This is a genomic window from Nocardia sp. CDC153 (genome assembly GCF_035818515.1).
In the GTDB taxonomy this organism is placed as follows: domain Bacteria; phylum Actinomycetota; class Actinomycetes; order Mycobacteriales; family Mycobacteriaceae; genus Nocardia.
The window spans coordinates 859,621-915,779 of sequence record NZ_JAYKYU010000003.1 but is presented as its reverse complement, the minus strand read 5'-3'; the positions used below and the strand labels follow the sequence as shown (position 1 = coordinate 915,779).

The following is a 56,159-nucleotide window of genomic DNA, read 5'->3' as shown; positions in this document are numbered from 1 at the left end:
GTCAGTCCGGCAGGGACCGCAGAATTCCGCGCCCGTAGCGCTGGAACTGCGCGTCGTCGACCATGCCGAGAGAATGCCGCTCGACCAACAATTCCCATTCCGAGTACAGCTTGGCCACGCCCGGATCCGCGGGACCCGCCGCGCCGTCGGCCACCTCGCGTTGGATGGCGAAATTCAAAGCGCCCGTGACCCGATCGGTGTCGGCCCGATCGGTGCCGGTGAAATGCCAGGTCAGATTGCCGTCGCTGACCTCGACCCCGTATTCGCCCGGTGCCGCGGCCGGAGCGTCGGCCTCATCGGTGGTGCGCGCCCACAGCAGGGTCGCGACGGGTAGCTCATGGGCGAAGCGCTTGCCCGAGCCGAGCGAGACGAAGATCAGCCGGGTGGTGGTGACGGCCAGCAGTCCGGTCGCCTTGGGCGCGGGCGGCGCCGCGGTGACCAGCGCGGTCTCGAGCACGTACTCGTCGGCGGTGACATAGCGCTGCAGCGCCGCGACGGCCGGTTTGGCATCGCGCTTGGGAGCCATGCGCCGCACCGCGCGGTCCACGTCGGCGCGGCTGGGCCCGGTGCGGCCCCAGGAGGGCGCGGGCGGGGTCAGATCGGGCGCGGCCACATCCAGCCGCTGGGTGGCCAGCACCTGGTTGTTGATGCGCTCCACGATGACGGTGGCGGCGGGCACGTCGTGTTCGGCGATGAGCACCGGCAGCGGGGTCCGGTCGGCCGGGACTCCGGTCAGGACGGGGGTGGGATAGCGCAGATAGATCTCGATGACGACGGCGTCATCGGCGCGCCGGTTCAAACGCACCTTGAGCAGGTCGCTGACCGGCACGTCGAGCACGCGCTCGCCGTCCGTTCCGGGTCGCAGCACCGTCAAACGCCCGTTGCCATGACGCACAATCGCCGTGGGTGTCCGTAGCTCGACTATGTCCATACCCCCTGCGCTCTGTTGTGTCGTCACTCACGATAGGACGACCATGCCATGATTGTGACCACTCGGTCCGACACCAGGGGGTGATCGATCCGATGTGTTGCCGCAGATGGTCGGGGAACCACCCACGTTCTCCAGCCGTTTACTTGCTGAACTGCACTACCTGCCGAACTGCGCGATGTATCGACTAGACCGTACGCGGTAACGTGGCATGTCCGCATCCGTTCGCCGGAACGGGCGTGCCACGCAAGCATCGCAGGCAAACCGGATACACCCCCCGGAAAGGACTGGCCGCCGGCCGACGCTCTATGAACCGCAAGACTGTGTTCCGCAACCTGGCCATAGTCGCGGGCTTCCTGCTCGTGATCTGGTTGGTCAGCTATTTCAGCAACGACACGCGCGGCTGGCATAGCGTCGATACCTCGGTGGCGCTGTCCCAGCTCCAGGACAAGTCCAATGTCGATTCGGTCCAGATCGACGACAAAGAACAGCAGCTGCGCATCACGCTGAAGAACGGCAACGATGCCACCAAGGGTGAGACCAAGCTCATCGCCAAGTACCCGGGCGGCGGTGAGGTCTCCGCGCAGATCTTCAAGGCCGCCGAGGATTCCGGCGCCAAGGTCAACACCACCGTCAAGCAGGATTCCTGGCTGAGCCAGATCCTGCTGTTCATGCTGCCCATGGTGATCCTGCTGGGCCTGTTCATCTTCGTGATGGCGCGCATGCAGGGCGGCGGCCGCGGCGGCATGATGGGCTTCGGCAAGTCGAAGGCCAAGCTGCTGTCCAAGGACATGCCCAAGACCACCTTCCAGGATGTGGCGGGCGCCGACGAGGCCATCGAAGAGCTCTACGAGATCAAGGACTTCCTGCAGAACCCGGCGCGCTACCAGGCGCTGGGCGCGAAGATCCCGAAGGGCGTGCTGCTCTACGGCCCGCCCGGCACCGGTAAGACGTTGCTGGCCAAGGCCGTTGCCGGGGAGGCGGGCGTCCCGTTCTTCACCATCTCCGGTTCGGACTTCGTCGAGATGTTCGTCGGTGTCGGTGCCTCCCGCGTGCGCGACCTGTTCGATCAGGCCAAGCAGAACAGCCCCTGCATCATCTTCGTGGACGAGATCGACGCGGTCGGCCGCCAGCGCGGCGCGGGCCTCGGCGGCGGCCACGACGAGCGCGAGCAGACCCTGAACCAGTTGCTGGTGGAGATGGACGGCTTCGGTGAGCGCACCGGCGTCATCATCATGGCCGCCACCAACCGCCCCGACATCCTGGATCCGGCGCTGCTGCGCCCGGGCCGCTTCGACCGCCAGATCCCGGTCGGCAACCCGGACCTCAACGGCCGCCGCGCGATCCTGCAGGTGCACTCCAAGGGCAAGCCGATCTCGCCCGACGCCGACCTCGAGGGTCTGGCCAAGCGCACCGTCGGCATGTCCGGCGCGGATCTGGCCAATGTCATCAACGAGGCCGCGCTGCTCACCGCCCGCGAGCACGGCAACGTGATCACCGGTGCGGCCCTGGAGGAGTCGGTCGACCGCGTCATCGGCGGCCCCCGCCGCAAGTCGCGGGTGATCTCCGAGCACGAGAAGAAGATCACCGCCTACCACGAGGCCGGGCACACCCTGGCCGCCTGGGCGATGCCCGATATCGAGCCGGTCTACAAGGTCACCATCCTGGCCCGCGGCCGCACCGGCGGCCACGCCATGACCGTGCCCGAGGACGACAAGGGTCTGATGACCCGCTCGGAGATGATCGCCCGCCTGGTCATGGCCATGGGCGGGCGTGCGGCCGAGGAGCTGGTGTTCCACGAGCCGACCACGGGTGCGTCCTCCGATATCGACCAGGCCACCAAGATCGCGCGCGCCATGGTCACCGAGTACGGCATGAGCGCCCGCCTGGGCGCGGTCCGCTACGGCCAGGAGCAGGGCGACCCGTTCCTGGGCCGGTCCATGGGCATGGCCTCGGACTACTCGCACGAGGTGGCCCGCGAGATCGACGAGGAGGTGCGCAACCTCATCGAGGCCGCGCACACCGAGGCGTGGGCGGTGCTCAACGAGTACCGCGACGAGCTGGATTCGCTCGCCACCGCGCTGCTCGAGCGTGAGACCCTGCACCGCAAGGATCTCGAGGAGGTGCTCACCACCGTCGAAAAGCGCCCGCGCATCACGGCTTTCAACGATTTCGGCGATCGCACCCCGTCGGACCGCCCGCCGGTGAAGACGCCGCGCGAGCTGGCCGCCGAGCGCGGTGAGCCGTGGCCGGAAGAGGATTCGCGGCCGTCGCGTCCGGTTGCCCAGCCCGCCAACGGATATCCGGAACCGGCCTACGGCAGCGCCCCGCAGTACGGCGGCTACCCGGCCCCCGCGCCGCAGGGCTACCCGCTGCCGCAGGGCGCGGCCTACCCGCGCCACGGTGGCGCCCCGACCCACGGTTCGCGCCCGGACTACGGCGCTCCGGCCGGTTGGTCCGCGCCGGGCTGGCCGCCGGAGGAGGAGACGCAGGCCCCGCAGCCGCGCGGCGCGTACGGCGGCTGGGCCCCCGCGGGCAATCAGCGCTACCAGCCGGGCGGCGGCCAGTACCAGCCGGGATACGGCCAGCAGCCGGACTACCCGGGTGGTCAGCAGCCCGCCGGGAATGACGAGGACGAGAAGAACGGTTGGGACGGACCGAACGGTCGTCGCTGATCGCGGTCCCGATACGCTCAATGGGTTCGCGGCCCGGCTCGGGCCGGGCTCGGCAGCCGGGTGCACACCCGCCGCCGAGCCCGCCCCGAGTGGTCGGCGACCGCGTCCAGGCCGCGTCTGCACGTGCGGCAAGTCAACACAGGAGGTGTCGATTGTCGGCCACCAACAACCACGTCCTCGATCAACACGAGGTGAGCGCGCTCGATGAGCACGACGCGACCAGCGTGACCGGGCCGATCGCGCTCGACACCGGTCGGCCCTTCGATCAGGAACGCGCCGAAAAGGCCGTGCGTGAGCTGCTCATCGCGGTCGGTGAGAATCCGGACCGGCCCGGCCTGGCCGACACCCCCGCGCGGGTGGCGCGGGCCTACCGCGAGATGTTCGCGGGCCTGTTCACCGATCCGTCCGAGGTGCTCAACACCACCTTCGACGAGGGCCACCAGGAACTGGTGCTGGTTCGCGACATCCCGATGTACTCGACCTGTGAACACCACCTGGTCGCCTTCCACGGGGTGGCGCACGTCGGCTACATCCCCGGCCCGAGCGGCCGGGTGACCGGACTGTCCAAGCTGGCCCGCGTGGTCGACCTGTACGCCAAGCGCCCGCAGGTGCAGGAGCGGCTGACCAGTCAGATCGCCGACGCGGTCATGGCCAAGCTGGAGCCGCGCGGCGCGATCGTGGTGATCGAGGCCGAGCACCTGTGCATGGCCATGCGCGGCATCCGCAAGCCCGGGGCCTCCACCACCACCTCGGCGGTGCGCGGCCTGCTGCAGTCCAACGCGTCGTCGCGCGCGGAGGCCCTCGACCTGATTCTGCGGAAGTGAGCGCACCCGCCATGGCCGAGAGCGGTACGCGGGGGGCCGGATTGGTCGTCCCCCGTGGGGGCCGCTCGTGCGTGGTGATGGGCGTGGTGAACGTCACCAGCGATTCGTTCTCCGACGGTGGCCGCTATCTCGATCCGGGTCTGGCGGTCGCGCACGGGCTCGAGCTCTACGAGATGGGCGCGGACATCATCGATGTCGGCGGTGAGTCGACCCGCCCCGGTGCGGTGCGCATCGACCCGGAAACCGAAGCGGCGCGGGTGGTTCCGGTGATCCGGCGGCTGGCCGCGGCCGGGGTGCCGACCAGTGTGGACACCATGCGCGCCAGCGTGGCCGAGGCGGCCATCGAGGCGGGTGTGGCCATGGTGAACGACGTCTCCGGCGGCCGCGCCGACGCGGACATGGTGAAAGTCGTCGCGGCGACCAAGATTCCGTGGATTCTCATGCACTGGCGGGCCGACGCGGACTACCGGCACACCGGCCCGGCCGAGCAGTACGACGATGTGGTGAGCAAGGTCTGGGAGGAGCTGAACGCGCAGGTCGAGTTCGCCCTCGCCGGTGGCGTCGACTTCGGGCAGCTGGTGCTGGATCCGGGCCTGGGCTTCGCCAAGAACGCCGATCACAACTGGGAGTTGTTGGGCGGCATGTTCTATCGCATGACCGAGCTGATGGACGCGGGGCTGCCGGTGCTGATCGGGGCCTCCCGCAAGCGTTTTCTGGGCGCGCTGCTCGAGGACGAACGGGGTCCGCGCCCGCCGGACGGCCGCGAGGTGGCCACGGCCACGATTTCCGCCCTGGCCGCCGAGCACGGGGCGTGGGGTGTGCGCGTGCACGATGTGCGGTCCTCGTTGGACGCCATCGCGGTGGTCGACGCGGCCACGAACGCGGCGCGGCGACTGCGGAATCGGTACCGGCGTGCGGCGGGGGAGTCGCTGTGAGCATTGCGGGGGAGTCGCTGTGAGCATTGATCGGCTCGGATTGTCCGGGGACCGAATCGAACTGCGCGGTCTGCGTGTGTTCGGCCACCACGGCGTCTTCGACTTCGAGAAGCGCGACGGCCAGGAGTTCGTCGTGGACGTGACGCTGTGGACCGAATTCACCGCCGCCGCCAAATCCGACGACATCGCCGACACCGTCCACTACGGTGAGCTCGCCGAGCAGGTGGTCGCCATCGTGTCCGGTGAACCGCGGGACCTGATCGAGACCGTGGTCTCCCAGATCGCCGACGACATCATGGCCGACCCCCGCATTCAGGCCGTGGAAGTGGTGCTGCACAAGCCGTTCGCGCCGATTCCGCATACCTTCGAAGACGTCCGAGTAGTCACGTCCCGCCGTCGCGAACCGGAGGAGTAGAGCGGTGACCCGCGTAGTCCTGTCCATCGGATCCAATCTGGGCGACCGCCTGGCGCACCTGCGCAGCGTGGTGGCGGCGCTGGGCCCGCGCGTGGTGGCGGTGTCGTCGGTGTACTCGACGCCGCCCTGGGGCGGGGTGCCGCAGCAGGACTATCTGAATGCCGTTCTGGTGGCCGAGGATCCGGCCCTGGAGCCGTCGGACTGGCTACGGCTGGGCCAGGAGCTGGAACAGGCCGCGGGACGGGTACGCGAAGTCCGCTGGGGCGCGCGCACTCTCGACGTGGACGTGGTGTGGGCCGAGCAGCGCCGCCGCGATGTGCGGGTGGTGGTGACCAGTCTCGACCCGGTGCTGACGCTGCCGCATCCGCAGGCCCACAATCGCGCGTTCGTGCTGGTGCCGTGGCTCGAGGTGGAGCCGGAGGCACGGCTGGAGGCGACCGGCGCGTCGCGGTCGGTGCGAGAGTGGCTGTCCGCCTTGGATTCCGCCGAGGTGGCGGGTGTGCGCCGCACCGAACTCAGTTTGGGATGGACGCCCTGATGCCGGAGTTGACGCGGTGAAGCCGACGCGCATTCTCGACCTGTCGGCGAATGTCCTGCTGGCCGCGATCGTGGCCTGGATCGCCACCAATATGGCCTATTCGAGCTTTCCGCCCATCTCGGTGTTCTCGGGCGCCTCGCTGATTCCGGTGGCGGTGCTGGAGCTGGTGCTGGCCTTGGTGATTCGCCAGCGCAAGGACAATCACGGTATCGGCCCGGGTTCCGGTCAGCTGCACCCGATCACGGCGGCCCGGGCGGTGGCGCTGGCCAAGGCGTCGGCGCAGGTGGGTTCGCTGGTGGGCGGCATCTGGCTGGGGTTCCTGGTGTGGCTGCTCATGCAGCGCTCGGATCTGCGTGCGGCGGCGTCGGATACGCCGGGCGCGGTGGTGGGGCTGATCGGCGGCGCCGGATTGGTGGCCGCGGCATTGTGGCTGGAGTATTGCTGCCGTGCCCCCATCGACCCTCCCGATGAGGCAGCTACTTCATAGCTAACGCTTTGATACTGATGATCGCCAAGGTGGGGGCCCTGTCCGGAAGATCACGCTACGCTGGCTGGCATGGTTTCACCCTCCCGTAGCAGTGCTTCCCGTCGGCGGCGGGAGGATGCGGGAAAGTTGTTCACCGGCTTTCTGCTTCTCCTCGGACTGGTTGCCAGCGTTTTCCTGATCTTCACCGATAACCTTCATCTGATCCGCGTCGGCCTGGTCGCGGCCCTGTGGGCGGCCGCCGTGGGCGCCCTCGCGGCCACGCGTTACCGCAGGGAAGCGGCCATCGACAAGGCGAAAGTCGGCGACCTGCAGAAGGTCTACCAACTCCAGCTGGAGCGCGAGGTTGCTGCCCGCCGCGAATACGAACTGGGCGTGGAGAACCGGGTCCGCCAAGAGGTGGGCGCGGACGCCACCGAGATGGCCGCGCTGCGCGCCGAACTCACCGTCCTGCGCGAGAGTCTGCAGCGGCTCTTCGATGGCGACCTGCCCTTCGAACGCCCCGCCCTGCGTGCGGATGCCGTTCGGGTGCAGGAACTTCCGAGCCGCGACGCCGCCGAGGCCCCCGAGGCGGCGAACAATAGCTGGCCGGACGCGGATCCGTGGGACCCCTGGTCCTCGCCGGATCAGCGAGAGGACGAGGACCCGCGCGCCCGCATCGCCCCCAAGTTCGATCCGGAGCATCCCGAACCGCCCGCCTTCGCGACCCCCTTCGACGATCCGGTGACCGCCGAGACCTCGATCATCACCGACGCCATGCGCCAGGACTACGAGGCCGAACGCGCCGCCGCCGAATCGAATTCGTCCGCTCCCACCCCGAACCCGGAGCCCGCCAAGGAAACCCGCCCCGCCGAACCCATCGCCGCGACCGCGCACGCTACGCCCATCCCGCGCCTGAACGCCGACCCCGACCCGTCTACCCCGGTGGGCCGGGCCACCGCTCGGCGTCGCCGCCGCGACGACGCCCCGGACCCCGAGGGCACCCAGCGCCTCTCGGTGGCCGAGATCATGGCCAACCTGAAGTCCGAGAACGCGAACTGAACCGCCCCCGGAGTTGCCTATCCCACATGTGGTGGCCCTGGCGAATGGGCGGCGATATCCTCCACGAGTAACGTCCGGTACCCGCAAGGCGGGACTGGAACGACTTTCGAGAGGACAAAGTGACCTCGGACAAGGATGTCTGGAGTGATCCTGCGCCCGCACGCCTGACGGTGGGAATCGTGTCGGCGGGACGCGTCGGATCCGCACTGGGCGCGGCACTCGAGCGGGCCGGTCATGTCGTATTCGGGGTATCCGCGATTTCGGATGCCTCGCTGCGTCGTGCCGCCACGCGGTTGCCCGATTCCCAGATCCTGCCCGCCGAGGATGTGGCCGCCCGCAGCGAACTGCTGATCCTGGCCGTTCCCGACGCCGAATTACCCGGTCTGATCACCGGTTTGGCGGCCGCGAACGCGGTCCGGCCCGGCACCATCGTGGCGCACACCTCCGGCGCGAACGGGGTCGGCATTCTCGCGCCGCTGTCGGAGCGGGGCGCGCTGCCGCTGGCCATTCACCCGGCCATGACGTTCACCGGGCATGACGAGGATATGGCCCGACTGGGCAATGCCTGTTTCGGCATCACCGCCGCCGACGACATCGGCTACGCCATCGCGCAGTCGCTGGTCATCGAGATGGGCGGCGAACCGGTGCGGGTCGCCGAGGAGCACCGGACCCTCTATCACGCGGCGCTCGCGCACGGCAGCAACCATCTGGTGACCTTGATCGTGGACGCCGTCGAGGCGTTGCGGGCCGCCCTCGCGGGCCCGGGCCTGCTGGGTCAGCAGACCATCGACGATCAGCCCAACGGGTTGGCCGAGCGCATGCTCGCGCCACTGGCCTCGGCGGCCCTCGACAATGCCCTGCGCCGTGGCCCGGCCGCGCTCACCGGTCCGGTCGCCCGCGGCGACGTGGCGGCCGTGGCCGCGCATCTCGCGGCCCTCGAAGCCGTGAATCCCCGCCTGGCCGCCGGGTATCGCGCCCAGTCCCTGCGTTCGGCCGAACGCGCCAAGACCAACCCCGCCCTGCTCGACCTGCTGGAAGGACGCTGACCACCCCATGGATCCCAAACTGATCGGCACCTACAAGCGTGGCGAGCTGACCGTGCACCACGATCCGGCCATCATGACCAAGGTCGTCAAGGCCTTGAAGTCGGTGGGCCGCCGGGTCGCGCTGGTGCCGACCATGGGCGCGCTGCACGAGGGCCACCTGGAGCTGGTGCGGCTGGCGAAGCTGACCAACACCACGGTCATCGTGTCGATCTTCGTGAACCCCTTGCAGTTCGGCGCGAACGAGGATCTCGACAAATACCCGCGCACCCTCGACGCCGATGTCGAGCTGCTGCGCGGGGAGGGCGTCGAGCTGGTGTTCGCGCCGAGCGCGAACGACATGTACCCGTTCGGTCCGCGCACCACGGTGCAGGCCGGTCCGTACGGCGACATTCTCGAGGGCGCGACCCGCCCGGGCCATTTCTCCGGCGTGCTCACCGTGGTGTCCAAGCTGTTCAACATCTGCCAGCCGCACGAGGCCTTCTTCGGCGAAAAGGATTACCAGCAGCTGGCTTTGATCCGGCAGATGGTCGTGGACCTGAACATGGACGTGAAGATCGTCCCCGCCGCCACGGTCCGCGAGGCCGACGGTCTGGCCAAGTCCTCGCGCAACCGCTACCTGAGCCCCGAGGAGCGCGAGCTGGCCACGACCCTGTCGGCCGCGCTGCTGGCCGGTCGCCATGCGGCGGGCCGCGGTCCCGAGGCGGTGCTGGCGGCCGCGAGCGAGGTGTTGGCGCTGGCCCCGCAGATCGAGCTCGACTACCTGGCCCTGCGCGGTTCCGATTTCTCCGAGGAGTGGCCCAGCGGTAATGCCCGCCTGCTGGTCGCCGCCCGGGTCGGCACCACCCGCCTGATCGACAATATGCCCGTCTCCATCGGCAAGCCGCTCGATGGTCAGCCCACCGTTCCCGACCAGCCTGCCCAGGCAATTCTCTAGGAGGCGACGACGATGTTGCGCACCATGATGACGTCGAAGATCCACCGGGCCACGGTGACTCACGCCGATCTGCACTATGTCGGCTCGGTGACCGTGGACCAGGATCTGCTGGACGCCGCCGATCTGCTCGAGGGTGAGAAGGTCTCGATCGTGGACATCACCAACGGGGCCCGGCTCGAGACCTATGTGATCGCGGGCGAGCGCGGCTCCGGTGTGATCGGAATCAACGGCGCCGCAGCGCATCTCGTGCACCCGGGTGATCTGGTCATCCTCATCGCCTACGGGATGATGGACGCCGAGGAGCTGAAAGACTATGCGCCGCACGTGGTTTTCGTCGACGAGCGCAACCGCCCCATCGAGCTCGGCACGGACCCGGCGCACGCCCCCGAGGGTTCGGACCTGATCTCGCCGCGCACGCTCACCCTGGCCTGAGCGGCGGGCGGGCATGCTGCTCTGTATCGATGTCCGCAACACCAGCATCGAGCTGGGCCTGTTCTCCGGCAGCGGGGATCACGCGAAGCTGGTGCGGCAGTGGCGGATGCACACCAATCCGCTGCTGACCGCGGACGAATTCGCGCTGCAGGTGCGCGGCCTGATCGGCGCGGACGCCGATCAGGTGATCGGCGTCGCGGCGCTGTCCACGGTGCCGCCGGTCCTGCGCGAACTGCGGGAAATGCTCTCGCGGTATTGGGGTCACGTGCCGCACGTGCTGGTGGAACCCGGTGTGCGCACCGGTATTCCGCTGCTGGTCGACAATCCGAAGGAAGTCGGCGCGGATCGCATCGTGAATTGTCTTGCGGCATATCACCGTTTCCAGTCCCCGGCCATCGTGGTGGATTTCGGCACCGCCATCTGTGTGGACCTGGTGTCGGCCAAGGGGGAATTTCTCGGCGGCAGTATCGCGCCGGGCGTGGAGATTTCCACCGAGGCCCTGATTGCCCGCAGTGCGCTGCGCCGCGCGGAGTTGACCCGGCCGCGGTCGGTGGTGGGCAAGAACAGCATGGAATGTCTGCAGTCGGGCGCCATCTTCGGTTTCGCGGGCCTGGTGGACGGGCTCATCGACCGCATTCGCGATATCGACGCCTTCTCCGGCGACGATGTGGCGGTGGTGGCCACCGGCGCGACCGCGCCGCTCATCGTGCCCGAATCGGAGACCATCGAGCACCACGAGCCGCATCTGACCCTGGACGGGCTGCGCCTGGTCTACGAGCGCAACCAGCAGCGCAAGACCCGGTCCTGAACAGACCGGCCGGAATAAAAGTGATGCAGTCGTCGCCGGGAGGCACTGTTGATTCCCGGCGCACCTCTGTTAGGCTCGCCGACGTGTATTTCCGCGTGAGCACCCAGGAGTGTTGTCGAGGCTGATTCGCCTCGACGGTCGTCGAGGCTTCGTATAGCCCCCGACCACTTTCACATTCCTTGGAGTTTCGCTCATGCGTTCCTCTGTTCTCTCCCTGTCCGCCGGTACCCGCGCCGCCGCCACCCGCACCGAGGCCTCGCGCCTGCTGCCCGAGGTGACCGAGCGGGCCACCGCCTCCGCCCTGCCGACCCGGCTGCGCCCGGCCGACCTGCTGCGTCTGACCGACGAGGGCGCCCAGGACGTGCTGGAGGGCCGCTACGACCACCTGCTGCCCGACGGCGGCCTGTGGCCCACCGAAAACCGTTGGGCCGCACGGCTCGTCGCCGATGACGAGGTGGACATCTGGCTGATCAGCTGGGTCGAGGGCAAGTACACCGAACTGCACGATCACGCCGGTTCGCTGGGGGCGCTGACCGTGCTCTCCGGCGCGCTTTCCGAATACCGCTGGAATGGCCGGGAATTGCGCCGCCGCACCCTCACCGCGGGTGATCAGGCGTCTTTCCCGCTCGGCTGGGTGCACGACGTGGTGCGTGCCCCCGAAGAAGAAGCCGGAATCACCGGCCCGCTGAACCCGACTTTGAGTGTGCACGCCTATTCACCGCCGCTGACGGCCATGTCCTATTACGAGGTCACCGGCCACGGCACCCTGCGGCGCACCCGTTCCGTCCTCACCGACCAGCCCGAAGGCGAACTCGAATGACCCACTTGACGATCGACGGCATGCTCGCCCACGCCCGCCAGCAGCTGCGTCGCCTGCTCCCGATCGAATTGCCGCAGGCCATCGCGCGCGGGGCGATTCTGGTGGATATTCGCCCGCAGGCCCAGCGCCTGCGCGAGGGCACCCTGCCGGGCGCCCTGGTCATCGAACGCAATGTCCTGGAATGGCGTCTGGACCCGACCAGTTCCGCGCGTTTGGCGCTGGCCGAACACCACGACGTGGAATGGATCATCGTCTGCTCCGAGGGTTACACCTCGAGCCTGGCCGCGGCCTCCTTGCAGCAGCTGGGATTGCGCCGCGCCACCGATCTCGACGGTGGATACCAGGCCCTCAAGGCCGCCGGACTGCTCACCGTCGCCGCGAGCGCCCCGCATTTCGAACGCGAGGTCGCCACCCTCGCCTGGGTGTGAAGTAAAGTCCGCGGCAGCCAATCGGGCTCTCGAATGTTGGGTGACGACTGATTTCGTGCCGACCGGGGTAACTCACCGGGTACGTCCAGAATTGGTTTGGCACCCAACCGCCAGCACGCGTGCATGAGTGTCGACGGCACTACAGCCGTGCGCTGAAGGCCCGGGGAGGCGGGGGAGCTAGGCTAGAGACCCGTGAGCACCCCACCCCCCTCTTCTCCCGCAAACACCACTGTTTCCGCTGGACAAAAGCCTGCCGCCGCCGCGGTAGAGCATGACGTCCCCGAGCAGATGCGGATTCGTCAGGAGAAGCGTGAGCGGTTGCTGGGGGAGGGTCGCGAGGCTTATCCCGTGGTGGTGCCGCGCACGCATACCCTCGCCGAAATTCGCGCGGCCTACCCCGATCTCGAGCCCGATACCCAGACCGGCCAGCTGGTCGGGATTGCGGGCCGTGTCATTTTCGCCCGTAATACCGGCAAGCTGTGTTTCGTCCGGCTGCAGGAGGGTGACGGCACCCAGTTGCAGGCCATGATCAGCCTGAACGGGGTCGGCGCGGAATCCCTGGCGGCCTGGAAGGCCGATGTCGATCTCGGCGATTTCGTGTACGTGCACGGCGAGGTGATCGCCTCGCGCACGGGCGAATTGAGCGTCATGGCCGATTCGTGGGAAATGGCGGCGAAGGCGCTGCGCCCACTCCCGGTGGCGCACAAGGAGATGAGCGAGGAGTCGCGCGTCCGCCAGCGCTATGTCGACCTGATCGTGCGCCCGGAGGCGCGCGAGATGGCCCGCACCCGCGTGGCGGCCGTGCGCGCGCTGCGAAACGCCTTGGAGCGCAGGGGATTCCTCGAGGTCGAGACCCCGATGCTGCAGACCATCCACGGCGGCGCGGCGGCCCGGCCTTTCGCCACCCACTCCAACGCCCTGGACATGGAGCTGTTCCTGCGCATCGCGCCGGAGCTGTTCCTGAAGCGCTGCGTGGTGGGCGGCATCGAGAAGGTCTTCGAGATCAACCGCAACTTCCGCAACGAGGGCGCGGACTCCACCCATTCGCCCGAGTTCGCAATGCTGGAAACCTACGAGGCGTACGGCACCTACGACGATTCCGCGACCATGATGCGGGAATTGATCCAGGAAGTCGCGCAGGAGGTCTTCGGCACCCAGGTGGTGACCCTCGCCGACGGCACCGAATACGACCTGTCGGGTGAGTGGGCGACCGTCGAGATGTACCCCTCGCTGTCCGAGCAGATCGGTGTGGAGGTCACGCCGGAAACGACCGTCGAGGAATTGCTGGCACTCGCCGATCGGGTCGGTCTGGAAATTCCCGAGGGCAAGGGCTATGGCCACGGCAAACTGGTCGAGGAACTGTGGGAGCACGTCTACGGCGACAAGCTCTACGCCCCGACTTTCGTGCGCGACTTCCCCGTCGAGACATCGCCGCTGACGCGCCAGCATCGGAGCAAGCCCGGGGTTACCGAGAAGTGGGACCTGTACGTGCGCGGGTTCGAACTCGCCACGGGCTATTCCGAACTCGTGGATCCGGTCATCCAGCGTGAACGTTTCGTGGATCAGGCGCGTTTGGCCGCGGCGGGCGACGACGAGGCCATGCGCCTGGACGAGGACTTCCTCGCCGCGATGGAGCACGGTATGCCCCCCACAACCGGAACGGGTATGGGTATCGATCGTTTGCTGATGGCCCTGACTGGCCATGGAATCCGGGAAACGATACTCTTTCCAATTGTGCGTCCGGCAGCCCGATAGTTCTTCCGGATTGCATTTCCGGGGCCTGTTCTGGGACTATCGGAATTAGCGGTATTCTGGCGTCGGGTAATCGGCCTGACTATACGGGTCGCACGATTTCGAGAGGACGTTCATCTCATGGCAAAGAAGGTCACCGTTAGCTTGATCGACGATGTCGACGGTGAGTCCATCGCGGAGGAGACCATCGAGTTCGCTATCGATGGCGTGTCCTACGAGATCGACTTGTCGACGGAGAACGCGGCCAAGCTCCGGGACGGTCTGGAAACCTGGGTTTCCGCCGCTCGGCGGGTGAGTGGGCGGCGTCGTACCAAGGTGGCCGGTGCTCCGGCCGCGGGCCCGAAGAACCGGGTGTCGATCGATCGCGAACAAAGCGCGGCCATTCGTGAATGGGCGCGCCGGAATGGACACAAGGTGTCCGCTCGTGGTCGTATCTCCGCGGACATCACCGAGGCTTACAACAAGGCCGCTGCTAAGAACTAGTTGTCCGACTAGTCGCCGATTCGACTGCCGTCCGGGTGTTTCGTGCGAACCCGGGCGGCAGTGGTTTATTCATACGGTTTGCGTATAACGCCAAGATCACTCCGCCGGGCTCGAGCCACGATCTTGCTCGTGCCCCGGCGGCCAGGCACCATTGAAACGTGCGGACGATGTCACTGGCTGGAACTAGAGAAGAGGTATCGGCGCAGTGACCGCATTCCACGGTTCCTTCCTGCGAGTCAAGGATCAAGAGGGACGCCAGCACGAGCTGATGCTGTCCCCTGACCAGCCGCGCATCACCATCGGGCGCTCCCCGCAGGCCGATCTCTCGCTGTTCTGGGACGTGGAGGTCTCGCGCCTGCACGCCACCGCCGAATACCTGGGCGCGCACTGGACCATCGTGGACGACGGGCTTTCCCGCAACGGCACTTTCGTCAATGGGGATCGCCTGGTGGGGCGGCACCGGCTGCAGCCCGGTGACGTCATTCGCATGGGCACCTCGCGGGTCACCTTCCACGACTTCTCCGGTGCCGCAGGCGATGTCACGCAGACCTCCACGGGTGGGCTGCCAACCCTGCGCTCCCTCACCGAAACCCAGCGGTCGGTCCTGATCGCCCTGTGCCGCCCGCTGCGCGGCAATGACGGATTCGCCTCGCCCGCCTCGAACCAGCAGATCGCCGCCGAGCTGTTCCTGAGTGTGGATGCCATCAAGACCCATTTGCGCGCGCTCTTCGCCAAGTTCGGCGTGGAGGATCTCCCGCAGAACCAGAAGCGGGTCCGCCTGGCCAACCTGGCCATGCAGTCCGGCGTGATCTCCGAGCGCGATCTCTGACCGTTCGCCGGGAGTTGTCCTGGTACCGCCGGTACCTGTTGGACACCCGCGCATGCGTGCGAGCTTCTGAGCCATGGGTTTCCGTGCCCGCCGGCAGTTGACTGGACGTAGTCGATCGCCCGGGAAACACACGGGTGGCAGATCCAGTCAGGAGAGAACGATGTTCGCATTTCGCACGGCCGCGCTGGTGGCGGCGACGCTGACCACCGGTCTCATCGCCGGTGTCTTCTACGCGTACGCGACCTCGGTGATGACGGCCCTCGGCCAATCCGACGACCGCACCTTCATCGACATCATGCAGAAGATCAACGTGGTCATCATCAATCCGTGGTTCATGCTCGGTTTCATGGGCACGGTCGGCTTCACGGTGCTGGCGGCGGCGCTGCACCTGGGCAAGGACTCCCGCACGACGCTGATCTGGATCGGTGTCGCGCTGCTGCTCAATATCATCGCCTTCGCCGTCACCTCGGGTCTGAACGTGCCGCTCAACAACCAGCTGGCCAATGCCGGTGACGTGGGGCAGATCGGGGATCTGGCCGCGGTGCGCGCGCAGTTCGAAACCTCTTGGGTGCGTTGGAATGTGGTCCGCGCGGTGCTGCACACGCTGGCCTTCCTGGTGCTGACCGGCGGCCTGTTCGCGGCGGGCATGCAGCACGCCCGGGCGGGCGCGGCGGCGCAGGCGGCCCCGGTGGTCCCGGCGGCGTCGGCCTGGCCCTTCCCGGTGCAGCCCGGATTCGGTTCCGCGCAGCGGTAATTCGCGCGAATTTCCGGCGGTGGCCGGGACCCGGTGTGCGGCTTCACAAGCCGCCTGCGGGTCCCGGTCACCACCGTTTTCCTGTACTGGAACGAGTTTCAGTACCTACTCGCCAGTAATCCATCTCCCATGCTTGTTTCCCCACTAGGTTGACGGAACGCGTTCTAATTTGGGAGGGAACATGAGAAGGATGCCCACACGCCGAACGCCGGGATCACTGCTGATCATGGCGGTGCTGGCGGTCCTGGGAATCGTCGCGAGCGGCACCGCCCGCGCGGAATACCCGGTCACTTTCAACTTCTTCGCGGGCATCCCGTACGAGCTCACCAATCCCGGCGGCTCCCTGCCCGGGGCCAATGACTGGGCCTGCAAACCCACCGCCGCGCACCCGGATCCGGTGGTGCTCATCCACGGCACGGCGGGCGGCGCGCAGACCAACTGGGGCGCGTACGCCCCCCTACTCGCCAATGAGGGCTACTGCGTCTTCGCGCTGACCTACGGCAGCCTCGACGTGCCGTGGCCGCTCTCGGCCTTGGGTGGCATGAAGCCGATCCCCGAAAGCGCCGCGCAGGTGGCCGCTTTCGTGGACCGGGTACTCGCCGCGACCGGTGCGGCCAAGGTGGACTTCATCGCCCACTCGCAGGGCAATACCGTCGGTGACTACTACATCAAGCGGCTCGGCGGGCACGGCAAGGTCGACAAGTTCGTCGGTATCGCGCCCCCGTGGCTGGGCATCTTCGGCGATCAGATGAACGTGATGCGCGCGTTCGGCAGCCGACTCGGCGTGGACGCCGACACCGTCGACTCCATCCCGACCATGAGCGCCATCTGCCAGGCCTGCCCGGAGATGCTCGGCAACTCCTCGTTCATCAACGCCCTGAACGCCGACGGCGTCTACGACCCCTCGGTCACCTACACGAACCTGGCCTCCGACTTCGACGAGGCGGTGTGGCCCTCGGTCGCGCTGGTGCCCGCGCCCAATGCCACCAATGTCCGCATGCAGGACGGTTGCCCCGTCGACTTCTCCGACCACATGGCCATCGCCGGCAGTCATCGCGCGGCCATGGTCGCCCTCAACGCCCTCGATCCGGCGCACCCGCGGGCGGTCCCCTGCGAGTTCGTTCCGCCCTTCACAGGGGACTGACCGGCTTGTTCGCTGTGGGCGTAGCCCAATCGGAAACGGTCCGCGCAACTGCCCCGTTATGACTGAATGAGTCGTACTGAGGCCGGTTCGCAATAGGGTGGACGGACGACGTGCGTGACCCCCGGCAACTAGAGTGGAGTCGGGGGATGCAACCCCAGGGCTTCATGGCAGGCTGGCGACCAGAAGGGCAGCACAGGGTCTGAAGCGCCGGATGCCGTAGTAGGCGGAGCAGGAGAGTGAGGGAGCGATGTTCGAGAGGTTCACCGACCGCGCACGGCGGGTCGTTGTCCTGGCCCAAGAAGAGGCCCGGATGCTCAACCACAACTACATCGGCACCGAGCACATCCTGCTGGGCCTGATCCACGAGGGCGAGGGTGTCGCGGCGAAGTCGCTGGAATCCCTGGGCATCTCGTTGGAGGGTGTGCGGTCGCAGGTCGAGGAGATCATCGGTCAGGGCCAGCAGGCTCCGTCCGGCCACATCCCCTTCACCCCGCGTGCCAAGAAGGTGCTGGAGCTGTCGCTGCGCGAGGCGCTGCAGCTCGGCCACAACTACATCGGCACCGAGCACATCCTGCTCGGCCTGATCCGCGAGGGTGAGGGCGTCGCGGCGCAGGTGCTGGTCAAGCTGGGCGCGGATCTCAACCGTGTCCGTCAGCAGGTCATTCAGCTGCTCTCGGGTTACCAGGGCGGCAAGGAGTCGGTCGAGGGTTCCGGTTCGCGCGGCGAGACGGGCACCCCGTCCACCTCGCTGGTGCTCGACCAGTTCGGTCGCAACCTGACCCAGGCCGCCCTCGAGGGCAAGCTCGACCCGGTCATCGGCCGCTCGAAGGAGATCGAGCGCGTCATGCAGGTGCTGAGCCGCCGCACCAAGAACAACCCGGTCCTGATCGGTGAGCCCGGCGTCGGCAAGACCGCCGTCGTGGAGGGTCTGGCCCAGGCCATCGTCAACGGCGAGGTGCCGGAGACGCTCAAGGACAAGCAGCTCTACACCCTCGACCTGGGTTCTCTGGTCGCGGGCAGCCGCTACCGCGGTGATTTCGAGGAGCGCCTGAAGAAGGTGCTCAAGGAGATCAACACCCGCGGCGACATCATCCTGTTCATCGACGAGCTGCACACCCTGGTGGGTGCGGGCGCGGCCGAGGGCGCCATCGACGCGGCCTCGATCCTCAAGCCCAAGCTGGCTCGCGGTGAGCTGCAGACCATCGGCGCCACCACCCTCGACGAGTACCGCAAGTACATCGAGAAGGACGCCGCCCTCGAGCGCCGGTTCCAGCCGGTGCAGGTGGGCGAGCCGACGGTCGAGCACACCATCAACATCCTCAAGGGTCTGCGCGACCGGTACGAGGCGCACCACCGGGTTTCGATCACCGATGGCGCTCTCGTCGCGGCGGCCACCCTCGCGGATCGCTACATCAACGACCGCTTCCTGCCGGACAAGGCGATCGACCTCATCGACGAGGCGGGCGCGCGCATGCGCATCCGCCGGATGACCGCGCCGCCGGACCTGCGCGAGTTCGACGACAAGATCGCCGAGGCGCGCCGGGAGAAGGAGTCCGCGATCGACGCGCAGGACTTCGAGAAGGCCGCGCGTCTGCGCGACAAGGAGAAGCAGCTCGTCGCCAAGCGGGCCGAGCGCGAAAAGCAGTGGCGCTCCGGCGATCTGGACGTCGTGGCCGAGGTCGACGACGAGCAGATCGCGGAGGTGCTGGCCAACTGGACCGGTATCCCGGTGTTCAAGCTCACCGAGGAGGAGACCACCCGTCTGCTCCGCATGGAGGACGAGCTGCACAAGCGGATCATCGGCCAGGAGGACGCGGTCAAGGCCGTCTCCAAGGCCATCCGCCGCACCCGCGCCGGTCTGAAGGATCCGAAGCGTCCCTCGGGCTCGTTCATCTTCGCCGGTCCGTCCGGTGTCGGTAAGACCGAGCTGTCGAAGGCGCTGGCCAACTTCCTGTTCGGCGAGGACGACGCGCTCATCCAGATCGACATGGGCGAGTTCCACGACCGCTTCACCGCCTCGCGTCTGTTCGGTGCCCCTCCGGGCTACGTGGGTTACGAGGAGGGCGGCCAGCTCACCGAGAAGGTGCGCCGGAAGCCGTTCTCGGTGGTGCTGTTCGACGAGATCGAGAAGGCGCACCAGGAGATCTACAACACCCTGTTGCAGGTCCTCGAGGACGGCCGCCTGACCGATGGTCAGGGTCGCACGGTCGACTTCAAGAACACCGTGCTGATCTTCACCTCGAACCTCGGCACCTCGGACATCTCCAAGGCCGTGGGTCTGGGCTTCGCCCAGTCCAACAACGAGGGCTCGAACTACGAGCGGATGAAGCTCAAGGTCAACGACGAACTGAAGAAGCACTTCCGGCCCGAGTTCCTCAACCGCATCGACGACGTGATCGTGTTCCACCAGCTGACCCAGGATCAGATCATCCAGATGGTCGACCTGATGATCGGCCGCGTCGCCAACCAGCTGAAGAACAAGGACATGGAGATCGAGCTGACCGAGAAGGCCAAGAGCCTGCTGGCCAAGCGCGGTTTCGACCCGGTGCTGGGCGCCCGCCCGCTGCGTCGCACCATTCAGCGCGAGATCGAGGACCAGCTGTCGGAGAAGATCCTCTTCGGCGAACTGGGCCCCGGCCAGGTGGTCGTGGTGGACGTCGAGGGTTGGGACGGCGAAGGCCAGGGCGAGAACGCCAAGTTCACGTTCAGCCCCAAGGCCAAGTTGACCAAGAAGACCGATGCCGCCGAGGACAAGCCGGTCGCCGCCCTCGCGGGTGACGCCCCGGCCGCCGCCTCCGGCGAGTAAGCACCGGGCTCAGGCAGACAACGGAAGCCCCGCCTCTCCCTCGGGAGGGCGGGGCTTCCGCCTTGTCCGGGGCCGAAATTCGGTGGCGGCGCGATCTCGGTATGGCCGATGCTGGTCAGCCTAGGGAAAGGATTTCATGCTTACCGACGCACAGATCGACGCCTTCATCGCCGATGGGTTCGTGAAGGTCGAGGGCGCCTTCTCCGCCGCGACCGCCGCCGCGGGCCGGGAGATTCTCTGGCGCGAAACCGGTTGCGACCCGGACGATCCGGCGACCTGGACGCAGCCGGTCATCCGGCTCTGGGATCACGCCGAGGAGCCGTTCCAGCGCGCGGTCACGGCCCCCGTACTGCTCGAGGCCTACGACCAATTGGTGGGCCGCGGCCGCTGGCTGCCGCGAAAGAGCCTGGGCAGCTGGCCGATTCGCTTCCCGAGTCCGGAACCGCCCGGCGACGCGGGATGGCACGTCGACGTGAGCTTCCAGGGCGATGCCGACGTGAACGACTTCCTGAGCTGGCGGGTGAACGTCTTCTCCAAGGGCCGTGCCCTGCTCATGCTGTTCCTGTTCTCCGATGTCGGGCCCGACGACGCCCCCACTCGGATTCGGGTCGGCTCGCATCAGCGCCTCGCTCCGGTGCTGCGGCCGTTCGGGGAGGAGGGCACCACGATGTTCGACCTGCACGAGTTCTATGTCGACTGCGGCGACCTGCCCGAGGCGCTGGCGACGGGCAAGGCGGGCGACGTCTACCTGTGCCACCCCTTCCTCGTCCACGCCGCGCAGCCCAACCTCACCGGTCGCCCGAAGTTCATGGCCCAACCGCCGCTGCTGTCCCGTGAGCCCTGCGTCCTGGACCGTCCGGATGGCGCGTATTCGCCGGTGGAACAGGCGATTCGGGCGGGGCTGGCGCTCGATCCGGCACGCTGACCGCGCACCCGAGACCTCCGGGGTACGCACCTGGGCGTACGCCAAAGGTGTTCCGCGGACGGATGATTCGCGCCGTCGTGGCGCGCAGGGTGAGAGCCATGGAACTCGGATTGCATTTGACGAATTTCGCGATGGACACCCCCTCGGCATCGATCGGCCCACGCCTGGCCGAGGTGGTCCGCACGGCCGAGGACGCTGGCTTCTCGGTCATCGCGGTCGGTGATCACCTGTGGCAGAGCCCGTGGTTGGGACGCGTGGAACAGAATGTGCTGGAGGCGTATTCGACGCTGTCGTTCATCGCCGCGCACACCTCGCGGGTGCAGCTGACCGCCATGGTCTCGGGTGTGCACTACCGGCATCCGGCCATGCTCGGCAAGCTGGTCACCACCCTGGACGTGCTCTCCGGGGGCCGGGCCTGGCTGGGCGTCGGGGCGGGCACCTCCACCGGCGATGTGGAGGGCTACGGTCTGTCGTTCCCGCCACTGCGCGACCGCTACGAGATGCTGGAGGAGACGCTGCGGATCTGCCGGGCGATGTGGACCGGTGCGCGCGGCGCCGACGAACCGGTGTCGGGCAAGCACTTTCACGTCGAGCGCCCGTTGAACGCCCCGCAGGCGGTGCGGGTTTCGCCCGGGCGTTCCCGCCCGCCCATTCTGATCGGCGGCGATGGCGAGCGGCGCACGCTGCCGCTGGTGGCCCGGTACGCCGATGTCGCGAGTCTGCGACCCGGCCCGGATCTCCCCGCCAAGATCGAGTTGTTGCACCGCCTGTGCGCCGAGATCGGCCGCGATCCGCGCGAGATTCGCCTGAGCTGCGCCTTCGCCTTCGATCCGGGGCCGAGCGGCGGGGGTGTCGGTCAGCTGTTGGGGCAGTTGAAATGGCTGGCCGACCTGGGCATCGATCTGGTCATCGGGCGGGTGGCGGGCGTCGACGACATCACGCCGCTGGAAGTGCTGGGCCGCGAGGTGATCCCGGCGACTGCGGAGTTTGGCGACCGACCGGTTGGTTGACCGATTCAGGATCTGTTCGGGATTGCTAACCTTTGATCCGGGTGATCTCGGTTCGCTTTCCATACCGGTGCCGACCGGATTCGCACCGCTGGAGTCGGTGGCGGCGTGCTCGGGGAATGGGACCCGCCGCCACCGTCACCGGTAGGTCACTGCCATCCCGGCCGGACCAGCCCGGACTCGTAGGCCATGACCACCAGCTGGGTGCGGTCTCTGGCATTGAGCTTCACCAGGATTCGGCTGACGTGCGTGCGCGCGGTGGCCGGGCTCATATAGAGCCGATCGGCGATCTCGGCATTGGTCAGCCCCTCCGCCACCAGGGTCATCACCTCCCGCTCGCGATCGGTGAGTTCGGAGAACTCGGCCGTCGGAGCGGGTTTGGCGTGCGAGGCGAACTCCGCCACCAGACGTTTGGTGACGCTCGGGGAGAGCAGGGCCTCGCCGTCGGCGACCACCCGGACCGCCTTGATGAGGTCGGCGGGCTCGGTGTGCTTGACCAGGAAGCCGGTCGCGCCCGCGCGCATGGCCTCGAAGACGTACTCGTCGAGTTCGAAGGTGGTCAGCACGACCACCTTCACCGCGGCCAGCGCCGGGTCCGCGGCAATGGCGCGGGTGGCGGCCAGACCGTCCAGGACCGGCATGCGGATGTCCATCAGCACCACATCGGGGACCAGGTCGCGGGCCAGGGCCAGGGCCTGTTCGCCATTGTCGGCCTCGCCCACCACCTCGATCCCGTCCTGCGCGCCGAGCAGCGCGACGAAGCCCGCGCGCACCAGCGCCTGATCGTCGGCGATCACCACCCGGATGCCCATGACCTCTCCCTCACTCGAATCCGCCACTCACGCAGCCGGTTCCGGCTGGACCAGATGGGTGGGCAGCCGGGCCCGGACCCGGAAACCGCCGTCGGCCTTGGGTTCGGCGGACAGATTGCCGCCCAGGGCGTGGGCGCGCTCGGTCATGCCGGTAATGCCGTGGCCGCCGGTCGGCGACTGCGGGGCGGGCTGGCGGGTGGGCCGGGTGTTGTCGATGGTGAGCTGCAGCCGCTCGGCCGAATAGTGCACGCTCACCAGCACACTCGCGCCGGGCGCGTGCCGCACCACATTGGTGAGCGACTCCTGCACGATGCGCGCGGCCGCCACATCCACCACCGCGGGCAGTCGTCGGGGGCCGCCGGTGACCATGGTGTGCACCACGAGTCCGGCCGAACGGGCCGGGCCGGTGAGCTTGTCGAGATCGGTGATGCCGATGGTGGGTGCGGTGGGCGCGGCCACGGTGGCGGTGCCGCCGCGAATCGAGCGCAGCAGCGCGTTCACCTCGCCCAGCGCGTCCTTGCTGGCGGACTTGATGGCGGCCAGCGCCGTGGCGGCCTGTTCCGGCTTGCGGTCGATCAACTCCAGGGCGACCGAGGACTGCACATTGATCAGCGACAGGCTGTGCGCGAGCACATCGTGCAGTTCGCGCGCGATGGCCAGCCGCTCCTCGGTGACCCGCTGCTCGCGTTCGGCCGATTCCAGTGCGCGCTGGGCCTGTTCGCGTTCCCGCTGCGCCTGTTCGCTGCGCCGCGCCGACTCGGCCCGCTGCTTGCGCGCGGTTACCGCCGCGCTGCGCTGGCGAATGCCCTCGGCCGCGGCCACGAGTAGGAAAAGCCAAGCGAGCAAGCCGAATTCCTGCCATGCGCCGGTGTGATAGCCGCGCCAACCGGGCAGCGGCCACACCATGAGGAAGTAGCCGACAGGGACGAACGAGTAGGTGTACCAACGGGATTCACGGACCGCGGCGACCAGGAACGCCACCACCAGGGAGACGAAGATCGGCCCGTAGCCGTAGCCCGCCAGCAGATAGACGGCGGTGACCACGAGCGTCCCGTAGAACACCTGCAGCGGATAGCGGTGCCGCAGCACCAGCAGCAGCGGACCGGCCACGAGCAGTAGGTAACCGACGGCGTCCAGGCCGCGCGTCACGGTCTGGTGGTGATTCGCCAGGGTGCCGAAGCCGAGCTGGATCGCCCCCACCGCCACTGCCGGGAGCACGTCACGCCGCCCGAGCCTTCCCCCGCGAAAGTCCATAGCTGCACCGTAGCGCCGTACGCGGGCCGCGGCACCGTGTCGCGGCGAAATACGTCGAGATACGTACGGCGGATCACGCGCCGCGACGGATTATTTCCCGCGGCTTCGAGCGGATCGTTCTACCCATGAACGAAGCGATTGTCGTCACCGACCGGTTGACCAAGCGCTACGGCTCCCACACCGCCGTGGACGCCGTGAGCATGAGCGTCCACCGCGGTGAGATCTACGGTTTCCTGGGTCCGAACGGCGCGGGCAAGACCACCACCCTGCGCATGCTGGTCGGTCTGATTCGACCGTCGGCGGGCACCGCCACGGTGCTCGACCGCTCGCCCGGCGATCCGGATACCTTGCGCCGCATCGGCGTTCTCATCGAGGGCCCCGGCTTCTACCCCTATCTCTCGGGCCGCGACAACCTGCGCGTCCTGGCCCGCTATCGGGGCGTCGGCGACAACGCGGTCGCCGCGGCCCTGGACCGGGTGGCCCTCACCGCCCGCGGCAGGGACACCTTCCGCACCTATTCGCTCGGCATGAAACAGCGCCTCGGCGTCGCGGCCGCCCTGCTCGGCGACCCCGACCTGCTGATTCTCGACGAGCCCACCAATGGCCTGGATCCGGCCGGAATGGCCGAGATGCGGGAGCTCATCACCGGACTCGCCGCCGACGGGCACACCGTCGTGCTGTCCAGTCACCTGCTCAGTGAGGTGCAGGAGATCTGTGATCGCGTCGGCGTGATCTCCGGTGGGCGACTGCTCGTCGAATCGACGGTGCGGGAATTGCGGGGCACGGCCTCGCTTTTCGTGCGTGCCGAGCCGCTGAGCATCGCGCTTCCGGCGGTGCGCGCGGCGGTGGGGGAGCGCTCGGCGCTGTTGACCGCCAACGGTATTCGCGTCGACGCCGGGGTGGCCACGGCCCCCGCTGTGGCCCGGGCGGTGATCGAGGCCGGTGCCGAACTGCTCGAGCTGCGCGGTGACGAGAAGTCCTTGGAAGAAGTCTTCTTCGAGATGACGGAGAGCCCGAAATGAGAGACCTACTGGCCAGCACCCGGGCCGAACTGCTGCGACTGCGCCGCTGGCCCGCCTACTGGGTCGTGCTCGGCACCTGGATCCTGTTGAACCTGACCTTCGCCTACCTGTTCAACTACCTGGCCTTTTCGACCGGCAGCAGCACCCGCATGTCCAATGGCCTGCCGCGCGAGGAACTGCTGCGGCAGATGCTGCCGGCGGCGGTGCCCGAGGTGTTCACGCAGGGCATGGCCATGTTCGGCGGTGCGCTCATGCTGGTGCTCGGCGCGCTGGCGGTCGGCAGCGGATACGGCTGGGGCAGCTGGAAAACCGCACTCACCCAAGGACCTTCGCGGGTGCACGTGATCGGCGCGGTGGTGCTCGGCCTGGCGCTGACGGTGGTCGCGCTGGTGCTGGTCGCCTTCGTGGTCGACACCGGCGTGGCGATGCTCATCGCGAGCACCCGGGGGCAGTCCCTCGCCCTGCCCTCGGCGGGCCGGATACTGCTCGGAATCGGTTCGGGCACCGTCATTCTGGGCATGTGGACGCTGGCGGGCGCGCTGATCGGCGCGCTCGCCCGGGGGCCCGCGCTGGCCGTCGGACTGGGCCTGGTCTGGGTGCTGGTGGTGGAGAACCTGTTGCGCGGGGTGGGCGCGATCTTCTCGCCCATCCGGGCGGTCACCGATCACCTGCCCGGCACGGCCGCCGGTTCCCTGGCGGGTTCGCTGCGCACGGTGACCGGTCCGGCCACCCCAGGCGTGCTCGACATTCTGGGCCGCGGTGAGTCCCTGCTCGTCCTGGCCCTCTACATCATCGCCTTCGTGACCGGCACGATCTGGCTGATCCGACGCCGCGACATGATCTGAATCAGCCTGCGGCGGAACCGATCACGCCGATGGCGAGTCGGGCGAGCGCGGACTTGATCTCCTCGGAGGTCAGTCCGCGCTCGCGCTGGTGTTGGTACACCTCCGCGGCGAGGGGTGCCAGCAGCGGATCCACCAGCGAATCCGGTTCCGGCACCCCGGCTTCCACGAGCAGCGACCGCACGTGCACCGCCCAGAACCGGTAGGCCCCCGTCCGAAACCGCGCGCCCCCGGTCTCCGCGCCGAGCACCAGCGGGGCGTGGGTGTCCAGCAGATCGATCATCGCGCCGTAGAACGCGGCCAATCGCGCGGCGGGTGGCGCGCCCGGACCGAGCGGCGGTTCCCCGCGCAGCAATTGCTCCTGCACGGCCCGCTCGTGTTCGTCGAGCAGCGCGACCGCGATCGACACCACATCCGGATAGCGCCGGTACAGCGTGCCCCGGCCCACGCCCGCCGCCTTGGCGACGTCGTCCATGGTCACCGTGCGCGGATCGCGGGTCGTGAACAGTTCCGCCGCGGCGGCCAGCACCTTGGCCCGATTGCGGGCCGCGTCGGCGCGCTCGACGGGCGCGGTCGAAGTGTTCAGCAGCGGCAGACCCGGGGTGTTCATGCAGCTCACTGTAGCCTCCACGGAATAAGTGGACGAACTGTCCGATTATGGCCTAGCGTAGATCGCATAAACGGACTAAATGTCCACTTGATGGAAGGCTCGATCATGACCGCCCTGCTGCACCTCGACGCCAGTGCCCGCCGCAATTCGGTCAGCCGCCTGCTGGGTACGGCCTTCGCCGACGCCTGGGGCGGCGAACACCCCGCCGGGGGCTACACCTACCGCGACCTGGCCGCCGACCCGATTCCGTTCATCGGGGAGGGCTGGACCGAACTGTGCGATCGGGTGCTCGCCCACGGCAGCACCGACCTCGACCGGCTGGCCGAGCTGGTGAATTCGCCCGCGCAGCAAGAGGCTTGGGAGATTGTCGAGCCCCTGCTGACCGAGGTCTGCGCCGCGGACGTCATCCTCATCGGCACGCCGATGTACAACTACTCGATTCCGGCGAGCCTCAAGGCGTGGCTGGATCAGATCACCTTTCCGCGAATGTCGCTGGCTCCCAGGCGTTTCGTGGTCGTCACCGCACGCGGTGGCGCGTACTCGCCGGGCGCGCCGAAGGCGATCTACGACTATCAGGAGCGCTACCTGCGTGACTTCTTCGCGGGCCATTTCGCCGTCCAGGACACGGTTTTCGTCAATGCCGAACTGGTCAACTCGCGCCACGATCCGGCCCTGGCGCACCTGCGCGAGAAGCACGAGGCCTCCTACACCGCCGCCCTCGACACCGCCCGCCGACTCGGCAAGGAGTACTGACATGAACTGGCTGGTCCTGGCCTTGGCGGGCGGGGTGGAAATCGCATGGTCGCAGTCCATCAAGCCGACACAGAATTTCACCAAGCCGCTGCCGACGCTGATCTGCTTCGTGCTCGCGGCCGTCGCGGTGTATCTGCTGTCCTACGCCATGCAATCGCTGCCGGTGGGCACCGCCTACGCCGTCTTCACCGGTATCGGCGCGGTGGGCGCGATCGCGCTGGGCATCGTGATCCAGAAGGATCCGCTCAGCGCGGGACGGCTGCTGGCGCTGTCCATGATCATCGGCGGCATCGTGCTGGCTCGGGTCACCAATCCCGAGTGAGCGCGGTTCGGGGCGGTATCGTCGCGGCCCATGGACGTTGCGCCCCTGCGGCCACCCGACCTCGCCGCGCGACCGTTCTTCCTGGTCGCCGAACGCATCATGGCCGCCTCGCCCGCCGAGCTGTACCGCATGGCCACACGACAATTCGGACTCTGGTTCGCCGATCCGGGTTCGGTGCTCATGCGTCCGGAGGTGAACGAGCCGTTCTTCTTCACCGCGGGCGGCGGCCACCCGCACTACGGCCGCTTCCTGCGGCTGGTGCCCGACAGCCTGGTCGAACTGACCTGGGTCACCGCGGGCACCGAGGGCGCGGAAACCGTGCTCACCGTGGAACTCTCGGCCCATGGCGCGGGCACCGCGCTGCTGCTCACCCACGCCGGATTCCCCACCGCCGCCACCCGCGATCGACACGAGAAATCGTGGCCGCGCATCCTCGAGCGGTGGGACCACAGCGCCGCGGCCACCGGAGTAGGTTCGCACCCGTAGGCCCTTCGAGTCACGGCGGGCTTTCACCCCAGCGAAAGGACAGTGATGCCAACACGTACCGCGCGCACAGCTTGGTCCGGCGGACTGCAGGACGGTTCCGGTCAGGTCGAGCTGGTCAGCTCGGGCGTCGGCAAGTACGACGTCTCCTTCCCCAAGCGCGCCGCCGACGCGGCCGACGGCACCACCAGCCCCGAGGAGCTCATCGCGGCCGCGCACTCCTCCTGCTACTCGATGGCCCTCTCGGGGCAGATCGGCAACGCGGGCGGCACCGTGCAGAACCTGGACGTCACCGCCGACGTCACGCTGGGCCCGGACCCGGCGGGCGGCTTCCGCATCTCCAAGATCAAGCTGACCGTGGTCGGCCGGGCGACGGGCATCGACGAGGCCGGTTTCCTGGCCGCGGCCCAGGCCGCCAAGGCGGGTTGCCCGGTCTCCAAGGCGCTGACCGGTGTCGACGATATCGAGCTGGACGCCACCTTCGAGGCGTAGTTCACCGGTTCCCGGCTGACACTTTGGTTAGCCGGGAACTAACTCTTTCGGCTATTTCTTTGCCTCAGGCCCGCTTTGGGCTCGAGTTTTCCGCCCGATTCGAATTAGCCTCGCTGTCACTGCCAGTTGAAACCCTGGAGGTGGGCAAGGTTATGGCGTCGCCGGTATCGGTCACCGAACCGCAAGAGTCGGATGCTTCGAATTCGCTGCCGCGCGTGCTCGCACTCGATGCGGCGCGCGGCATCGCGGTGCTCGGCATGTTCGCGGTCCATGTGGGACCGCATCGCGGCATGCCGGGCGCATCCTGGCTGACTCCCTTCGAGGGGCGCTCGGCGGCGCTGTTCGCGGTGCTCGCGGGTGTGTCGCTGGCGCTCATGTCCGGGGGAGCGCAACCCGCCACCGGAATCGCGGCCCGCCGCAGCGTGATTCGGATCGCGACCCGTGCCGTCCTCGTCGCGCTGGTGGGACTGGTACTGGCGCAACTGCATTCGGGCATCGGGATCATGATCATCCTGACCTACTACGGCCTGTTCTTCCTGATCGCCCTGCCCGCCCTGCGTTCGAACGCCCGCGCGCTGGCGCTGCTCGCGGCGGTCTGGGCGGTGGCCGGGCCGATCGCCTCGTTCGTGATCCGAAGCCACCTGGACCAGAACACCTTCGGCGGCAGTCCCACCTTCGAGCAGCTCACCTCGTGGTCGGGTCTGCGACAGGTGGCCGAGATGCTGACGCTCACCGGCGCGTACCCGGCGTTCACCTGGATGCCGTTCATTTTCGCGGGTATGGCGCTGGGGCGCTGGGGAATTCGCTCGCTGCGCCCGCTGCCGGTGCTCGGCGTCGGCGCGGGGCTGGCGCTGCTCGGCTACGGCGGTTCGTGGCTGGTGCAGCATCCGCTGGGCGGGCGGGCGCATCTGGTGGATCTGCTGACCCGGGGGATGGCCGAGGCCGGGGTCACCGACTTCGATCCGGGACAGATCATCGATATGACCGGTCTGGGCACGGTGGGCACGACCAGCTGGTGGTGGCTGACCATCGCCAATCCGCACAGCGGCACCCCGTTCGAGGTGTTCGGCGCGACCGGTGTGGCGTTCCTGGTGATCGGCGCGCTGATGGCGCTGGTCCCGCGCACCGGGATCGCATTGCGGCCCTTGATCGCCGCGGGCTCGTGCGCGCTGAGCCTCTACATCCTGCAGGCCGTGGCGGTCAGCGTGCTGGTGCCGCTGCCGGATCCGGACGCGACCGCGCTGCCCGGCGGCATCCACGGCCCGAGCTGGGCCCTGCTGGCCCTGCTCGCCCTCGGCTCACTGGCCCTGGCGACCCTGTGGCGCAGCCGGTTCCGCCGCGGTCCGGCGGAATGGCTGCTCCACACCGTCACTCAGGGCGTGACGAACACGCTGGTCAGGCGTTCTTCCCCGCCACATCCATGACGACCTCGAACTCCAGCAGGGACGCGCCCGTGGCGACCGGCTTGCGGGCCTCGCCGGCATGCGCCTCGCGGGCCGGGCCATCGCGCCATGCGGCGAAGGACTCCTCCGAATCCCACTGGGTGACAACGAAGTAGCGGTTGTCACCGGAGACCGGGCGCAGCAGCTGGAAGCCCAGGAAGCCCGGCGAGTTCTCCACCGCGTGCGCGCGGTGCGCGAAGCGCTTCTCCAGCTCGGGGCCCGCGCCCTCGGGGACCTCGATTGCATTGATCTTGACGACTGCCATAGGGGCGACCCTACTCCGGCACTCCAGACGTATCGTTCAGGGCGAATGGAACAACTCTCGAAACTCTCAGGGGTTCCCCCTGAAACCCCGGAACATGGTTGAGGGTGATGTTGTACGACGAAGGCGGCACCGGCGTGCCGATCCTGCTGCTGCACGGATTGATGGGCAGCGCCCGAACATGGCGGTCGCAGCTGCCTTGGCTGCGCGAGTTCGGGCATGTGTACAGCTTCGACGCGGCCGGGCACGGGCGTCCGGCTCCCGCGGAGCTGACCACCGAGGCGTTCGTGGCCGACCTGGCCGCGGCGACGGCCGAGATCGCCGAACCCATGGTGGTGATCGGGCATTCGATGGGCGGGCTGCACGGGTGGATGTTCACCGCCGCGCATCCGGATCGGGTGCGGGCGCTGGTGGTCGAGGACATGGCTCCCGACTTCCGGGGGCGGACCGCCGAGAACTGGGCCGCCGTGATTTCGGCCTGGCCGCAACCGTTTCCGGACGAGGCGGCGGTGCTGGAGTTCTTCGGGCCGGTGGCCGGACGCTACTTCCTCGACTCCTTCACCCACGGTCCGGACGGCTATCGCCTGCACGGCGAGGTGTCGACATTCCGCGACATTTCCGAGGAGTGGGGTACCCGCGACTTCTGGGCGCAGTGGAAAACCATCGCCGTGCCGACGCTGCTGCTCGAGGGCGAGCACACCATCACCCCGCCCGGGCAGATGCGCGAGATGGCGGCGGTGCACCCGGACGCCCGGCACGTCGTGATCCCGGACGCGGGCCACCTGGTCCACGACGACCAACCGGCCGCCTACCGGGCCGAAGTCGAGGAATTCCTACGCCGTGTCCTCATTTGAGGGCGGGTGCCTTCAGTCGGGTGGGGGTGGCGTCGTATGCTCGGCTGGACCGCGACTCCACACGGATGGTGACCAACGATGATCGACTTCTCGATTCCTGCCGACCTTGCCGCCGAGCGCGACCGAGTCCGGCAATTCGTCATCGACAAGATCGTGCCCTTCGAGCGCGATCCGCGCCTGACCGCGCACGGCCCGAACGACGAGCTGCGGCAGGAAATGGTCGAGCTGGCCCGCGCCGAGAAGCTGCTCACCATCCAGGCCCCCGTCGAACTCGGCGGGCGCGGCCTCACCCACGTCGAGCAGGCCGTGCTGTACGAGGCCGCGGGCTGGTCCACCCTCGGCCCGGTCGCCATGAACTGCGCCGCGCCCGACGAGGGCAATATGTTCCTGCTCTCCAAGATCGCGAATCCCGAACAGACGCAACGCTTCCTGCAGCCGGTGATCGACGGCCACCAGCGCAGCGTCTTCGCCATGACCGAACCCGGCGGCGCGGGCTCGGACCCCAATCAGCTCGCCACCGAGGCCGTCTTCGACGGCGAGAACTTCACCGTCAACGGCCGCAAATGGCTGATCACCGGGGCCGACGGCGCGAAGACCTGGATCATCATGGCGCGCTTGGCCGCGAACCCGTACCTGCCCGAGGGGCCGACCCTGTTCCTCACCGAGGGCGACGCCGAGGGCATCGTCATCGAACGCATCATGAACACCATGGACCGCAACTACGTGGGCGGTCACGCGGTGGTGCGGTTCGAAAACCTGGTGCTGCCCAAGGAATCCGTGCTCGGCGAGACCGGTCAGGCGCTGCGCTACGCCCAGCTGCGGCTGGCCCCGGCCCGCCTCACCCACTGCATGCGCTGGCTGGGCGCGGCCGAGCGGGCCCAGTCCATCGCGGTCGACTACGCCAAGACCCGCACCGCCTTCGGCAAGCCCATCGGCGAGCACCAGGGCGTGTCGTTCATGTTGGCGGACAACGAGATCGCGCTGCACCAGTGCCGCCTGACCATCTGGCACGCGTGCTGGCTGATGGATCAGGGCCACAAGGCCCGCCACGAATCCTCCATCGCCAAGTCCTACGTCTCCGAGGAGCTGTTCAAGGTCACCGACCGCTGCGTCCAGGTGCTCGGCGGCATCGGCATCTCCGACGAGACCGTGGTGGAGATGATCTTCCGCGACATGCGCGCCTTCCGCCTCTACGACGGACCCACCGAGGTGCACAAGTACGCCATCGGACGCCAGATCCTGCGGAAGGAACAACTCTCGTAACTCTCAGGGGCTTCGCCCCCGAACCCCCTCGAGATCCCAGGGGCTCCGCCCCCGGACCCCCACCTATCTCGGTCCAGGCCCGGGCGTGCCGCCGCCGCGATGACTAGGATTTGCGCCTATGAGTTCGGAATTGCACGTGGACGTCTCCGGTGGCGTCGCGGTGCTCACGCTCAATCGTCCCGCCCAGCAGAACGCGCTGACCCCGGCCATGGCGTCGGATATCGGTGCGGCGCTGCGCCGCTGCGACAATGACGATGCCATCGGGGCCGTCGTCATCACCGGCACCCCGCCCGCGTTCTGCGCGGGCGCGGATCTGTCGCTGAAGGTCGGTGAGGTCAACGGCCTCATCGACCCGCCGCCGTTCCGAATTCGAAAACCGGTCATCGCCGCGGTGAACGGCCATGCCGTCGGCATCGGCCTGGAGATCGCCCTGCAGTGCGATCTGCGCTATGTCGCCCGCGACGCCGTCTACGCCCTCAATCAGGTCCGCCGCGGCGCGCTCGCCGATGGATTCGCGCACTGGACCCTGCCCCGGCTCATCGGCAGCGCCCGCGCCGCCGATCTGCTGCTCACCGGCCGCACCTTCGACGGCGACGAGGCCTACTCCCTCGGCATCGCCAATGCCTGCCTGCACGCCGCCGAGGTCCTGCCCACCGCCCTCGAGGTGGCCCACGACATCGCCCACGGCTCGGCCCCCCTCCCCGTCGCCCTGTCCAAGCGCCTGCTCTGGGAAGCACCCACCATGCCCCCGGAAACCGTGGGCCGCTTGGAAACCGAACTCAACGACTACGTCTCCCAGAGCACCGATGGCGGCGAAGGCGTGGCCGCCCTCAAGGACCGCCGCCCACCCAAATGGACCGGCAGCGTCAGCGGCGAATGGCCGGCCTGGGACGCGGTGACCGGCGGCGACCAACGCCCGGGCCTGGACTGAGATAGGCGGGGGTTCGGGGGCGGGAGCCCCTGAGATCTCGAGGGGGTTCGGGGGCGAAGCCCCTGAGAGCTACGAGAGTTGTCATCTCCCGCCGCTGATGGCGATCAGCAGGAACAGGATCGCCATCACCACCATCAGGCAGGTGCCGATAATGCCCAGGATGTAGCCGACCAGCACCTGGACCCGGCCACCGAATCGCCCCTCGCCCGCCTCGATCTCGTTGAGGGCGCGCCGCCCCATGGCCCAGGCGATCGGACCCAGCGCGCCGCAGCAGAACACGCTGAGCGCGCCCAGTAGCAGGACGGCGGTGGCGTGCTCGTGCTCGACGGGTTGTCCGATGGGCGGCTGATCGTAGACCACCGCCCGAGTTTACGGGTGCGGCACCGCGCGAGCAGGCTGACGCGCGGTCTTCGCTTGCGGCACTTGATCTTCGCGGGTGTCGCCCGGCATTGTCGCCGGTGCCACCAAGTGGGCGACCGTCTGGATTCAGATCCGGCGCTGGCGCGCGACCTCGGCGAGCACGACACCCGCCGCGACCGACGCGTTCAGCGACTCCACCGGTCCCGCCATCGGAATGCTCAGAATCGCGTCGCAGGTCTCGCGCACCAGCCGCGAAAGCCCCTTGCCCTCGGAGCCGACGACGATGACCGTCGGTGCGCTGCCGTCGAATTCGTCCAGCGTGGTGTCGCCACCCGCGTCCAGCCCGACGATCTGATAGCCCTTGTTGGCCCAATCCTTCAGCGTCCGAGTCAGATTCGTGGCGCGCGCGACCGGAAGCCGCGCCGCCGCACCGGCACTCGTGCGCCACGCCACCGCGGTGACACTGGCGCTGCGCCGCTGCGGAATCAGCACGCCCTGCCCGCCGAAGGCCGCCACCGACCGAATGACCGCGCCCAGATTGCGCGGATCGGTGATGTTGTCCAGCGCCACCAGCAGCGCGGGCTCACCCGAGGTGTGCACCCGGTCCACCAGATCGTCCGGGTGCGCGTACTTGTACGGCGGCACCTGCAGCGCCATGCCCTGGTGCATGGCGTTGTGGCTCATCTTGTCCAGATCGGTGCGCGGCACCTCCAGGATCGAGATGCCGATCTCGGCGGCCGTCTTCACCGCCTCGGAGAGCCGGTCGTCGTTCTCGGTGCCATTGGCCACGTACAGCGCCGTGGCGGGCACACCCGCCCGCAGGCACTCCACCACCGGGTTGCGCCCGAGCACCAGCTCCGGACCCTCGCTGTCCTTGCGGCCCGCGATGGGACGGGAGGCATTGCGCGAGCGCGTGGTGGCGGTCTTCGCCTCCGCCTTGGCCTTGGCCTTCGCGCGCTTGGCGGCGACGTGATAGACCCGGTCCTCGGCCTTGGGCGTCGCGCCCCGGCCCTCGAGCCCGCGTCGCCGCTGCCCGCCGGACCCGACGGTCTGCCCCTTCTTGCTGCCCGCCTTGCGCGTCGCCCCACGTCGCTGAGAATTGCCTGCCATCACTTCGCCTTCCGTATCGCGCGGATTACCCGCCTGGACCGGATTGCGGGACGAACCCGCTCGCGGTCGATCATGCGGGAAACCTGCCTCCGGTCGGCGCAGCGAATGGCTGCGCCCCTGCAAAAACTTCGCCGTCTCGACGACGGCGACCCCGGATCGGCCACGATGCGCGCGGCAATACCGGAGAGATCGCTACAAATTGTGCCCCACGCTGGGCCGCGACCCCGAATTCGGTGCGCTCCGCCACACCTGTCGGTGCGCTCCGCCACACCTGTCGGTGCGCTCACTTCTCCTTCGAGAGCGACCACTCCGCGCCCTGCGGCGTATCGGTGACCTCCACGCCCGCGGCCTTGAGCCGGTCGCGGACCGCGTCGGCGGTGGCCCAGTCCTTGTCTGCCCGCGCCTGCTGCCGCCGCTGCAGTTCCGCGCCGATGAGCACGTCCAGCGCGGCGATGGCGGCGGAATTGTCGGCGGGCGCGGCCCAGTGCGCGTCGAGCGGATCCACGCCGAGAATGCCCAGCATGGCCCGCACCTGACCGGCGAGCAGCCGCGCACCGGACAGGTCACCGGCGTCGAGCGCCCGGTTGCCCTCGCTCACCACGCCGTGAATCTCGGCCAGCGCCTGCGGAACTCCGAGGTCGTCGTTCAGCGCGTCGGCGAAGGCCGGGGTCCAGGTGCCGACCGGCACCTCGCCCGAACGCTCGGCCACCCGCAGCACGAAGGCCTCGAGTCGCTGGTATCCGGCCGCGGCCTCGGTCAGCGCCTGATCGGAGTATTCGATCTGCGACCGGTAGCTCACGCTGCCCAGGTAATAGCGCAGCTCGACCGCGCGCACCCCGACCCGTTCCAGCACATTGGGAATGGACAGCACATTGCCCAGCGATTTGGACATCTTCTCGCCGCCCATGGTCACCCAGCCGTTGTGCAGCCAGTAGCGGGCGAACCCATCCCCGGCCGCGCGCGACTGCGCGATCTCGTTCTCATGGTGCGGGAAAACCAGATCCATTCCACCGCAATGAATGTCGAATTCCGCGCCGAGATAGAACTCGGCCATGGCGGAGCATTCCAAATGCCAGCCCGGCCGCCCGGGACCCCACGGCGAGGGCCAGCTCGGTTCGCCCGGCTTGGCGGCCTTCCACAGGGTGAAGTCGCGCGGATCCTTCTTGCCCTGACCCGCGCTCTCGCCCTGGTGCACGTCATCGAGCTTGTGGCCGGACAGTTTTCCGTAGTCCGGGTAGCTCAACACGTCGAAGTAGACATTGCCCTCGGAGGCGTAGGCGTGGCCGCGCTCGATGAGCCGCTCCATCATCCCGACCATCTGGGTGATGTGCCCGGTGGCGCGGGGCTCGCCCGACGGCGGCAGCACCCCGAGGGTCTCGTAGGCCCGATCGAAGGCGCGCTCGTGGGTGGCGGCCCACTCCCACCAGGGGCGGCCGTGCTCGGCGGCCTTGTTCAGAATCTTGTCGTCGATATCGGTGACATTGCGAATGAAGGCGACATCGAAACCGTTGGCGGACAGCCACCGTCGCAGCACGTCGAAGGCGACGCCGCTGCGCACATGGCCGATGTGGGGGTTTCCCTGAACGGTCGCGCCGCACAGGTACACCGAGGCTTTGCCGGGGACCAGCGGCGTGAATTCACGCAGGGTCCGCGTCTCGGTGTCGAAAAGGCGCAGAGTCACGACGGGCATCCTAGCTGTTGGGAAATGGCGGATTACGGGCGCGTCAGGCCCGACAACACAGCAGCGCCGTGGCCACCGCCGCCACGCCCTCGCCGCGGCCGGTGAGGCCCAATCCGTCGGTGGTCGTGCCGGATACCGACACCGGCGCACCCAGAATCCCGCCCAGCACATCCTGCGCCTCGGCCCGCCGCGGACCGATTTTCGGGCGATTTCCAATTACTTGTACAGCCGCATTGACAATGTCGTATCCGGCCTCGTCCAAAAGCCGCCGGACTTCCTTCAGCATGGCCGCGCCCGACACGCCTTCCCATTCGGGTCGACCGGTGCCGAAAACCGCTCCCACATCGCCCAATCCGGCCGCGGACAGCAGCGCGTCGCACAGCGCGTGCGCCGCGACATCGCCGTCGGAGTGGCCCGCGCAGCCGCTGTCACCCTCGAACAGCAGGCCCGCCATCCAGCAGGGCCGACCGGGTTCGACGGGGTGGACATCGCTGCCGATGCCGGTGCGCAGCGCCCGCGGATCGATCACGGCGCGATCACCGCCGCGCGTGTCGTGTCCAGTCCACCTGCGGTGTCGGGGGTATCACGGCGGGTGACAAGGGTATTGGCCAAGACCAGGTCCAGGGGGGTGGTGATCTTGAAGGCCAGCGCGTCACCGAGCACCGTGTGAACGGTCGCTCCCAGCATCTCCACCAACCCCGCATCGTCTGTCGCCTGTGTACCCACAGCGTAGGCGGCGCGCAGCAGCTCGGCCTCGAAGCCCTGCGGAGTTTGAATGGCGCGCAACCCGGATCGGTCCGGCGTGCCGGTGACGGCGCCGCCCGCGTCCACCGACTTGATGGTGTCGGACACCGGCAGCGCGGGAACCACCGCCCGGGCGCCCGCGCGCAATTCCTCGACCACCCGGGTGATGAGCGCCGGGGGAGTCAGGGCCCGCGCCGCGTCGTGCACCAGCACCAGGGTGGCGTCGGGTGCGGCGGCCAGTCCGGCCCGCACCGAATCGGTGCGCTCGGCCCCGCCGGGCACCACCCGAACGGGCACGGCGGAGACGGGCAGCAGCGCGCGGGTCTCGGTGACGAGTTCGGCGGGCACCATAACCACAACTTCGTCGACCGACCCGGAATCGATCAGCCCCTGTACGGCCAAAGTGAGCATGGGACTGCCGCCGACATGGACGAAGGCCTTCGGCTTGTTCTCGCCGAGACGCACGCCCATACCGGCGGCAGGAACCAGAGCGACGACACGGGTGCCGTCGCCGGGTGTTGTTTTCACGGTCAGGAGGCCGCTGCGAGAACCTCGTCGAGCAGGGTCTCGGCCTTGACGTCGTCGGTACCTTCCGCGAGCGCGAGCTCACCGACGAGAATCTGGCGGGCCTTGGCCAGCATCCGCTTCTCACCGGCGGACAGGCCACGATCCTGCTCACGACGCCACAGGTCGCGAACGACCTCGGCCACCTTGTTCACATCGCCGGAGGCGAGCTTCTCGAGGTTGGCCTTGTAGCGACGGGACCAGTTGGTCGGCTCTTCGGTGTGCGGAGCCCGCAGCACCTGGAAGACCCGGTCCAGGCCCTCCTGACCAACGACATCGCGGACGCCGACGTACTCGGCATTCTCCGCGGGAACCCGAACGGTCAGGTCGCCTTGCGCGACCTTCAGGACCAGATACTCCTTTTGTACACCCTTGATGGTGCGGGTTTCGATAGCTTCGATCAGCGCCGCTCCGTGGTGGGGGTAAACGACGGTGTCTCCGACCTTAAAAATCATGTGTCCCGTGCCCCTTTCGATGTTCACAGTTTAACATGCGACTCGGTAACGGCGCGATCAACGGCGCAGGTCAGGGCCACAACGAGGCGGCGGCGGGGGTTGACAGAACGCGAATCGTGTGCATCCCGTTGTGGCATAAGGGGATAGCGCATCGCACTTGTCGCGCGCATATGCGAGTGGCTACTTCGCATACGCGACCGAGCACCCTCGCATAAACGGCAATGCCGCTCTCGAGAAGTCGTCGCAGAATCTCTGTCAGGCCCCCTGACGCATCCACGGCGCGCACGCCGACGGTATCCGCCGCGCGCACGCGCCGTATCCACCACGCGCACGCGACACCGCCCGCGTGTAGCGCGGGGGAACGCACGCATTACTCTCTGTGACTACTACTCTCCATAGTGGAGTTAGCCCGGTCGACATGGAGGACCCCGTGACTGCCCTGAAAGCCACCCTTGCGTCGAAGCCGCGGCGGCGTGCCGTGACAGTTGCTGCACTCGCCGCGGGTGCGGTGCTCGCGCTGTCGGGTTGCGGCGCCGGTCAGGTCTCGCAGACCGCCACCCAGGTCGCGGCCGTGAATGGCAACAGCGCGAATGTCGGTTCCATCGCCCTGCGCGACGTGCGCTTCCTGCTCCCGCAGACCGAGGAGTACACCAACACCAAGGGCGGCAAGGCCGTGCTGGCCTTCAGTGCCGTCAACCTCAGCGATTCCAAGACCGACGAACTGGTCAGCATCAGCTCCGACCTGGGCCAGGTCAAGCTGGCCGACAAGGTCGAGATCAAGCCGTCCAGCGTGGTCGTCGCCGACAAGCCGACCGCCAAGGACGCGGCCCAGGCCGCCGCCGTGCACGAGCAGAACCAGGGCGAGGCCGCCAGCGACAAGGCCGCCGACCCGAACGCCAAGCCGATCCTGGTCGAGGTCACCGGCCTGACCAAGGACGTCACCCCGGGCCTGACCTACCAGCTGACCTTCAACTTCAAGGAGGGCGGCACCGTCGTCGTCAACACGCCGGTCGACGCGGGCCCGAACAACCCGCGCCAGGAGCCCCCGAAGGCCGAGAAGGGCGGCGAGCACTGAGCTCCCGCTGAAACTTTCGACGGTGCCCGCCTCGGACTCTCGAGGCGGGCACCGTCGTTTTGTCACCGCCGCTGATTAGGCTGCCCGCGTGGCCAAGGTGAAATCGCTGTACCGGTGCGCGGAGTGCGCGCACGAGGTGGCGAAATGGGTTGGGCGCTGCCCGGATTGCGGCGGGTGGGGGACCATCGAGGAGATCGCCGCGTCCTCGGCGGCGGTGGCGACCGGGCGGCGGGCGATGCTGCCGAGCACGGCGGCGGTGCCGATCTCGAGCGTCGACTCCAACAAGACGCACGCGCGGGGGACGGGCGTGTCCGAGTTGGACCGGGTGCTGGGCGGGGGCATCATCCCCGGGTCGGTGGTGCTGTTGTCGGGCGAGCCGGGGGTCGGCAAGTCCACGCTGTTGCTCGAGGTGGCGCACCGGTGGGCCCGGGCGCGCGACGAGATCGCGCTGTACGTGACCGCCGAGGAGTCGGCGGGCCAGGTGCGCCTGCGGGCCGACCGGACGGGCGCGGTGCACGACAAGGTGTACCTGGCCGCCGAATCCGATCTGGCGACCATTCTGGGCCACGTGGAGCAGGTGAAACCCACACTGCTGGTGGTGGACTCGGTGCAGACCATGCTGGCCGCCGACGCGGACGGCGTGATCGGCGGTGTCACCCAGGTGCGTTCGGTGACCGCGGCGCTGACCTCGCTGGCCAAGGCGAGCGGGATCGCGGTGCTGCTGGTCGGGCACGTCACCAAGGACGGCGCGGTGGCCGGTCCGCGCACGCTCGAGCATCTGGTGGACGTGGTGCTGCAGTTCGAGGGCGACAAGCACTCCTCGCTGCGCATGGTGCGCGGCATCAAGAACCGCTTCGGCAGCACCGACGAGGTCGGCTGCTTCGAGATGCGGGAGGCCGGAATCCATTGCGTGGACGACCCTTCCGGGCTGTTCCTGCACCACCGGGGCGACGCGGTGCCGGGCACGGCGGTCACGGTCGCCATGGACGGCAAGCGGCCCATGCTCGGCGAGGTGCAGGGGCTCACCGTGGACACCCAGGTGCCCGCGCCGCGGCGCGCGGTGAGCGGACTGGACTACAACCGCGTTTCCATGGTGCTGGCCGTCCTGCAGAGCCGCGGGGGCGTGTACGTGGGCAAGCAGGACGTCTACGCGGCCACCGTGGGCGGCATGCGGCTCACCGAGCCCGCCGCGGATCTGGCTGTGGCCCTTGCCATCGCGAGCGCCAGCCAGGATCAGGCGCTGCCCAGCGGGCTGGTGGTGCTCGGCGAGGTGGGTCTGGCGGGCGAGGTGCGGCAGGTGACGGGGTTGAGCCGCCGGCTCGCAGAGGCGGAGCGGCTGGGTTTCACCGAGGCGCTGGTGCCGCCGGGCGTGGAACGCACCGGCCGCAGCATCACCGTGCGCGAGGTCGCCGATATTCGTGCCGCCCTCGCGGTGACCGGACTGCGTAAACGGCGGCGCGCGGACGTCCCGGTGGAAATGGCGGAATGACAGTCGAATTCGAATGATCCGGGGTGAACGGCATTCGTCCGGGAATGAATTCTGTTCGCAATTCCGGGAATTCTCGAATATCGCCGGAGGCCGGGATCCATGGGTCGGATCCCGGCCTCCGGTCGGTGTGCTGGATCGGTTCAGGCGATATTGAACGGCTCCGGGGCGCTGCGCACCGAACCGAGCTGGGCCACAACGGTGTACGGGCCCGAGGGCACGGGGACGCGCTCACCGGCGCAGTTGGGCTGGGAGGTGGAGCCGGACCAGGTGACGGTGAAGGCGGCCTGCTGGCCGGGGGCCAGGCTACGCATGTCGGGGGTGCCGTCCGGGTAGCAGTCGGTGCTCGACCACAGCTTGCGCTGGCCGTCGAGGGACTGCACCTGGACCAGCTGCAGCCCCGAACCCATATCGCGTTCGCAGGCGGCACTGGAGATATTGGTGATGACGATGCCGAACTGCGGCTGCTCACCGGTCTTGTAGGTGGGCTGCCCGACGGTGACCTTCACGGCCAGCGACTGATCCGGGCACTGACCCTGCGCGACGGCCGGGGCGGCGCCGCTCGAGGTCGCGGCGGAAGGCTTGGGGGAGCTCGCATCCGGCGCGCCCGAGGAACTGGCCGCGGGCTTGTTGGTGGGCGCGGCGCTGGAGCTGGTGGCGGCCTTGGCATCCGCCTTGTGGTCGCCCCCGCCCTTCAGCAGGGCGAAGGCGCCCCAGATCACCAGCGCGAGCGCGATCACCAGCGCGCCGATCGCCGCCGCGCGACGGCGCCAGTAGATTTCCGGTGGCAGTGGTCCGTTCGGTTCCAGCACGGTGACAACGGTAAGGGCACCGTCGGGATCACCCCGGGCAGGGTCTCGGCGTGTCGGACGTGAAAGCGGCTACGCGGCCTGTAAATTCCGCCGCCCCCGCGACTCTCCCCAACTTTCACTGTCCGTGCCCACCGCGTCGGCAGTGGGCACGGGAGACCCCAGCGAGTCGGTGCTCAGACCACTTCGCCGATATTGCCGATGACGCGGTGCAGCTTGATCTCGCCGTCGTCGAGGTTGTAGGTGACGCACGCGATGGCGCATTCGCCGGTGGCCACGCGCTGGGAGATGATCATCGACCGCTGCATGAGCAGGCGCGCGGTCTCCTCCACGTGGCGGGCCTCGAGCTCGTCGACCTCGGACAGGCCCTCGCGGCGTCCGATGAGAATCGAGGGCGTGACGCGCTCGACCACCGAGCGGATGAATCCGCCGGGCACATTGCCGTGGTCGAGGGCGTCGATGGTGGCGCGGACCGCGCCGCAGCTGTCGTGGCCGAGCACCACGATCAGCGGCACCGACAGCACCTGCACGCCGTATTCGATGGAACCCAGCACCGAGGAGTCGATGACGTGCCCGGCGGTGCGCACCACGAACATGTCGCCGAGGCCCTGGTCGAAGATGATCTCGGCGGCGACGCGGGAGTCACCGCAACCGAACAGAACGGCGCTGGGCTGCTGGCCCGCGACCAGTTTCGCCCGGTCGGCGGCGCCCTGGCTAGGGTGCTGCAACGTGCCGTTGACGAAGCGCTCATTGCCTTCGCGCAGGGCTTTCCAGGCACTTATCGGGTTGTTATGCGGCATGTGTCCCATTTTCCATAGCCCCTCGGTTACCGGCGAGTCGTTAGCGTTACGGCCCGGCAAAGATGGTCCGACCGCACTATCGCACGCGCGGTGAGCCGCCGGATTCGGCGGGTGCGCGCTATGGATACCATCGGGAACGGCCGGGAGGAGGCAGTTTTGGACAGCGACGCGCTCATCGACTGGTACGGGGCGACCGCGCGGGACCTGCCGTGGCGGCGACCGGGCGTCACCGCGTGGCAGATCCTCATGAGCGAGATCATGCTGCAGCAGACGCCGGTGGTGCGGGTGGAACCCATTTGGCGGGAGTGGGTGGCCCGGTGGCCGGTGCCCTCGGCCATGGCCGCCGAATCCCAGGGTGAGGTGTTGCGCGCGTGGGGCAAGCTCGGCTATCCGCGCCGCGCGCTGCGGCTGCACGAGTGCGCCCGGGTGCTGGCGAGCGAGCACGGCGACGAGGTGCCGACCGATGTGGACGTGCTGCTGAGCCTGCCGGGCATCGGCGCGTACACCGCCCGGGCCGTGGCCTGTTTCGCCTACGGGCAGCGAGTTCCGGTGGTGGACACCAATGTTCGGCGCGTGGTGGCGCGCGCGGTGCACGGCCGGGCCGACGCGGGCAATCCGGCCGCGCGCGATCTCGCCGAGACCGAGGCGCTGTTGCCGGTGTCGGTCGAGCGGGCGGCGGTCATGTCGGCCGCCCTGATGGAGCTGGGCGCGCTGATCTGCACCGCCCGCACCCCGGACTGCGAGCGGTGCCCACTTCCCACGTGCGCGTGGGTGTCCGCGGGTCGCCCGGTCACCGAGACCGTCCGCCGGGTGCAGAAGTACGAGGGCACCGATCGCCAGGCGCGCGGGCGGCTGCTGGATGTGCTGCGCGACGCGTCGGGTCCGGTGGAGCGGGTTCGCCTGGATCTGGCCTGGACCCGGGATCCGGGGCAGCGGGATCGGGCGCTGGATTCTCTGCTGGTGGACGGTTTGATCGAGCAGACCGCCGATGGGTTGTTCGCGCTCGCGGGTGAGGGGTAGCCGAGTCGGTGGCCCGCGAACGCCCTCCCGGCCGAGGGGTTGTCGATGCCGGGAGGGCGCGCGGGGGCGATCCGTCGCCCCTCATGCGATAGATCGCGGATTCGGCGCCGAATCGTTTCGCCAGCGCGAAAATCAGGCGGCGACGAGCACCCGGCGGCGATTGCGGGTGCGGCTGCCCACGATGCGGCAGATCAGGTAGATCGTGAACGAGATGGTGGTGACGAAGGTCGAGATCGGGACGCCGGGGGCCAGCGAGAGCAGAATGCCTCCGACGGCGGCGATCTCGGCGAACACGATGGACAGCACCGCGACCCGCGCCGGACTCGCGGTGAGCTGCGCGGCCGCGGCGGCCGGGGTGATGAGCAGCGACAACACCAGCAGCGCGCCCACGATCTGCACGCCGAAGGCGGCGGTCACGCCCAGCAGCACCGCGAAGACGATGGACAGCGCCCGCACCGGAACCCCGCGCGCCACCGCCACTTCCGGGTCGGAGCTGGCGAACAGCAGCGGGCGGTAGATCGCGGCCAGCACCACCAGCACCGCCGCGGTGCAGGTGGCCAGCAGGCCCAGGCCGGAGTTCCCGACGCTCACCACCTGACCGGTGAGCAGCGAGAACTTGGAGCCCGCCCGCTCGGGGCCGAGCCACAGGAACAGCACCGACAGGCCGAGGCCGAAGGACAGCACCACCGCGATCACCGAATCGCGTTCGCGGGCACGCGAACCCAGCACGCCGAAGAGCACGGCCGCGATGACCGAGCCGATGATCGCGCCCGCGCCGACCCCGACGCCGACCAGCAGCGCGGCGGCGGCCCCGGTCAGCGAGAGCTCGCTGGTGCCGTGCACGGCGAAGGACATCTGGCGGCTGATGATGAGCGGGCCGATGGCCCCGGCCAGCAGGCCCAGCAGGGCGGCGGCGAGGACTGCCTGCTGCACGAAGTCGTAGGACAGCAGGTGCGCGGTGGTCGAGACATCGAACAGCTGTGAGAACAGCTTGGACAGCTTTTCCATTACGCCCGAGCCTCTTTCGTGTCGTGCCGGTTCTCGCCGTGGCCCTGCCGATTGTCGCCATGGCCCTGCCGGTTCTCGCCGTGGCAGTGCGCGGCCCCGGATTCGCCGAGCGCGTCCATGGCGTCGCCGGTGCCGACCACGACCAGTCGCCCGCGCACCCGCAGCACGTCCACCTCGGTGCCGTACAGCTCGGACAGCGTCTCGGAGGTCATGACCTCGTCGGGCGTCCCGATCCGGAACCGCCCGTCCACCAGGTACAGCACCCGATCCACCAGCGGCAGAATGGGATTGATCTCGTGCGTCACGAACAGCACGGCGGTGTCGTGGGTGCGCCGCCGGCGGTCGATGAGCTCGGACACCAGCCGCTGATTCGCCAGGTCCAGCGACAGCAGCGGCTCATCGCACAGCAGCACCGTGGGATCGCCCGCCAGCGCCTGCGCGACCCGGAGCCGCTGCTGCTCGCCACCGGACAGCGCGTCCAGCGGCGCGTACGCGAATCGCTCCGCGCCGACGGCCGAGATCGCCTCGGCCACTTTCCGTTTGCGCTCCGTGCGGCCGCGGAATCCGAGTCCCCAGCGATGCCCGTCGACCCCGAGCCCCACCAGATCGACACCGCGCAACTGCGAGCCGCCCTCGATGGTCTTCTGCTGCGGCACATACCCGATGGCCGGATTCCCCAGCCGCGCGGGCGCTCCCGCGACCTCGGCCGTTCCCGCGCTCAACGCCACCTGCCCCAACAGCATCCGCAGCATCGAGGTCTTCCCGGACCCGTTGGGCCCCAACACCGCAATGAATTCCCCGGCCCCGACCTCGAGATCCAACCCCTCCCACAGCGTCCGCTCCCCGAACGACAGCCGCGCCCCGGATAGCCGCACCGCGGGCGGCCCCGAACGCTCCGCCGCGTGGGTCTTCTCGGTAACCACCTGTGACACAGCGACATCGGTCGCCGATTCCGGCACGGTGACGGCGGAGCCGTCCGCGCGGCCCGCCCGCCCCGAGGGGGTGCGGGGACGCGCCCCGGTGAGGGCGCAACCGGGCTTCGGTGTGGTGACGCCGGGGGTGGCCGGGGCGGCGGGGTTCGCGGTCATGGTGGTGCTCCCGGATGTGGCGGTGGTGGAACGGGTTTATCCCAGGGCCTTGGCCAGGGCGTTGGCGTTGTCGGTCATCCAGGTGACGTAGTCCTTGCCCGCGGGCAGGGTTTCGGTGACCTCGACGACGGTGACGCCGGACTTGTCGGCGGTGGCGCGAATGTCCTGGGTGAGCTTGTCCTCGGTCTGGATGTTGTAGACCAGGGCGCGAACCTGCTTGGCGGACAGCAGATCCCGGACCGCGGCGACGTCGGCGGGGGCCGGGTCGGTGCCCTGTTCGATGGCCTCCTGGAAGGCGTGCGGGGTCTTGTCGTCGGCCTTGGCGGCGGTGAGCAGGTAGGCGGCCAGCGGCTCGGTCTGCAGGACCGGCTGGTTCGGGTGCTCGGCGGCGATCTTGGCGGTGATGGCCTCGATGGGGGCCAGCTTGGCGGCGAAGGCCGTGGCGCGGTCGGCGTAGGCCTGCTTGTGGGCCGGGTCGATCTCGCCCAGGGCGTCGGCGATGTGCTCGGCGATGTGGCCGACCTGGTGCACGTCGTACCAGACGTGCTCGTTCACGTCGTGGCTGTGCGCGCCGGATTCCGCTGCGGCCGAGGCGTTCGCGTGATCGTGGTCGCCCTCGCTGGCGATTTCGAAGGCGTTCACGGTCTTGGTGTTCTTGCCCGCGATGGCCTTGTCGATGAACTCGTCGTAGTGCCCGCCGTTGTAGACGACCAGCTTGGCGTCGGTGATCTTGGCGGCGTCGGCGGGGGAGACCTCGAACGAATGCGGGTCCACCTTCGGATCGCTGATGATCGATTCGACCCGCACGTCCGATCCGGCGACGGCCTTGGTGATATCGCCCCAGACATTGGTGGAGGCGACGACGGTGAGCTGATCCGAATCCTTCGAGCTGCCGCAGGCGGTGAGGGTGGCGACGGTGGCCAGTCCGGCGGCGAACACGGCAAAACCTCGGGCAAAGCTTCTGGTCACGCGGGTACTCCTGGCACTGCGGCTTACTAGAAAACGAAAACGATTGCCATTTGAATGTAGCGCAAACGACCGCTAGGTCCCTAACCGGTGCGAAAAGATGTGGCCCGCGACACGAAAGGCCCGGAGAGCGGTTGGCTCTCCGGGCCTTTCGAAACCATGAATCCCTAGGTCAGTGCGACGAATCCCTAGGTCAGCGCCGCGACCGGCTGGCTGAGCAATTGCGCGCAGCGCAGCAGACCGAGGTGGCTGTAGGCCTGCGGGTGATTGCCGAGCGAGCGTTCGGCAACCGGGTCGTACTCCTCAGAGAGCAGACCGGTCGGTCCCGCCACATCCACCAGCTGCGCGAACAACGCCTCGGCGTCCTCCCGCTTGCCGATCAGCAGATACGCCTCGACCAGCCACGCGGCGCAGAGGTGGAAGCCACCCTCCCCGCCGGGCAGACCGTCGTCGTGGTGGTACCGGTACACGGTCGACCCGCTGCGCAGCTCGGCCTCGGTCGCCACCACCGTGGCCGCGAAGCGCGGATCCGAGGGCTCGATGAGCCCGGACAGCCCGATGTGCAGGGTCGCCGCGTCCAGATCGGTGCCCTCGTAAGCCGCTGTGTAGGACTGGACTTCGTCGTTCCAGCCCTCGGCCTTGACCTCTTCGGCAATGGTCTCGCGCAGCGTCTCCCACTCCGGATCCGCCGGCCGGGCGAACTGCTTGGCCAGGGTGAGCGCCCGGTCCACGGTGAGCCAGCCCATGACCTTCGAGTACACGTGGTGGCGCGGGTTGCCGCGGATCTCCCAGATGCCGTGGTCGGGTTCGCGCCAGCGCCGCTGCACCGCGGACACCATGGCGTGCACCAGTTCCCAGTCCATGTCCGGCAGTGCCTTGGCCGGATCGTTGATGCCCTTGCGCTCGCGCGCGTGGGCGAGCTGGGAGATGAGGTCCACGATGGGTCCGAACACGTCCAGCTGCACCTGCATGTTCGCCGCGTTGCCGACGCGCACCGGCCGCGATCCGGCGTAGCCGGGCAGCTGGTCGATGACGGCCTCGGGCGGCAGGGTCTCGCCGTAGAGCGTGTAGAGCGGGTGCAATCGCTCGGGTCCGGGCAGGGTCTCGAGCACCCGGTGCACCCAGGCCAGCAGGTCCTCGGCCTCGCCCAGCGAGCCCAGCGAGACCAGCGCGGACGCGGTCAGCGAGGCGTCGCGCAGCCAGCAGTAGCGGTAGTCCCAGTTGCGCACGCCGCCGATGTCCTCGGGCAGCGAGGTGGTGGCCGCGGCCAGAATGGATCCGGACGGCGCGTGCACCAGACCGCGCAGCGTGAGCGCGGAGCGCTTCATGAGATCCGGCTTGAGCGGCGGCAATTCGAGCGTGCCGACCCAATCCGCCCAGTAGCGTTCGGCTTCCCGGCGGCGGTCGGTCTCGGGCCGCATGGCGGGCGCGAGATCCGAGGTGCCGCAGCGCATTTCCAGCACGATCGGGCCCTGCCGGGGATCGACCACGGCGCGGGCGGTGTGGTGGTTGCCCTCGTCGATGATCTCCCAGTCCACGCCCGGGGAGCGCAGCACCATCGGATCGTTGGTGCCCTCCACCTTGAGTCCGCCGGTGGCGTGCACCAGCCGCACCGGCACCTGCCCGAATTCGGGCCGGGGCGCGAAGGTGATGACGGCCTTGGCGTCACCGGTGATGACGCGGGTCAGGTCGGTGCGCTCGGGCACCACGTCGTGCGGCAGGTAGTCCACCACCTGCAAACTCGACCAACGGGTTTCGACGGTCATGGTGCCGTCGACGTACCGCTGCGACAGCGGCAGGCCGTGGCGCTCGGGCTGAATGGTGAAGTGCCCCGCGCCCGGTCCGCCCAGCAGGTGGGCGAAGATGGCCGCGGAGTCGGGTTCGGGATGGCACAGCCAGGTGATGGTGCCGTCCGGTGTGACAAGGGCTTTGGAGCGCGGGCTGGCCAGCATGGTCAGCCGTTCGATTCGAGGGGCGCTGGCACCTGCCAACCATGTGCGGCGCTCCTCGAGTAGGAACGCCAGCGCCTTCGACACCTCCTCGGTGCTGGCGACTCGATATTTCGCGAGGCTCTCGCCGTCACCGACCTTGATTCCGACATCCGGCCCGGAGAGGCGTTTGAACGCCTTCTCGTCGGTCACGTCGTCGCCGATGAACAGGGCCGCGGACGCGCCCTGCTGATGGCGGACGATATCGAGCGCCGCGCCCTTGTCGGTCTCCACGACCGCGAGCTCGATGACCTCCTTGCCCTCGGTGGTCTGCACGCCGACCCAGCTGGCCGGGCCCTGTCGCACCTGAACCAGTGCGCGACGGCCGATTTCGGGGCTGGCATTGCGGACGTGCAGGGCCACGCTGGCCGGTTTGATTTCGACGGTTGCGCCCGGATTGTCCTGAGCGATCTGGGTCAGGGTCGTGGTGACCTCCGCCAGTAGCTGTTTGGCGTCGTTGTCGATGGCGTGCACGAAGCCGACATCGAATTCCGAACCGTGGCTACCGATCAGCTGTACCTCGACGGGAAGCCGGGACAGGGCCGCGAGGTCGCGCAGCGCGCGACCGGATATGACGGCGGCCGTGGTGCCGGTGAGTCCGGCGAGCGCGCGCAGGGCGCTCACGGACTCTCGATGGGGATAGGCCTTGGTCGGGTCGGAGACGATGGGCGCGATAGTCCCGTCGTAGTCCGAAGCGACCAGCAACCGTGGCACGCGGGCGATGGCCGACAGGGCACGGCGCAGTTCCAGTGACAAATCCTGTGCGCTCACGCATCCAACCTAATGATCGGAGGAGATTTTTCAGGGCGCGAGTGATGCTACTGGGTCTTGATTGCCCACTCGTGTGGGCGGTGATACATAGCGTTTACAAGACACTTCCGCGTCGTTCACCGGTTCTGTGAGACACCCGCGGTTTGCTAGTGCGTTACCCCACTTGACCAGCGGGTTGCCAGCAAACACCCGAGGGGCCGCCCGGTTCTCCGGACCGGGCGGCCCCTCGTCGCAACGAACGCAAGGATGCGTTCGCGCTACTCCTTGTCGCCGCCGCCGATGAGCAGATCGACGGTCAGCTCGAGTCGTTCGGTCACATCGGTGGCCGAGGCGCGGCGGGTCAGCCAGGCGACCAGGTTGGACAGCCAGACGTCGGAAATGACTCGGGCGATGGCCAACTGGCGATCGGTGGGGGTCTCGTCGGACAGGGCCCGGGCGAAGAAGCGGTCCATCACCTTGCCGACGCGATCGACCTCGGCGGCCGCGGAGGCGTCGGCGAACATGAAGGCGCGGGTCATGGCCTCGGTGAGCAGCGGGTCGCGCTGCATGGCCCGGGTGACCTGGGTGAGCAGCAGGTGCATGCGCTCCTGCGGGGTGGCGCCCGCGAGCGGCTTGCGGCGACCCTCGAACTGCTCGAATTCCCGGGCCAGGGCGGACACCAGCAGGTGCACCTTGGAGGGGAAGTAGCGGTAGAGCGTGCCGACGGCGACATCCGCGCGCTCGGCCACGGCGCGCATCTGCACCGCGTCGTATCCGCCCTTGGAGGCCAGCGCGAGGGTGGCGTCGAGGATGCGCTTGCGCCGGTCGCGCTGCGCCGCCGAGCTCAAGTCCTCCTCGCTGAGGGTGGTGACGGGCGCGGTGCGTCCACCGGGGGCCGACGCGGTGCGTCCGGTGTCGGCACCGTCGGCGGCCTGCGATCGGGAGGGACTGGCCATCGGTTGAAAGTCCTTTCCTGCACACGAGTTCGTACCGCGACCGGACGGCGCTTGACTTCAGCCCGGCTCGAACATTAGAACATGTTCTAGGAGCTGAAGTCACGCCGGAAAGGCGGTATGGAGTGTGACCATAGCCACCACTGACGAGCATAAAGCCGTTCAGGAGTCGATGCGTGGATGGGCTGCCGCGGTGCGCCCAATTGCAACACTGCGTTCGGGCACACCGGAATTCTGGCGCGAATACTGGCCGCGCCTGGCCGAACTCGGGATATTCCGGGTCGCGGTGCCGGAAGAGGCCGGGGGCGCGGGTGGGACCGTCGGGGATCTGGCCGTTCTGGTGGAGCAGGCGGCACACGACCTGGTCGGCGGACCGGTGCTCTCGACGGCTCTGGCGGGTCTGGTCACCGGCGAGGCGCTCGACGAGATTACGCCATGCGGCGTCGCGCTCGGGGGCGAAATCGCGATATCTGCGGGCGAATCCGGGGCCTCGGTGTCCGAATCCGTAGTCACGGTGTCCGGTGAGTGGGACTCGGTTCCCGGTGCCGCGCCGGGGACCGCGGTGCTGGTCCCGGTGCGTGACGGCGACCGGCACCTGTGGGCCCTGATCGACGCCGACGCCGCCGGGTTGCGGGTGGAGCCGTTGCCCGCACTCGATCAGAGCGTGCCGCTGGCCAAGGTCGTCTGCACCGAGGTGGCCGTGGCCGCGGATCGTCTTTTCGAGCCGGACTTTTCGGTGCTCGACGTGGCGGCCACGCTGGTCGCGGCGGAGGCCGCGGGCATCGCGGGCTGGTGCCTCGAGACCGCCACCGAATATGCCAAGGTGCGTGAACAATTCGGCCGCAAGATCGGCGAATTCCAAGCGATCAAACATCTTTGCGCGTGGATGCTGTGCCGGGCCGAGCAGATTCGCGCGGTGGCCGCCGATGCCGCCGCCGCGGTGGATTCCGGCAGCGCGGAATTGCGCTTGGCCGCGGCCGTCGCACTGGCCGTCGCGCTGGACGCGGCGGTCGAGAATGCCAAGGACTGCATTCAGATTCTCGGTGGCATCGGTTTCACCTGGGAGCACGACGCGCACCTGTACCTGCGCCGGGCCACCGCGCTGCGGCAGCTGCTGGGCGGTTCGGCGCGCTGGCGCGCCCGGGTCGCCGAGCTGACGCTGGCGGGCGTGCGCCGCACGGTCAGCATCGACCTGGGTGACGACGAGGCCGGATCGGCCTGGGAGGCAGCGGGTTTGGATGCCGCCGAGGCGGCGGTGCTGGCGGCCGACCTGGCCAAGATCGCGGCGCTGCCGCAGGCCGAGCAGCGCGTGGCGCTGGCCGAGGCGGGACTGCTGGCCTCGCACTGGCCCGCACCCTACGGCCGCGGGGCCGGTCCGATCCTGCGCACCCAGATCGAGGATCAGATCCGCCAGGCCGGTATCGAGTTGCCGGACATCGTGATTGCCAACTGGGCCATCCCGACGCTGCTGCAGTGGGGTACGCCCGAGCAGATCGAGCGTTTCGCCATGCCGACGCTGACCGGCGAGGTCATCTGGTGTCAGCTCTTCTCCGAGCCGGGCGCGGGTTCCGACCTCGCGTCGCTGCGCACGGTGGCCGAGCGGGTCGAGGGCGGCTGGAAGCTGCGCGGCCAGAAGGTGTGGACCTCGCTGGCGGACCGGGCGACATGGGGCATCTGCCTGGCCCGCACCGACGCGTCCGCGCCGAAGCACAAGGGCATCAGCTACTTCCTGGTCGATATGAAGAGTCCCGGACTCGATATTCGTCCGCTGGTGGAGATCACCGGTGAGGCGCGCTTCAACGAGGTGTTCCTCGATGACGTGTTCGTTCCGGACGAATGCTTGGTCGGCGAGTTGGGCAATGGCTGGAAGATCGCGCGCTCGACGCTGTCGGCCGAACGAGTCGCCATGGGCGGCAAGGGAATCGGCGACGAGCTCGAGGCCATGATCGCGGCCGCCCCGACCTCGGGTCCGGGTGCGGAAGTGGTGGCGGACCGCTTGGGCGCGCTCATTTCAGAATCTGTTGCTGGAACCTTGCTGGAAGCCCGTGCGGCACAGAAGCTGCTGACCGGCGGGGACCCCGCCGCGCAGAGTAGCGTTCGCAAGTTGGTCGGTGTCCGACACCGGCAGGCGGTGGCCGAATTTGCCGTCGAATTGTCCGGTGCGGCGGGCGCTCTGGAAACCGATGTGGTGAAAGAATTCCTGCTCACACGCTGTTTGTCGATTGCTGGCGGGACCGAGCAGATTCTGTTGACCGTCGCCGGTGAACGGATCCTCGGGTTGCCACGCGAGTCGCACGGCTAACCCACACCTCAACCGGGAGCATGGAATTGGACTTCACCAGGGACGAGAGCCAGGACGCTGTCGCCGAGGTTGTCGTAAGTTTGCTGGAACGTGAAAGCGCGCGCGATATCGCGCTGTGGCCGGTCATTTCGGACAGCGGTTTGCTGGCCGTGCCGCTGCCGGAGAAATTCGGCGGCGACGATATGGGCCTGCTCGAGGTCTCGGCCATGCTCACCGAGCTGGCCACCGACGCCGCGCAGGTGCCCGCCCTGGCCACGCTGGGCTTCGGCGTGCTGCCGCTGAAAGCGATCGGGGTGCCGGATGCCTTGGCGGAGAAGCTGTTTCCGGCCGTGGCGCAGGGCGCGGTGCTGACCGCGGCGCTGCACGAGACCGGTTCGCCGTTCACCGTGAAGCCGGAGACCACCGCGGTCTCCGACGGCACCGTCGTGCGGATCAGCGGCCACAAGGTGGCGGTGCCCTACGCCGAGACCGCGCGCTGGATTCTGGTGCCCACCGACAACGGCATCGCCGTGGTGGACGGCGACGCCGCGGGCATCACCCGCACCGCGAACCCGACTTCCGATGGCGTGCCGGAGTTCTCGCTCCGCTTCGACCAGGTGGAGATCCCGGCCGAGCAGCTGCTGCCCGACGGTCTGACCGAGCTGCACCGCTACGCGCTGGCCAGCCTCGGCGCGGTGGCCGACGGGCTGCTGAAGGGCGTGGTCGCGCTGACCGCCGAGCATGTGCGGACCCGCCAGCAGTTCGGTCGCGCGCTGGCCGAATTCCAGGCTGTCGCACAGCAGATCGCGGATGTCTACGTGGTGTCGCGGACCCTGCACGTGGCCGCCTGTTCGGCCGCCTGGGCGCTGGCCCAGGAGGAGCCGGACACCGAGCGGATCGACGACGACCTGGACGTGCTGGCGTACTCGGTGGCCTCGGAACTGCCCGCGGCCATGCAGAAGTGTCACCACCTGCACGGTGGTCTGGGCGTCGACATCACCCATCCGCTGCACCGCTACTACTCACAGGCCAAGGACATCGCGCGCTGGCTCGGCGGCGAATCGTTCCGGCTGGACCGTTTGGGAGCCAGATGTTCATCGAACTGACCGCGGAGCAGCGGCAGCTGCGCGACGAATTGCGTTCGTATTTCACCGGTCTCGTGACTCCCGAGGAGGAGGCCGAGATGAAGGTGAACCGCCACGGCGACGCCTACCGGGCGGTGGTCAAGCGCATGGGCCGCGACGGCAAGCTCGGTGTCGGCTGGCCCAAGGAGTACGGCGGGCAGGGCTTCGGGCCGCTGGAACAGCAGATCTTCTACAACGAGGCGGTCCGGGCCGATGTGCCCGTGCCCCTGGTGACGCTGCTGACCGTCGGCCCGGCGCTGCAGTCCTACGGCACCGAGGAGCAGAAGCGGAAGTTCCTGCCCGGAATCCTCACCGGCGACGTGCATTTCGCCATCGGCTACTCCGAGCCGGACGCGGGCACCGATCTCGCCGCGCTGCGCACCTCCGCGGTGCGCGACGCCAATGGCGACTGGATCGTCAACGGGCAGAAGATCTTCACCACCGGCGCGCACGAGGCCGACTACATCTGGTTGGCGGTGCGCACCGGACCGGTCGAGGCGCGGCACCGGGCCATCACCATCCTCATCGTGGACACCAAGGATCCAGGCTACTCCTGGACCCCGATCATCACCGCCGACGGCGCGCACCACACCAACGCCACCTACTTCGACAATGTCCGCGTCCCCGCGAACATGATGGTCGGTGAGGAGAACGGCGGCTGGAAGCTGATCACCACCCAGCTCAATCACGAGCGGGTGAGCCTGGGACCGTCGGGCAAGATCGAGCAGCTCTACGAGGCCGTGCGCGAGTGGGCGCAGAAGCAGGGTGTGCTCGGTGAGGCCGATGTGCGCCGCACGCTGGGCCGCCTGCACGCCATGACCCGGCTGAACGAACTGCTGAACTGGCAGGTCGCCTCGAATATGGAACGCGCCGATGCCGATCCGCGCGATGTGATCGCCGACGCCTCCGCCACCAAGGTGTTCTCCACCGAGGCGCTGCAGGAGGCGGGCCGCCTGGCCGAGGAGATCGTGGGCCGCTTCGGCGATCCGGCCGACCCGGCCACCGCGGAACTGCTGGTGTGGCTGGACAAGCGCACCAAGCAGAACCTGGTGGTGACCTTCGGCGGTGGCGTGAACGAGGTCATGCGTGAACTGATCGCCCAGATGGGCCTGCGGCTCCCGCGTGTGCCGCGATAGTAGGAGATACCGAGCGTGACAAAGAGTTTCACGGCCGACGAGATCCGCGAGGGCCTGGAGAAGATCAAGGCCGACGGCGAGTCCGCGCCGCGCGCGGGGCGGGATCCGATCAATCAGCCCATGATCAACAACTGGGTCGAGGCCCTGGGCGACACCAACCCGATCTACGTGGACGAGGCCGCCGCCAAGGCCGCCGGGCATCCCGGCATCGTGGCCCCGCCCGCCATGGCACAGGTGTGGACCATGCTGGGGCTGGGCGGGATTCGCGCCGACGACGACCCCATGACGCGGACCAACGAGCTGTTCGACGCGGCCGGGTTCACCTCGGTGGTCGCCACCAATTGCGAGCAGGTCTACCACCGCTACCTCGAGCTCGGCGAGCAGGTGACGGTGCGCACCAGCGTCGGTGACATCGTGGGGCCCAAGAAGACCGGACTGGGCGACGGCTGGTTCACCACCTACCTCACCAACTGGTACGTGGGTGACGAGCTGGTCACCGAGATGAAGTTCCGCATGCTGAAGTTTGTGCCGGGCACCGGAAAGACGGCCGCTCCCAAGGAATCCGGCGAGGTGTCCGCCGAGGATCTGGCCAAGCGGGTGCGTCCGACGGTCTCCAAGGACACCGAGTTCTTCTGGGACGGAGTGAAACTCGGCGAGCTGCGCATTCAGCGGCGGCCCGACGGCTCGCTCCAGCATCCGCCGGTTCCGGCGATCTGGAAGCGCCACAGCGAGCAGAGCGATTACGTCGTGGCCTCCGGTAAGGGCACCGTTTTCAGCTTCGTCGTGCATCACGCGCCGCGCGTGCCTGGACGGCAGCTGCCGTACGTGATCGCCCTGGTCGAACTGGAGGAAGGCGTCCGCATGCTCGGTGAGCTGACCGGCATCGACCCGGCCGACGTCGAGGTCGGCCTGCCCGTCGAGGTGGGCTTCCTGAAGCTCGACGACGACAACACCGTGCCCTACTGGAAGGCCGTGAAATGACGACAGCATCGCGGAGCGATTCCATCAGGGGCGGTGGTGGGGTGACGGGTGGGCCCGTCGAACTCTCGACCGTCGAGGTCGGAACCACGTTGCCGGAGTTGGTGATTCACGCTGACGCCACCTTCATCATCTCGACGGCGCTGGCCACCCGTGACTTCCAGGACGTGCACCACGACCGCGACAAGGCGGTCGAGCGCGGGTCCAAGGACATCTTCGTCAATATCCTCACCGACACCGGTCTGGTGCAGCGGTTCGTGACGGATTGGGCGGGCCCGACGGCTCGCGTGAAGTCCATCGCGCTGCGCCTGGGCGTGCCGCTGTACGCGGGTGACACCCTGACCCTGACCGGTACGGTCTCCGCAGTGGACGGTGCGGACGTGACCATCGACGTGGTGGGCAAGGATTCGCTGGGCGACCACATCACGGCCAA

The 56,159-nt window shown here is 68.4% G+C and carries 57 protein-coding genes (1 of these 57 running past the window's edge); 39 read left to right on the top strand and 18 right to left on the bottom strand.

Annotation, left to right across the window (positions count from 1 at the left end; all coding sequences use genetic code 11):
- Window position 1: 1 nt before the first annotated feature.
- Window positions 2-868 carry a hypothetical protein gene (locus VMT65_RS20855; protein ID WP_326309981.1) on the bottom strand — a complete coding sequence of 289 codons (867 nt, stop codon included), beginning with the start codon at window positions 866-868 and terminating at the stop codon, window positions 2-4.
- 368 nt (window positions 869-1,236) lie between these two features.
- Here VMT65_RS20855 and ftsH point away from each other — a divergent pair, with 368 nt between their 5' ends.
- From ftsH to VMT65_RS20750, 21 genes are all read left to right on the top strand, one after another.
- Entirely contained in the window at window positions 1,237-3,603 is a 2,367-nt protein-coding gene (gene ftsH / locus VMT65_RS20850; RefSeq protein ID WP_326309980.1) for an ATP-dependent zinc metalloprotease FtsH, read from the top strand.
- Between the two features lie 191 nt (window positions 3,604-3,794).
- Entirely contained in the window at window positions 3,795-4,427 is a 633-nt protein-coding gene (gene folE, locus VMT65_RS20845; RefSeq protein ID WP_326310322.1) for a GTP cyclohydrolase I FolE, read from the top strand.
- A gap of 11 nt (window positions 4,428-4,438) precedes the next feature.
- Window positions 4,439-5,362 carry a dihydropteroate synthase gene (gene folP, locus VMT65_RS20840; RefSeq protein WP_326310321.1) on the top strand — a complete coding sequence of 308 codons (924 nt, stop codon included), beginning with the start codon at window positions 4,439-4,441 and terminating at the stop codon, window positions 5,360-5,362.
- A 19-nt stretch (window positions 5,363-5,381) separates the two neighbouring features.
- Entirely contained in the window at window positions 5,382-5,777 is a 396-nt protein-coding gene (gene folB / locus VMT65_RS20835; protein WP_326309979.1) for a dihydroneopterin aldolase, read from the top strand.
- Between the two features lie 4 nt (window positions 5,778-5,781).
- Window positions 5,782-6,315, top strand: coding sequence for a 2-amino-4-hydroxy-6-hydroxymethyldihydropteridine diphosphokinase (gene folK / locus VMT65_RS20830; protein ID WP_326309978.1), 534 nt, complete (start codon window positions 5,782-5,784; stop codon window positions 6,313-6,315).
- Between the two features lie 16 nt (window positions 6,316-6,331).
- Window positions 6,332-6,802 carry a DUF3180 domain-containing protein gene (locus VMT65_RS20825; protein WP_326309977.1) on the top strand — a complete coding sequence of 157 codons (471 nt, stop codon included), beginning with the start codon at window positions 6,332-6,334 and terminating at the stop codon, window positions 6,800-6,802.
- Between the two features lie 69 nt (window positions 6,803-6,871).
- Window positions 6,872-7,840, top strand: coding sequence for a DUF6779 domain-containing protein (locus tag VMT65_RS20820; RefSeq protein WP_326309976.1), 969 nt, complete (start codon window positions 6,872-6,874; stop codon window positions 7,838-7,840).
- A gap of 119 nt (window positions 7,841-7,959) precedes the next feature.
- Window positions 7,960-8,886, top strand: a complete 927-nt coding sequence (locus VMT65_RS20815) for a Rossmann-like and DUF2520 domain-containing protein (RefSeq protein WP_326309975.1) — start codon at window positions 7,960-7,962, stop codon at window positions 8,884-8,886.
- Window positions 8,887-8,893: 7 nt separating this feature from the next.
- Window positions 8,894-9,820 carry a pantoate--beta-alanine ligase gene (gene panC / locus VMT65_RS20810; protein WP_326309974.1) on the top strand — a complete coding sequence of 309 codons (927 nt, stop codon included), beginning with the start codon at window positions 8,894-8,896 and terminating at the stop codon, window positions 9,818-9,820.
- 12 nt (window positions 9,821-9,832) lie between these two features.
- Window positions 9,833-10,252 (top strand): aspartate 1-decarboxylase, encoded by a 420-nt coding sequence (gene panD / locus VMT65_RS20805; protein ID WP_326309973.1) that lies wholly within the window; start codon window positions 9,833-9,835, stop codon window positions 10,250-10,252.
- A 13-nt stretch (window positions 10,253-10,265) separates the two neighbouring features.
- Window positions 10,266-11,060 (top strand): type III pantothenate kinase, encoded by a 795-nt coding sequence (locus tag VMT65_RS20800; RefSeq protein ID WP_326309972.1) that lies wholly within the window; start codon window positions 10,266-10,268, stop codon window positions 11,058-11,060.
- A 193-nt stretch (window positions 11,061-11,253) separates the two neighbouring features.
- The gene (locus VMT65_RS20795) at window positions 11,254-11,880 is read left to right on the top strand and encodes a cysteine dioxygenase (RefSeq protein ID WP_326309971.1); all 627 of its coding nucleotides are present in this window, start codon (window positions 11,254-11,256) and stop codon (window positions 11,878-11,880) included.
- Window positions 11,877-12,308, top strand: coding sequence for a rhodanese-like domain-containing protein (locus tag VMT65_RS20790; RefSeq protein WP_326309970.1), 432 nt, complete (start codon window positions 11,877-11,879; stop codon window positions 12,306-12,308). Before VMT65_RS20795 ends, VMT65_RS20790 begins: the two co-directional genes overlap by 4 nt.
- A 288-nt stretch (window positions 12,309-12,596) precedes the next feature.
- Entirely contained in the window at window positions 12,597-14,063 is a 1,467-nt protein-coding gene (gene lysS / locus VMT65_RS20785; protein WP_326309969.1) for a lysine--tRNA ligase, read from the top strand.
- A gap of 117 nt (window positions 14,064-14,180) precedes the next feature.
- Window positions 14,181-14,543 (top strand): histone-like nucleoid-structuring protein Lsr2, encoded by a 363-nt coding sequence (locus VMT65_RS20780; protein ID WP_326309968.1) that lies wholly within the window; start codon window positions 14,181-14,183, stop codon window positions 14,541-14,543.
- Between the two features lie 205 nt (window positions 14,544-14,748).
- On the top strand, window positions 14,749-15,372 hold the full coding sequence (locus VMT65_RS20775) for an FHA domain-containing protein (protein ID WP_036545715.1): 624 nt from the start codon (window positions 14,749-14,751) through the stop codon (window positions 15,370-15,372).
- A gap of 160 nt (window positions 15,373-15,532) precedes the next feature.
- Window positions 15,533-16,126 (top strand): anthrone oxygenase family protein, encoded by a 594-nt coding sequence (locus VMT65_RS20770; RefSeq protein WP_326309967.1) that lies wholly within the window; start codon window positions 15,533-15,535, stop codon window positions 16,124-16,126.
- Between the two features lie 190 nt (window positions 16,127-16,316).
- Window positions 16,317-17,270, top strand: coding sequence for an esterase/lipase family protein (locus tag VMT65_RS20765; RefSeq protein ID WP_326309966.1), 954 nt, complete (start codon window positions 16,317-16,319; stop codon window positions 17,268-17,270).
- Between the two features lie 247 nt (window positions 17,271-17,517).
- Entirely contained in the window at window positions 17,518-20,076 is a 2,559-nt protein-coding gene (locus tag VMT65_RS20760) for an ATP-dependent Clp protease ATP-binding subunit (protein WP_326309965.1), read from the top strand.
- Between the two features lie 136 nt (window positions 20,077-20,212).
- Entirely contained in the window at window positions 20,213-21,001 is a 789-nt protein-coding gene (locus VMT65_RS20755; protein ID WP_326309964.1) for a phytanoyl-CoA dioxygenase family protein, read from the top strand.
- A 98-nt stretch (window positions 21,002-21,099) separates the two neighbouring features.
- On the top strand, window positions 21,100-22,011 hold the full coding sequence (locus VMT65_RS20750) for an LLM class flavin-dependent oxidoreductase (RefSeq protein WP_326309963.1): 912 nt from the start codon (window positions 21,100-21,102) through the stop codon (window positions 22,009-22,011).
- A 146-nt stretch (window positions 22,012-22,157) separates the two neighbouring features.
- Here VMT65_RS20750 and VMT65_RS20745 read toward each other — a convergent pair whose 3' ends face one another.
- Both VMT65_RS20745 and VMT65_RS20740 read right to left on the bottom strand, forming a co-directional pair.
- Entirely contained in the window at window positions 22,158-22,820 is a 663-nt protein-coding gene (locus VMT65_RS20745; protein ID WP_326309962.1) for a response regulator transcription factor, read from the bottom strand.
- A gap of 27 nt (window positions 22,821-22,847) precedes the next feature.
- Window positions 22,848-24,074 (bottom strand): sensor histidine kinase, encoded by a 1,227-nt coding sequence (locus VMT65_RS20740; RefSeq protein WP_326309961.1) that lies wholly within the window; start codon window positions 24,072-24,074, stop codon window positions 22,848-22,850.
- Between the two features lie 125 nt (window positions 24,075-24,199).
- On the opposite strand from VMT65_RS20740, the gene VMT65_RS20735 reads away from it, so the two are divergent.
- Both VMT65_RS20735 and VMT65_RS20730 read left to right on the top strand, forming a co-directional pair.
- Window positions 24,200-25,096 carry an ABC transporter ATP-binding protein gene (locus VMT65_RS20735; RefSeq protein ID WP_326309960.1) on the top strand — a complete coding sequence of 299 codons (897 nt, stop codon included), beginning with the start codon at window positions 24,200-24,202 and terminating at the stop codon, window positions 25,094-25,096.
- Window positions 25,093-25,941, top strand: a complete 849-nt coding sequence (locus VMT65_RS20730; RefSeq protein ID WP_326309959.1) for an ABC transporter permease — start codon at window positions 25,093-25,095, stop codon at window positions 25,939-25,941. Before VMT65_RS20735 ends, VMT65_RS20730 begins: the two co-directional genes overlap by 4 nt.
- A gap of 1 nt (window position 25,942) precedes the next feature.
- Here VMT65_RS20730 and VMT65_RS20725 read toward each other — a convergent pair whose 3' ends face one another.
- The gene (locus tag VMT65_RS20725; RefSeq protein WP_326309958.1) at window positions 25,943-26,548 is read right to left on the bottom strand and encodes a TetR/AcrR family transcriptional regulator; all 606 of its coding nucleotides are present in this window, start codon (window positions 26,546-26,548) and stop codon (window positions 25,943-25,945) included.
- A gap of 105 nt (window positions 26,549-26,653) precedes the next feature.
- On the opposite strand from VMT65_RS20725, the gene VMT65_RS20720 reads away from it, so the two are divergent.
- The 5 genes from VMT65_RS20720 (at window position 26,654) to VMT65_RS20700 (ending at window position 30,022) form a co-directional block, all read left to right on the top strand.
- Window positions 26,654-27,301, top strand: a complete 648-nt coding sequence (locus tag VMT65_RS20720) for an FMN-dependent NADH-azoreductase (RefSeq protein ID WP_326309957.1) — start codon at window positions 26,654-26,656, stop codon at window positions 27,299-27,301.
- Window position 27,302: 1 nt separating this feature from the next.
- Window positions 27,303-27,623: a DMT family transporter gene (locus tag VMT65_RS20715; protein ID WP_326309956.1), complete on the top strand. Its 321-nt coding sequence runs from the start codon at window positions 27,303-27,305 to the stop codon at window positions 27,621-27,623.
- Window positions 27,624-27,653: 30 nt separating this feature from the next.
- Window positions 27,654-28,109 carry an SRPBCC family protein gene (locus VMT65_RS20710; RefSeq protein ID WP_326309955.1) on the top strand — a complete coding sequence of 152 codons (456 nt, stop codon included), beginning with the start codon at window positions 27,654-27,656 and terminating at the stop codon, window positions 28,107-28,109.
- Between the two features lie 45 nt (window positions 28,110-28,154).
- Window positions 28,155-28,598 carry an OsmC family peroxiredoxin gene (locus VMT65_RS20705; protein WP_326309954.1) on the top strand — a complete coding sequence of 148 codons (444 nt, stop codon included), beginning with the start codon at window positions 28,155-28,157 and terminating at the stop codon, window positions 28,596-28,598.
- A gap of 152 nt (window positions 28,599-28,750) precedes the next feature.
- Window positions 28,751-30,022 (top strand): DUF418 domain-containing protein, encoded by a 1,272-nt coding sequence (locus VMT65_RS20700; RefSeq protein WP_326309953.1) that lies wholly within the window; start codon window positions 28,751-28,753, stop codon window positions 30,020-30,022.
- On the opposite strand, the gene mhuD is transcribed toward VMT65_RS20700, so the two are convergent.
- The gene (gene mhuD, locus VMT65_RS20695; protein WP_326309952.1) at window positions 29,994-30,305 is read right to left on the bottom strand and encodes a mycobilin-forming heme oxygenase MhuD; all 312 of its coding nucleotides are present in this window, start codon (window positions 30,303-30,305) and stop codon (window positions 29,994-29,996) included. The genes VMT65_RS20700 and mhuD overlap by 29 nt on opposite strands.
- Window positions 30,306-30,412: 107 nt before the next feature.
- On the opposite strand from mhuD, the gene VMT65_RS20690 reads away from it, so the two are divergent.
- The 3 genes from VMT65_RS20690 to VMT65_RS20680 all read left to right on the top strand — a co-directional run bounded on the left by VMT65_RS20690 (window position 30,413) and on the right by VMT65_RS20680 (window position 33,350).
- Complete coding sequence (locus VMT65_RS20690; protein WP_326309951.1) at window positions 30,413-31,156, top strand: alpha/beta fold hydrolase; 744 nt, start codon at window positions 30,413-30,415, stop codon at window positions 31,154-31,156.
- 78 nt (window positions 31,157-31,234) lie between these two features.
- A complete protein-coding gene (locus VMT65_RS20685) occupies window positions 31,235-32,419 on the top strand; it encodes an acyl-CoA dehydrogenase family protein (RefSeq protein ID WP_326309950.1) in 1,185 nt (394 codons plus the stop codon).
- Window positions 32,420-32,537: 118 nt separating this feature from the next.
- Window positions 32,538-33,350, top strand: a complete 813-nt coding sequence (locus tag VMT65_RS20680; RefSeq protein ID WP_326309949.1) for an enoyl-CoA hydratase/isomerase family protein — start codon at window positions 32,538-32,540, stop codon at window positions 33,348-33,350.
- A gap of 81 nt (window positions 33,351-33,431) precedes the next feature.
- Here the strand turns inward: VMT65_RS20680 and VMT65_RS20675 are convergent, their stop codons facing one another.
- From VMT65_RS20675 to carD, 6 genes are all read right to left on the bottom strand, one after another.
- Window positions 33,432-33,710 carry a DUF4190 domain-containing protein gene (locus VMT65_RS20675; RefSeq protein WP_326309948.1) on the bottom strand — a complete coding sequence of 93 codons (279 nt, stop codon included), beginning with the start codon at window positions 33,708-33,710 and terminating at the stop codon, window positions 33,432-33,434.
- 126 nt (window positions 33,711-33,836) lie between these two features.
- Complete coding sequence (gene rlmB, locus VMT65_RS20670) at window positions 33,837-34,820, bottom strand: 23S rRNA (guanosine(2251)-2'-O)-methyltransferase RlmB (RefSeq protein ID WP_326309947.1); 984 nt, start codon at window positions 34,818-34,820, stop codon at window positions 33,837-33,839.
- 283 nt (window positions 34,821-35,103) lie between these two features.
- Window positions 35,104-36,501, bottom strand: coding sequence for a cysteine--tRNA ligase (gene cysS, locus VMT65_RS20665; protein WP_326309946.1), 1,398 nt, complete (start codon window positions 36,499-36,501; stop codon window positions 35,104-35,106).
- A 43-nt stretch (window positions 36,502-36,544) separates the two neighbouring features.
- Complete coding sequence (ispF, locus tag VMT65_RS20660; RefSeq protein WP_326310320.1) at window positions 36,545-37,012, bottom strand: 2-C-methyl-D-erythritol 2,4-cyclodiphosphate synthase; 468 nt, start codon at window positions 37,010-37,012, stop codon at window positions 36,545-36,547.
- 14 nt (window positions 37,013-37,026) lie between these two features.
- Window positions 37,027-37,773, bottom strand: a complete 747-nt coding sequence (gene ispD, locus VMT65_RS20655) for a 2-C-methyl-D-erythritol 4-phosphate cytidylyltransferase (protein WP_326309945.1) — start codon at window positions 37,771-37,773, stop codon at window positions 37,027-37,029.
- A 2-nt stretch (window positions 37,774-37,775) separates the two neighbouring features.
- Entirely contained in the window at window positions 37,776-38,264 is a 489-nt protein-coding gene (carD, locus tag VMT65_RS20650) for an RNA polymerase-binding transcription factor CarD (RefSeq protein ID WP_019931623.1), read from the bottom strand.
- Window positions 38,265-38,694: 430 nt separating this feature from the next.
- Here carD and VMT65_RS20645 point away from each other — a divergent pair, with 430 nt between their 5' ends.
- Both VMT65_RS20645 and radA read left to right on the top strand, forming a co-directional pair.
- Entirely contained in the window at window positions 38,695-39,339 is a 645-nt protein-coding gene (locus tag VMT65_RS20645; protein WP_326309944.1) for a hypothetical protein, read from the top strand.
- An 88-nt stretch (window positions 39,340-39,427) separates the two neighbouring features.
- Window positions 39,428-40,828: a DNA repair protein RadA gene (radA, locus tag VMT65_RS20640; RefSeq protein WP_326309943.1), complete on the top strand. Its 1,401-nt coding sequence runs from the start codon at window positions 39,428-39,430 to the stop codon at window positions 40,826-40,828.
- A gap of 140 nt (window positions 40,829-40,968) precedes the next feature.
- Here radA and VMT65_RS20635 read toward each other — a convergent pair whose 3' ends face one another.
- A complete protein-coding gene (locus VMT65_RS20635; RefSeq protein ID WP_326309942.1) occupies window positions 40,969-41,637 on the bottom strand; it encodes a hypothetical protein in 669 nt (222 codons plus the stop codon).
- A gap of 173 nt (window positions 41,638-41,810) precedes the next feature.
- Window positions 41,811-42,434 (bottom strand): carbonic anhydrase, encoded by a 624-nt coding sequence (locus tag VMT65_RS20630; RefSeq protein ID WP_326309941.1) that lies wholly within the window; start codon window positions 42,432-42,434, stop codon window positions 41,811-41,813.
- A gap of 120 nt (window positions 42,435-42,554) precedes the next feature.
- On the opposite strand from VMT65_RS20630, the gene VMT65_RS20625 reads away from it, so the two are divergent.
- Window positions 42,555-43,454 carry an A/G-specific adenine glycosylase gene (locus tag VMT65_RS20625; RefSeq protein ID WP_326309940.1) on the top strand — a complete coding sequence of 300 codons (900 nt, stop codon included), beginning with the start codon at window positions 42,555-42,557 and terminating at the stop codon, window positions 43,452-43,454.
- 132 nt (window positions 43,455-43,586) lie between these two features.
- On the opposite strand, the gene VMT65_RS20620 is transcribed toward VMT65_RS20625, so the two are convergent.
- The 5 genes from VMT65_RS20620 to kstR all read right to left on the bottom strand — a co-directional run bounded on the left by VMT65_RS20620 (window position 43,587) and on the right by kstR (window position 50,210).
- Window positions 43,587-44,462 carry a metal ABC transporter permease gene (locus tag VMT65_RS20620; RefSeq protein WP_326309939.1) on the bottom strand — a complete coding sequence of 292 codons (876 nt, stop codon included), beginning with the start codon at window positions 44,460-44,462 and terminating at the stop codon, window positions 43,587-43,589.
- Entirely contained in the window at window positions 44,462-45,385 is a 924-nt protein-coding gene (locus tag VMT65_RS20615) for a metal ABC transporter ATP-binding protein (protein ID WP_326310319.1), read from the bottom strand. The genes VMT65_RS20620 and VMT65_RS20615 overlap by 1 nt, the downstream gene beginning before the upstream one ends.
- A 201-nt stretch (window positions 45,386-45,586) precedes the next feature.
- The gene (locus VMT65_RS20610; protein ID WP_326309938.1) at window positions 45,587-46,519 is read right to left on the bottom strand and encodes a metal ABC transporter solute-binding protein, Zn/Mn family; all 933 of its coding nucleotides are present in this window, start codon (window positions 46,517-46,519) and stop codon (window positions 45,587-45,589) included.
- A gap of 185 nt (window positions 46,520-46,704) precedes the next feature.
- On the bottom strand, window positions 46,705-49,275 hold the full coding sequence (gene otsB, locus VMT65_RS20605; protein WP_326309937.1) for a trehalose-phosphatase: 2,571 nt from the start codon (window positions 49,273-49,275) through the stop codon (window positions 46,705-46,707).
- A 257-nt stretch (window positions 49,276-49,532) separates the two neighbouring features.
- Window positions 49,533-50,210, bottom strand: coding sequence for a cholesterol catabolism transcriptional regulator KstR (gene kstR, locus VMT65_RS20600; RefSeq protein ID WP_326309936.1), 678 nt, complete (start codon window positions 50,208-50,210; stop codon window positions 49,533-49,535).
- Window positions 50,211-50,334: 124 nt separating this feature from the next.
- Here kstR and VMT65_RS20595 point away from each other — a divergent pair, with 124 nt between their 5' ends.
- The 5 genes in view from VMT65_RS20595 to VMT65_RS20575 are tightly spaced (at most 41 nt apart) and all read left to right on the top strand, a layout consistent with a single transcriptional unit that may run on beyond the window.
- Window positions 50,335-52,509: an acyl-CoA dehydrogenase gene (locus tag VMT65_RS20595; RefSeq protein ID WP_326309935.1), complete on the top strand. Its 2,175-nt coding sequence runs from the start codon at window positions 50,335-50,337 to the stop codon at window positions 52,507-52,509.
- A gap of 26 nt (window positions 52,510-52,535) precedes the next feature.
- Window positions 52,536-53,594: an acyl-CoA dehydrogenase family protein gene (locus tag VMT65_RS20590; RefSeq protein ID WP_326309934.1), complete on the top strand. Its 1,059-nt coding sequence runs from the start codon at window positions 52,536-52,538 to the stop codon at window positions 53,592-53,594.
- Window positions 53,579-54,748 (top strand): acyl-CoA dehydrogenase family protein, encoded by a 1,170-nt coding sequence (locus VMT65_RS20585; RefSeq protein ID WP_326309933.1) that lies wholly within the window; start codon window positions 53,579-53,581, stop codon window positions 54,746-54,748. Before VMT65_RS20590 ends, VMT65_RS20585 begins: the two co-directional genes overlap by 16 nt.
- Before the next feature lie 15 nt (window positions 54,749-54,763).
- On the top strand, window positions 54,764-55,729 hold the full coding sequence (locus VMT65_RS20580) for a bifunctional MaoC family dehydratase N-terminal/OB-fold nucleic acid binding domain-containing protein (protein WP_326309932.1): 966 nt from the start codon (window positions 54,764-54,766) through the stop codon (window positions 55,727-55,729).
- A 41-nt stretch (window positions 55,730-55,770) separates the two neighbouring features.
- Window positions 55,771-56,159 carry the 5' portion of a MaoC family dehydratase gene (locus VMT65_RS20575; protein WP_326309931.1) on the top strand. The gene runs 31 nt beyond the window's last position, so 389 of the gene's 420 nt are visible here — the first part of the coding sequence; its start codon is at window positions 55,771-55,773; its stop codon lies off the right edge, out of view.

Coding starts and splice junctions, on each gene's coding strand:
- ftsH (WP_326309980.1), top strand. CDS start 1,237: ATGAACCGCAAGACTGTGTTCCGCAACCTGGCCATAGTCGCGGGCTTC.
- folP (WP_326310321.1), top strand. CDS start 4,439: ATGGCCGAGAGCGGTACGCGGGGGGCCGGATTGGTCGTCCCCCGTGGG.
- VMT65_RS20820 (WP_326309976.1), top strand. CDS start 6,872: ATGGTTTCACCCTCCCGTAGCAGTGCTTCCCGTCGGCGGCGGGAGGAT.
- panC (WP_326309974.1), top strand. CDS start 8,894: ATGGATCCCAAACTGATCGGCACCTACAAGCGTGGCGAGCTGACCGTG.
- panD (WP_326309973.1), top strand. CDS start 9,833: ATGTTGCGCACCATGATGACGTCGAAGATCCACCGGGCCACGGTGACT.
- VMT65_RS20800 (WP_326309972.1), top strand. CDS start 10,266: ATGCTGCTCTGTATCGATGTCCGCAACACCAGCATCGAGCTGGGCCTG.
- VMT65_RS20795 (WP_326309971.1), top strand. CDS start 11,254: ATGCGTTCCTCTGTTCTCTCCCTGTCCGCCGGTACCCGCGCCGCCGCC.
- VMT65_RS20790 (WP_326309970.1), top strand. CDS start 11,877: ATGACCCACTTGACGATCGACGGCATGCTCGCCCACGCCCGCCAGCAG.
- lysS (WP_326309969.1), top strand. CDS start 12,597: ATGCGGATTCGTCAGGAGAAGCGTGAGCGGTTGCTGGGGGAGGGTCGC.
- VMT65_RS20780 (WP_326309968.1), top strand. CDS start 14,181: ATGGCAAAGAAGGTCACCGTTAGCTTGATCGACGATGTCGACGGTGAG.
- VMT65_RS20770 (WP_326309967.1), top strand. CDS start 15,533: ATGTTCGCATTTCGCACGGCCGCGCTGGTGGCGGCGACGCTGACCACC.
- VMT65_RS20765 (WP_326309966.1), top strand. CDS start 16,317: ATGCCCACACGCCGAACGCCGGGATCACTGCTGATCATGGCGGTGCTG.
- VMT65_RS20760 (WP_326309965.1), top strand. CDS start 17,518: ATGTTCGAGAGGTTCACCGACCGCGCACGGCGGGTCGTTGTCCTGGCC.
- VMT65_RS20755 (WP_326309964.1), top strand. CDS start 20,213: ATGCTTACCGACGCACAGATCGACGCCTTCATCGCCGATGGGTTCGTG.
- VMT65_RS20750 (WP_326309963.1), top strand. CDS start 21,100: ATGGAACTCGGATTGCATTTGACGAATTTCGCGATGGACACCCCCTCG.
- VMT65_RS20745 (WP_326309962.1), bottom strand. CDS start 22,820: ATGGGCATCCGGGTGGTGATCGCCGACGATCAGGCGCTGGTGCGCGCG.
- VMT65_RS20740 (WP_326309961.1), bottom strand. CDS start 24,074: ATGGACTTTCGCGGGGGAAGGCTCGGGCGGCGTGACGTGCTCCCGGCA.
- VMT65_RS20735 (WP_326309960.1), top strand. CDS start 24,200: ATGAACGAAGCGATTGTCGTCACCGACCGGTTGACCAAGCGCTACGGC.
- VMT65_RS20730 (WP_326309959.1), top strand. CDS start 25,093: ATGAGAGACCTACTGGCCAGCACCCGGGCCGAACTGCTGCGACTGCGC.
- VMT65_RS20725 (WP_326309958.1), bottom strand. CDS start 26,548: ATGAACACCCCGGGTCTGCCGCTGCTGAACACTTCGACCGCGCCCGTC.
- VMT65_RS20720 (WP_326309957.1), top strand. CDS start 26,654: ATGACCGCCCTGCTGCACCTCGACGCCAGTGCCCGCCGCAATTCGGTC.
- VMT65_RS20715 (WP_326309956.1), top strand. CDS start 27,303: ATGAACTGGCTGGTCCTGGCCTTGGCGGGCGGGGTGGAAATCGCATGG.
- VMT65_RS20710 (WP_326309955.1), top strand. CDS start 27,654: ATGGACGTTGCGCCCCTGCGGCCACCCGACCTCGCCGCGCGACCGTTC.
- VMT65_RS20705 (WP_326309954.1), top strand. CDS start 28,155: ATGCCAACACGTACCGCGCGCACAGCTTGGTCCGGCGGACTGCAGGAC.
- VMT65_RS20700 (WP_326309953.1), top strand. CDS start 28,751: ATGGCGTCGCCGGTATCGGTCACCGAACCGCAAGAGTCGGATGCTTCG.
- mhuD (WP_326309952.1), bottom strand. CDS start 30,305: ATGGCAGTCGTCAAGATCAATGCAATCGAGGTCCCCGAGGGCGCGGGC.
- VMT65_RS20690 (WP_326309951.1), top strand. CDS start 30,413: ATGTTGTACGACGAAGGCGGCACCGGCGTGCCGATCCTGCTGCTGCAC.
- VMT65_RS20685 (WP_326309950.1), top strand. CDS start 31,235: ATGATCGACTTCTCGATTCCTGCCGACCTTGCCGCCGAGCGCGACCGA.
- VMT65_RS20680 (WP_326309949.1), top strand. CDS start 32,538: ATGAGTTCGGAATTGCACGTGGACGTCTCCGGTGGCGTCGCGGTGCTC.
- rlmB (WP_326309947.1), bottom strand. CDS start 34,820: ATGGCAGGCAATTCTCAGCGACGTGGGGCGACGCGCAAGGCGGGCAGC.
- carD (WP_019931623.1), bottom strand. CDS start 38,264: ATGATTTTTAAGGTCGGAGACACCGTCGTTTACCCCCACCACGGAGCG.
- VMT65_RS20630 (WP_326309941.1), bottom strand. CDS start 42,434: ATGCCGCATAACAACCCGATAAGTGCCTGGAAAGCCCTGCGCGAAGGC.
- VMT65_RS20625 (WP_326309940.1), top strand. CDS start 42,555: ATGGATACCATCGGGAACGGCCGGGAGGAGGCAGTTTTGGACAGCGAC.
- VMT65_RS20620 (WP_326309939.1), bottom strand. CDS start 44,462: ATGGAAAAGCTGTCCAAGCTGTTCTCACAGCTGTTCGATGTCTCGACC.
- kstR (WP_326309936.1), bottom strand. CDS start 50,210: ATGGCCAGTCCCTCCCGATCGCAGGCCGCCGACGGTGCCGACACCGGA.
- VMT65_RS20585 (WP_326309933.1), top strand. CDS start 53,579: ATGTTCATCGAACTGACCGCGGAGCAGCGGCAGCTGCGCGACGAATTG.